The 57316-nt window shown below is 46.6% G+C and carries 51 protein-coding genes, 4 pseudogenes, 4 riboswitches and 1 other annotated feature (2 of these 60 only partly in view); of the genes and pseudogenes, 11 read left to right on the top strand and 44 right to left on the bottom strand.

Annotated features, from left to right (window positions below; all coding sequences use genetic code 11):
* From G6R29_RS06630 to G6R29_RS00800, 4 genes and pseudogenes are all read right to left on the bottom strand, one after another.
* A pseudogene (locus tag G6R29_RS06630) lies at window positions 1-223 on the bottom strand (transposase); its annotated part reaches 146 nt to the left of the window's first position; the annotation flags it as partial.
* A gap of 183 nt (window positions 224-406) precedes the next feature.
* Window positions 407-1072, bottom strand: coding sequence for a thioester domain-containing protein (locus G6R29_RS00810; RefSeq protein WP_213808459.1), 666 nt, complete (start codon window positions 1070-1072; stop codon window positions 407-409).
* Between the two features lie 5 nt (window positions 1073-1077).
* A complete protein-coding gene (locus G6R29_RS00805) occupies window positions 1078-1995 on the bottom strand; it encodes an alpha/beta hydrolase family protein (protein WP_213808458.1) in 918 nt (305 codons plus the stop codon).
* A gap of 81 nt (window positions 1996-2076) precedes the next feature.
* Window positions 2077-2448 carry a hypothetical protein gene (locus G6R29_RS00800; RefSeq protein WP_213808457.1) on the bottom strand — a complete coding sequence of 124 codons (372 nt, stop codon included), beginning with the start codon at window positions 2446-2448 and terminating at the stop codon, window positions 2077-2079.
* A gap of 409 nt (window positions 2449-2857) precedes the next feature.
* On the opposite strand from G6R29_RS00800, the pseudogene G6R29_RS00795 reads away from it, so the two are divergent.
* The 3 genes and pseudogenes from G6R29_RS00795 (at window position 2858) to G6R29_RS00785 (ending at window position 5898) form a co-directional block, all read left to right on the top strand.
* Window positions 2858-4095, top strand: a pseudogene (locus tag G6R29_RS00795) (nucleobase:cation symporter-2 family protein).
* A pseudogene (locus G6R29_RS00790) lies at window positions 4092-4659 on the top strand (xanthine phosphoribosyltransferase). Before G6R29_RS00795 ends, G6R29_RS00790 begins: the two co-directional pseudogenes overlap by 4 nt.
* 282 nt (window positions 4660-4941) lie before the next feature.
* Complete coding sequence (locus tag G6R29_RS00785; protein WP_213808456.1) at window positions 4942-5898, top strand: GMP reductase; 957 nt, start codon at window positions 4942-4944, stop codon at window positions 5896-5898.
* Between the two features lie 90 nt (window positions 5899-5988).
* Here the strand turns inward: G6R29_RS00785 and purB are convergent, their stop codons facing one another.
* A complete protein-coding gene (purB, locus tag G6R29_RS00780) occupies window positions 5989-7284 on the bottom strand; it encodes an adenylosuccinate lyase (protein ID WP_213808455.1) in 1296 nt (431 codons plus the stop codon).
* A 208-nt stretch (window positions 7285-7492) separates the two neighbouring features.
* Between purB and G6R29_RS00775 the strand changes: the two genes are divergently transcribed.
* On the top strand, window positions 7493-8773 hold the full coding sequence (locus tag G6R29_RS00775; protein ID WP_213808454.1) for an adenylosuccinate synthase: 1281 nt from the start codon (window positions 7493-7495) through the stop codon (window positions 8771-8773).
* Between the two features lie 41 nt (window positions 8774-8814).
* On the opposite strand, the gene G6R29_RS00770 is transcribed toward G6R29_RS00775, so the two are convergent.
* On the bottom strand, window positions 8815-9807 hold the full coding sequence (locus G6R29_RS00770; RefSeq protein ID WP_213808453.1) for an alcohol dehydrogenase catalytic domain-containing protein: 993 nt from the start codon (window positions 9805-9807) through the stop codon (window positions 8815-8817).
* Between the two features lie 291 nt (window positions 9808-10098).
* Here G6R29_RS00770 and G6R29_RS00765 point away from each other — a divergent pair, with 291 nt between their 5' ends.
* Both G6R29_RS00765 and G6R29_RS00760 read left to right on the top strand, forming a co-directional pair.
* The gene (locus G6R29_RS00765; RefSeq protein ID WP_213808452.1) at window positions 10099-10725 is read left to right on the top strand and encodes a hypothetical protein; all 627 of its coding nucleotides are present in this window, start codon (window positions 10099-10101) and stop codon (window positions 10723-10725) included.
* Window positions 10726-10730: 5 nt separating this feature from the next.
* A complete protein-coding gene (locus G6R29_RS00760) occupies window positions 10731-11084 on the top strand; it encodes a hypothetical protein (RefSeq protein ID WP_213808451.1) in 354 nt (117 codons plus the stop codon).
* Between the two features lie 83 nt (window positions 11085-11167).
* On the opposite strand, the gene G6R29_RS00755 is transcribed toward G6R29_RS00760, so the two are convergent.
* The 11 genes and pseudogenes from G6R29_RS00755 to G6R29_RS00710 form a co-directional block, all read right to left on the bottom strand.
* Complete coding sequence (locus G6R29_RS00755) at window positions 11168-12487, bottom strand: McrC family protein (protein ID WP_213808450.1); 1320 nt, start codon at window positions 12485-12487, stop codon at window positions 11168-11170.
* Complete coding sequence (locus tag G6R29_RS06500) at window positions 12468-12935, bottom strand: 5-methylcytosine-specific restriction endonuclease subunit McrB (RefSeq protein WP_238476842.1); 468 nt, start codon at window positions 12933-12935, stop codon at window positions 12468-12470. The genes G6R29_RS00755 and G6R29_RS06500 overlap by 20 nt, the downstream gene beginning before the upstream one ends.
* Before the next feature lie 48 nt (window positions 12936-12983).
* Window positions 12984-13769, bottom strand: a complete 786-nt coding sequence (locus tag G6R29_RS06495) for a hypothetical protein (RefSeq protein WP_238476841.1) — start codon at window positions 13767-13769, stop codon at window positions 12984-12986.
* Between the two features lie 90 nt (window positions 13770-13859).
* On the bottom strand, window positions 13860-14300 hold the full coding sequence (locus tag G6R29_RS06490) for a hypothetical protein (RefSeq protein ID WP_238476840.1): 441 nt from the start codon (window positions 14298-14300) through the stop codon (window positions 13860-13862).
* 122 nt (window positions 14301-14422) lie between these two features.
* The gene (locus tag G6R29_RS00745) at window positions 14423-14986 is read right to left on the bottom strand and encodes an NAD(P)H-dependent oxidoreductase (RefSeq protein ID WP_213808449.1); all 564 of its coding nucleotides are present in this window, start codon (window positions 14984-14986) and stop codon (window positions 14423-14425) included.
* A 158-nt stretch (window positions 14987-15144) separates the two neighbouring features.
* Window positions 15145-15987 (bottom strand): annotated as a pseudogene (locus G6R29_RS00740) (SDR family NAD(P)-dependent oxidoreductase); the annotation flags it as partial.
* Window positions 15988-16003: 16 nt separating this feature from the next.
* Window positions 16004-16570: a TetR/AcrR family transcriptional regulator gene (locus G6R29_RS00730; RefSeq protein WP_213808446.1), complete on the bottom strand. Its 567-nt coding sequence runs from the start codon at window positions 16568-16570 to the stop codon at window positions 16004-16006.
* Window positions 16571-16680: 110 nt separating this feature from the next.
* The gene (locus G6R29_RS00725; RefSeq protein ID WP_213808445.1) at window positions 16681-18627 is read right to left on the bottom strand and encodes a S9 family peptidase; all 1947 of its coding nucleotides are present in this window, start codon (window positions 18625-18627) and stop codon (window positions 16681-16683) included.
* Between the two features lie 32 nt (window positions 18628-18659).
* Window positions 18660-19499: a MetQ/NlpA family ABC transporter substrate-binding protein gene (locus G6R29_RS00720; RefSeq protein WP_213808444.1), complete on the bottom strand. Its 840-nt coding sequence runs from the start codon at window positions 19497-19499 to the stop codon at window positions 18660-18662.
* 30 nt (window positions 19500-19529) lie between these two features.
* Window positions 19530-20243, bottom strand: coding sequence for an aspartate/glutamate racemase family protein (locus G6R29_RS00715; protein ID WP_213808443.1), 714 nt, complete (start codon window positions 20241-20243; stop codon window positions 19530-19532).
* A gap of 12 nt (window positions 20244-20255) precedes the next feature.
* Window positions 20256-21479: an NAD/NADP-dependent octopine/nopaline dehydrogenase family protein gene (locus G6R29_RS00710; RefSeq protein ID WP_213808442.1), complete on the bottom strand. Its 1224-nt coding sequence runs from the start codon at window positions 21477-21479 to the stop codon at window positions 20256-20258.
* A gap of 167 nt (window positions 21480-21646) precedes the next feature.
* Window positions 21647-21894 (bottom strand) — a binding site (T-box leader).
* A 232-nt stretch (window positions 21895-22126) separates the two neighbouring features.
* Here G6R29_RS00710 and G6R29_RS00705 point away from each other — a divergent pair.
* Window positions 22127-22687 carry a GNAT family N-acetyltransferase gene (locus G6R29_RS00705; protein WP_213808441.1) on the top strand — a complete coding sequence of 187 codons (561 nt, stop codon included), beginning with the start codon at window positions 22127-22129 and terminating at the stop codon, window positions 22685-22687.
* 47 nt (window positions 22688-22734) lie between these two features.
* Here G6R29_RS00705 and G6R29_RS00700 read toward each other — a convergent pair whose 3' ends face one another.
* From G6R29_RS00700 to G6R29_RS00660, 9 genes are all read right to left on the bottom strand, one after another.
* A complete protein-coding gene (locus tag G6R29_RS00700) occupies window positions 22735-23766 on the bottom strand; it encodes a zinc-dependent alcohol dehydrogenase family protein (protein ID WP_213808440.1) in 1032 nt (343 codons plus the stop codon).
* A gap of 262 nt (window positions 23767-24028) precedes the next feature.
* Complete coding sequence (gene alsS, locus G6R29_RS00695; protein WP_213808439.1) at window positions 24029-25711, bottom strand: acetolactate synthase AlsS; 1683 nt, start codon at window positions 25709-25711, stop codon at window positions 24029-24031.
* Window positions 25712-25778: 67 nt separating this feature from the next.
* Entirely contained in the window at window positions 25779-26486 is a 708-nt protein-coding gene (budA, locus tag G6R29_RS00690; RefSeq protein ID WP_213808438.1) for an acetolactate decarboxylase, read from the bottom strand.
* Window positions 26487-26683: 197 nt separating this feature from the next.
* Entirely contained in the window at window positions 26684-27100 is a 417-nt protein-coding gene (locus tag G6R29_RS00685) for a MarR family winged helix-turn-helix transcriptional regulator (RefSeq protein ID WP_213808437.1), read from the bottom strand.
* Window positions 27101-27265: 165 nt separating this feature from the next.
* Entirely contained in the window at window positions 27266-28033 is a 768-nt protein-coding gene (locus tag G6R29_RS00680) for an SDR family oxidoreductase (protein ID WP_213808436.1), read from the bottom strand.
* Window positions 28034-28042: 9 nt separating this feature from the next.
* Window positions 28043-29512, bottom strand: coding sequence for an acyl-CoA reductase (locus G6R29_RS00675; RefSeq protein WP_213808435.1), 1470 nt, complete (start codon window positions 29510-29512; stop codon window positions 28043-28045).
* A complete protein-coding gene (locus G6R29_RS00670) occupies window positions 29512-30630 on the bottom strand; it encodes a LuxE/PaaK family acyltransferase (RefSeq protein WP_213808434.1) in 1119 nt (372 codons plus the stop codon). The genes G6R29_RS00675 and G6R29_RS00670 overlap by 1 nt, the downstream gene beginning before the upstream one ends.
* Window positions 30620-31906 carry a solute carrier family 23 protein gene (locus tag G6R29_RS00665; RefSeq protein ID WP_213808433.1) on the bottom strand — a complete coding sequence of 429 codons (1287 nt, stop codon included), beginning with the start codon at window positions 31904-31906 and terminating at the stop codon, window positions 30620-30622. Before G6R29_RS00665 ends, G6R29_RS00670 begins: the two co-directional genes overlap by 11 nt.
* A gap of 92 nt (window positions 31907-31998) precedes the next feature.
* Window positions 31999-32087: riboswitch (TPP riboswitch) on the bottom strand.
* Window positions 32088-32162: 75 nt separating this feature from the next.
* A riboswitch (TPP riboswitch) is annotated at window positions 32163-32251 on the bottom strand.
* 96 nt (window positions 32252-32347) lie between these two features.
* Window positions 32348-33397: a YdcF family protein gene (locus tag G6R29_RS00660; protein WP_213808432.1), complete on the bottom strand. Its 1050-nt coding sequence runs from the start codon at window positions 33395-33397 to the stop codon at window positions 32348-32350.
* A 272-nt stretch (window positions 33398-33669) separates the two neighbouring features.
* Here G6R29_RS00660 and G6R29_RS00655 point away from each other — a divergent pair, with 272 nt between their 5' ends.
* Both G6R29_RS00655 and G6R29_RS00650 read left to right on the top strand, forming a co-directional pair.
* Window positions 33670-33939, top strand: a complete 270-nt coding sequence (locus G6R29_RS00655; protein WP_213808431.1) for a type II toxin-antitoxin system RelB/DinJ family antitoxin — start codon at window positions 33670-33672, stop codon at window positions 33937-33939.
* Window positions 33926-34279, top strand: coding sequence for a type II toxin-antitoxin system PemK/MazF family toxin (locus G6R29_RS00650; RefSeq protein ID WP_213808430.1), 354 nt, complete (start codon window positions 33926-33928; stop codon window positions 34277-34279). The genes G6R29_RS00655 and G6R29_RS00650 overlap by 14 nt, the downstream gene beginning before the upstream one ends.
* 15 nt (window positions 34280-34294) lie before the next feature.
* On the opposite strand, the gene ribH is transcribed toward G6R29_RS00650, so the two are convergent.
* From ribH to G6R29_RS00590, 12 genes are all read right to left on the bottom strand, one after another.
* Complete coding sequence (gene ribH / locus G6R29_RS00645; RefSeq protein ID WP_213808429.1) at window positions 34295-34759, bottom strand: 6,7-dimethyl-8-ribityllumazine synthase; 465 nt, start codon at window positions 34757-34759, stop codon at window positions 34295-34297.
* On the bottom strand, window positions 34756-35970 hold the full coding sequence (ribB, locus tag G6R29_RS00640) for a 3,4-dihydroxy-2-butanone-4-phosphate synthase (protein ID WP_213808428.1): 1215 nt from the start codon (window positions 35968-35970) through the stop codon (window positions 34756-34758). Before ribB ends, ribH begins: the two co-directional genes overlap by 4 nt.
* Window positions 35960-36568 (bottom strand): riboflavin synthase, encoded by a 609-nt coding sequence (locus G6R29_RS00635; RefSeq protein WP_213808427.1) that lies wholly within the window; start codon window positions 36566-36568, stop codon window positions 35960-35962. Before G6R29_RS00635 ends, ribB begins: the two co-directional genes overlap by 11 nt.
* Window positions 36568-37602, bottom strand: coding sequence for a bifunctional diaminohydroxyphosphoribosylaminopyrimidine deaminase/5-amino-6-(5-phosphoribosylamino)uracil reductase RibD (gene ribD / locus G6R29_RS00630; RefSeq protein WP_213808426.1), 1035 nt, complete (start codon window positions 37600-37602; stop codon window positions 36568-36570). Before ribD ends, G6R29_RS00635 begins: the two co-directional genes overlap by 1 nt.
* A 142-nt stretch (window positions 37603-37744) precedes the next feature.
* Window positions 37745-37878, bottom strand: a riboswitch (FMN riboswitch).
* Between the two features lie 192 nt (window positions 37879-38070).
* Entirely contained in the window at window positions 38071-38928 is an 858-nt protein-coding gene (locus G6R29_RS00625) for a DUF1129 domain-containing protein (RefSeq protein WP_213808425.1), read from the bottom strand.
* Window positions 38925-39260, bottom strand: a complete 336-nt coding sequence (locus G6R29_RS00620) for a PadR family transcriptional regulator (protein WP_213808424.1) — start codon at window positions 39258-39260, stop codon at window positions 38925-38927. The genes G6R29_RS00625 and G6R29_RS00620 overlap by 4 nt, the downstream gene beginning before the upstream one ends.
* A 194-nt stretch (window positions 39261-39454) precedes the next feature.
* Complete coding sequence (locus tag G6R29_RS00615) at window positions 39455-40276, bottom strand: MetQ/NlpA family ABC transporter substrate-binding protein (RefSeq protein ID WP_213808423.1); 822 nt, start codon at window positions 40274-40276, stop codon at window positions 39455-39457.
* A 13-nt stretch (window positions 40277-40289) separates the two neighbouring features.
* On the bottom strand, window positions 40290-41426 hold the full coding sequence (locus G6R29_RS00610) for a M20 metallopeptidase family protein (RefSeq protein ID WP_213808422.1): 1137 nt from the start codon (window positions 41424-41426) through the stop codon (window positions 40290-40292).
* 326 nt (window positions 41427-41752) lie between these two features.
* Complete coding sequence (gene brnQ, locus G6R29_RS00605) at window positions 41753-43093, bottom strand: branched-chain amino acid transport system II carrier protein (protein WP_213808592.1); 1341 nt, start codon at window positions 43091-43093, stop codon at window positions 41753-41755.
* A 416-nt stretch (window positions 43094-43509) separates the two neighbouring features.
* Window positions 43510-44850, bottom strand: coding sequence for a branched-chain amino acid transport system II carrier protein (gene brnQ, locus G6R29_RS00600; protein WP_213808421.1), 1341 nt, complete (start codon window positions 44848-44850; stop codon window positions 43510-43512).
* A 315-nt stretch (window positions 44851-45165) separates the two neighbouring features.
* A complete protein-coding gene (gene thiT / locus G6R29_RS00595) occupies window positions 45166-45738 on the bottom strand; it encodes an energy-coupled thiamine transporter ThiT (RefSeq protein WP_213808420.1) in 573 nt (190 codons plus the stop codon).
* An 81-nt stretch (window positions 45739-45819) separates the two neighbouring features.
* Window positions 45820-45918: riboswitch (TPP riboswitch) on the bottom strand.
* Between the two features lie 126 nt (window positions 45919-46044).
* Window positions 46045-46908, bottom strand: coding sequence for an alpha/beta hydrolase (locus tag G6R29_RS00590; RefSeq protein WP_213808419.1), 864 nt, complete (start codon window positions 46906-46908; stop codon window positions 46045-46047).
* Window positions 46909-47131: 223 nt separating this feature from the next.
* Between G6R29_RS00590 and G6R29_RS00585 the strand changes: the two genes are divergently transcribed.
* Together G6R29_RS00585 and G6R29_RS00580 are read left to right on the top strand one after the other, a co-directional pair.
* On the top strand, window positions 47132-48484 hold the full coding sequence (locus G6R29_RS00585) for an MFS transporter (RefSeq protein WP_213808418.1): 1353 nt from the start codon (window positions 47132-47134) through the stop codon (window positions 48482-48484).
* A gap of 196 nt (window positions 48485-48680) precedes the next feature.
* A complete protein-coding gene (locus G6R29_RS00580) occupies window positions 48681-50366 on the top strand; it encodes a glycoside hydrolase family 13 protein (protein ID WP_213808417.1) in 1686 nt (561 codons plus the stop codon).
* Window positions 50367-50464: 98 nt separating this feature from the next.
* Here G6R29_RS00580 and pyrE read toward each other — a convergent pair whose 3' ends face one another.
* The 6 genes from pyrE to G6R29_RS00550 form a co-directional block, all read right to left on the bottom strand.
* Window positions 50465-51094 carry an orotate phosphoribosyltransferase gene (pyrE, locus tag G6R29_RS00575; protein ID WP_213808416.1) on the bottom strand — a complete coding sequence of 210 codons (630 nt, stop codon included), beginning with the start codon at window positions 51092-51094 and terminating at the stop codon, window positions 50465-50467.
* Between the two features lie 87 nt (window positions 51095-51181).
* Window positions 51182-51898, bottom strand: a complete 717-nt coding sequence (gene pyrF / locus G6R29_RS00570) for an orotidine-5'-phosphate decarboxylase (protein ID WP_213808415.1) — start codon at window positions 51896-51898, stop codon at window positions 51182-51184.
* Between the two features lie 14 nt (window positions 51899-51912).
* A complete protein-coding gene (locus G6R29_RS00565) occupies window positions 51913-52839 on the bottom strand; it encodes a dihydroorotate oxidase (RefSeq protein WP_213808414.1) in 927 nt (308 codons plus the stop codon).
* Between the two features lies 1 nt (window position 52840).
* Window positions 52841-55999: a carbamoyl-phosphate synthase large subunit gene (gene carB, locus G6R29_RS00560; protein WP_213808413.1), complete on the bottom strand. Its 3159-nt coding sequence runs from the start codon at window positions 55997-55999 to the stop codon at window positions 52841-52843.
* The gene (locus tag G6R29_RS00555; protein WP_213808412.1) at window positions 55983-57089 is read right to left on the bottom strand and encodes a carbamoyl phosphate synthase small subunit; all 1107 of its coding nucleotides are present in this window, start codon (window positions 57087-57089) and stop codon (window positions 55983-55985) included. The genes carB and G6R29_RS00555 overlap by 17 nt, the downstream gene beginning before the upstream one ends.
* A gap of 10 nt (window positions 57090-57099) precedes the next feature.
* On the bottom strand, window positions 57100-57316 hold the 3' end of the coding sequence (locus G6R29_RS00550) for a dihydroorotase (RefSeq protein ID WP_213808411.1). The gene runs 1046 nt beyond the window's last position; 217 of the gene's 1263 nt are visible here — the last part of the coding sequence; its start codon lies off the right edge, out of view; it ends in the stop codon at window positions 57100-57102.

Genomic DNA, 57316 nt, shown 5'->3' with positions numbered 1-57316 from the left:
CGATTCTCGCATTGTCACAAGGGTGCCCTTTCTTGGAATAGGAGTGGTGAATCTGATTTGTCTCCAGTAAATTTTCGAAGATACTACTCGTGTACTCGCTCCCCATATCACTGTGCAGATAAGTCGGTTTTGGATACTGGCTTAATGGCTCTAACAAAATATCCGAGACAAAACGGCCATCTCGAACTGAACCTAGCTGATGCGCTAATACTTTTCGATTTTCTGGATCATAGACCGTTCATAAGTGACATCTGCCGACCAAACACCAGACTGGTCATCAAGTCGTTTAACCAGGTTCGGGCGTTGTGCGTAAAGAACTTCAGTGACTGGCTTACGATATTTTTTGGTCATCACTGATTGACAGTTTGCCTCTTTTAATAAACCCCATAATCGCCTTACACCGACATCAATTTTTTGTCGGTGTAGGGCGATTTTTATTCGTTGATAGCCATAGACAAGATTCACTGGATAACCAAATTTCTTTGGCCCTTGCTTGAATCCACTGATTCTCTTGTTCTCGTTTACTTGGAACGTGGTGCAGCCAATTATAAAAAGTACTCCGTGAAATACTTAAAGCACGGAGTACGATCGTAATACGATGGCCGGCATCGACATTAGCTTGAATGATTGGCAATGCAGAGGTCAATGTTTTCCAACCAAGAACATTGTGCATTTTTGAAATATCAATATTATTTGAACCAGGATAAAGTCCATCAACACCGTTTTGTCCTGCAAGAACAGACCACATCGCTAGTTGTGTAGCAGTATAGGTTGTTGAATCAGACCCTGCACCAGCGGCCGATTCTACATAGGCAACGTTATTAGCCAGGGCACGTTTATAGTCTGTCGTTTGCGACCAAATAGCCTGTGTTGCTTGGCTTTTCCCTGAAGCACTGGCCAAAGCGCCATCATGAACAATAACAAAGGGGTTGATACAATAAACGGATTCACCGTTTAAACTCAAATTAATTACTGCTTCGCTTCCACCAGATGAGAAATTGACCGTTCCATCTTTACCGTTCATTTTAACAGTACCTGATTGTCCCGTATCTGCTGATACTTGATTAGTCATTCCACTTAACACGTGGTGTAGCCCTCGTTGGCCAACGCCTGGAACTCGTGGAAGAACGTGTCCCCATAAGCATCGTGTGCTCCTCCGTGAATGTAGAGGATCAGCGGTGCTTTTTCCTTTGCCGTGAGCGCCTTCGGCAAGCGCCCTTCCAGTTCGTACTTCTTGTCTCTAGACGGCAGCGTAAAGCGTTCAACTTGGGCATAGTCATGGCTCTTCTCGTAATCCTCGTTTGGGTTGTAAAGAAGCTCATCTTCGCCATTTTGTATCGTAAAGCGACGTAATTCAGATGGCTTTTCAGTCGTTAAAACCATGATAATCAGTTCGTTTTCGTTTGCCTTTGCGAAGTCGTAGACGTCCCGGTGCTGATCATCAATCAACTGAGTACAGCTCTTGCTCCAAATATAGAGCTGGCTGTGCCCATTGTGATAGGAATGGAACAGATACCGGTCGTTAGTTAGCCAGAGACCCCCGACCTTGCTCCGTCCGCTGTTAAAATTCGAATCGACCGTGTGGCCGTAGCCGACTTCTAAGTCTTTGCTTGGCGTAATATTGGTTAGTTCTTGGCTTTCTGTCTCGTATAAGTACAAATTGTAAGCCGTAGCCGAGAAGTCCTCGTAGTCTGAGCCAATCAGCGCAATTTTGTCTTCTTTTGGTGAGAACTTTGCGTCCGTAAACTCACCGTTTGGAACGCTTTTGGTCAGAATTTCTTCTTTACCAGTCGTCAGATCATACAGGCAGACAGCATTTGTGTCGTCAATTCCCGTTTCTGATTTCGGCTCCTTGCCCTTTAGGTACAAAACCTTTTCTTCGTTCTTGTCCACGTCTTGCAGGTCGAAGTCAATGCCCTTTTCCAGCAGGTCTTCACCTCGCCAGTTGCGATGTCTAGCCTCTTCAGCGTGAACGTGGCCTGCTTTGGTAACCACTCCACCCCGTCGGCCGAGTTCTCGACCCTCGTGATGTGGCGGATGCCTAATTCATCTGTCCCCTGCACTGTTCGTGCAGTCTTAAAGTAGATGGCCCCCTGCCCTGCGCTTCGTTGGCGAGGAGGATTTGCTGGACGGAATCAGCCGATGTGACCTGCTCTTTCCTTCCCTGCCCTGTTTGGCCAGGTCTTGCTTCATGATCTGGAAACGTCCGTCAGCGAGCTTTTTCCGGTAAAATAGTTGGCCAGAAATCACTAATGGCGTCTTATTTTGACCTTCATTTGTAAGTCTGCTGATATCATTATCGCTATCAATGCAGTAAATATCTGACAAATAACTATCTGTCTTATCATCTAAGCGAGTGGACGTAAAATAGGTCTTTCCGTCTTTTACGAACGGTTCTCCGAGACTTTTTAAAGCATATAAATCGGTAATTTTTACACCATTTGCCATGAATTAAGCTCCTGTATCCAGTTTAACGCTAATTGATGAAAGGAAATATTTCATTCTTCTGTTACTAATCATGTTAGCACGTTTGAAGAAAGAAGAAGAATGATGCTGAATTTTCTAATCCAACACATCGTACGGTTTTTGTGCTAAAATAAAAACATACTTTGGAGTTATATACGGTTTTTAATGCTAACCGAGTCTCTACCGTCCGGCCAAAAGGACGACTAGCACCAAGGGTTTTAAAGCGCTTTTTGTTTCTGCGCTTTTCTTCTTAATAGAGACTCAGTGTTTGTATTTTTAGACCAATAATGACTAAAGAGTGCACTGAACTATTGAAGGAGATCCCGTGGAAAACCCAAACTCACTTTCGAAAGTCCAAGCGTTTCTACTTGGCTTGCAACATGTTTTGGCAATGTATGCCGGTGCTGTCCTTGTCCCACTCATGATTGGAACAGCGCTTCATTTTTCAGCGACTCAACTGGCCTACTTAATTTCAGTTGATTTTTTTTGTACCGGTATTGCCACGCTTTTACAATTAAAGAAAACACCAATTACAGGAATGGCTTTGCCTGTTGTGCTTGGCTCTTCAATTCAAGCTGTTTTACCGTTAATTAGTATCGGTTCGACACTTGGATTGGGAGCGATGTATGGCTCAACAATTATTACTGGTTTGTTCGTGATTTTAATTTCTGGAAGCTTTGCGCGTTTACGTAAATTTTTTCCGCCTGTCGTAACGGGATCGCTCATTAAGATTATTGGCTTAAGCTTGACACCAATCGCCCTTCAAAACTGGGGAGGTGGCAATTTAAAAGCCGCTAAATTTGGTTCAATGCAAAATATTTTGATTGGTTTTACCACAATTGCCATCATTCTTTTACTGATGAAGTTTATGCATGGTTTCATCAAGGCCATCGCGATTTTACTTGGAATTATTTTGGGGACAATCACTGCCTATTTCTTTGGTGCAGTCTCTATCCAGCCGGTGCTTGGCGCATCCTGGTTCCATCTTCCCCGCCCATTCTTCTTAGGTATGCCCACTTTTTCTTGGTCAGCATCCATCACGATGATAATCATCCTGTTAACGGCCATGGTCGAAGCAACCGGTGTTTACTTCGCACTCTCTGATTTAACGGGACAAAAGCTTGAACAAAAGGACTTGGCCCGCGGCTATCGTGCTGAAGGATTCGCGGTTGTTCTGTCTGGAATCTTTAACACCTTTCCCTATTCAACTTTCTCACAAAACGTTGCCGTTGTTCGCTTGTCAGGTGTAAAAAGCAAGCAACCAATTACGCCGCCTGCTTGTTAATTGTTTTGGGCTTGTTACCTAAATTTGGCGCGTTGGCAACCATTATTCCAAACGCTGTCCTCGGTGGAGCCATGATGGTTATGTTTTCAACGATTGCTATCCAAGGAATTCAAATCCTTGGTAAAATTGAATTGAACAAAGAAGCTAACCTATTAACCGCCGCCCTTTCCATTGGAGCTGGTTTAACGGTTGGTTCGGTTCCGACTTTTCTAAGCCAAGTCCCTGATGCATTAAAGATTGTGCTTTCAAACGGCGTTGTCGTCACCACAATCGTTGCTGTGACACTCAATGTCTTGCTCAACGGCTGGCCAACAAAACCGCAGAAAGCTGAGGAAACACGATGAAGGAACTTGAAAAACGGATTAAAAAAGAAGGGCGCGTGCTTGGTGAAGATATCTTAAAGGTCGATTCCTTTTTGACAATTAATTGCTGCAATGGGCGACGAGTTCGCACGCCTATTCTCAGATCAAACCGTCACGAAGGTGCTAACCGTTGAAGCCTCCGGAATTGCTCCGGCTGTCATGGCTGGCCTAGCGTTAAACGTACCGGTTGTCTTTGCTCGAAAGAGCGAGTCACGCATTCTCAATAGCGATGTGTACACGGCTGATGTTTATTCCTACACGAAGCAGTCGACTAAGGTCATTCGAATCGACAAGCGCTTTTTGACCAAGGAAGACAATGTGTTGCTAATTGACGATTTTCTGGCCAATGGACAGGCGTTGCTTGGGTTAAAAAAGCTAGCGGATGACGCCGGTGCATCCTTTGTTGGTGCAGGAATTGTAAGTGAAAAGGCCTTTCAGCCAGGACGTCAAAATGTTTTAGACGCGGGCTTAACCAATATCAAATCTTTGGCTAGAATCGCTAGCTTTGAAAACGGACAAGTTTTTTTTCAACAGACTAATGTTTAAATGAATAAAACACCAGGATATCCTGGTGTTTTTTCTTGTTCAAAAAGAGCAGTGAAAGAAAAAAACCGAATATAAATTACGTTCAGAAGAGACTTCAACCGATATTTTAGTAAAAAACGGCGTTTTTGATATCAAATGATTGCTTTTATTCGGTTAAACACGTATATTGATAAATGGATATTCGAATAAAAAAACAGGAAAACAAACTTTCTTTCCACCAGATAGCTTTTTAATCGGAAACCTTCTTGTTGTGTACGCTGTTTTCTTATGAATGGAGATAAAATGAAGACATTTGACTACGATGCAATTCGCCTCTTACCAAAGAAAAGTATCTTGAAGAGCCGCCGCGATGCTGACACGACGGTTAAACTCGGAAATCATACGTTTAACCTCCCGGTCATGCCAGCAAATATGGAAACTGTCATTGATCAAAGTTTAGCCGAATGGCTTTCTTCTCGTGACTATTTCTATGTGATGCATCGCTTTAACCCGCAATCGCGTTTTGACTTTGTTCGATCGATGCAGGAGAAAGGACTCATTGCTTCGATTAGTCTTGGAATTACAGATGACGAATACGACCTGATTGATCGCTTTGAATCAGCCGAAATTAGCCCCGAATACATTACAATCGATGTTGCTCACGCTCATTCCGACTATGTTTTTAAAATGGTTGCTTACATCAAGAAAAAACTTCCCAACACATTTTTAATTGTTGGTAACATGGGAACACCCGAAGCCATCGTAGAAGCAGAAGCCACCGGAGCTGATGCCACAAAGGTCGGTATTGGTCCGGGGAAGGCCTGCATCACCAAGGACAAGACTGGCTTTGGAACAAACGGCTGGCAACTCGCTGCCCTCGCCCAATGCGCTCAGGTTGCAACTAAGCCAATCATTGCTGATGGTGGGATTCGTCACCACGGTGACATAGCGAAGTCGATCCGTTTTGGGGCAACGATGGTCATGATTGGCTCTATGTTTGCCGGCCACGACGAGACACCTGGTGATCTCATTCAAGAAAACGGAAAAAAATACAAAGCTTATTACGGTTCCGCTTCCGCCCAGCAAAAAGGAAACGATCACAACGTGGAAGGTCGTAGCCTTTTGGTTGATTATAAGGGCCCTCTTGAAAATACCTTGCGAGCCATGAAGGAAGATTTAGCTTCGGCTATTTCATACGCAGGAGGTTCTACCGTTTCCAGTTTGAAAACAGTGGACTACGTTGTTTTAACAGATTACTAATCAAGAAAAGCATTCGCTTGTCGAGTGCTTTTTTATACGAAAAAAAGACTTTCAGAAATTAAGCTGAAAGTCTTTTTAATTTAGTTTAGTTTAGTTAAGCCCTAGTCGCTTGAACACCTCATCGACACGGCGGAGGTGGTACTGATAATCGAATGCGTCGGACAAAGCATCCTCGCCGAGTGTCGCCTGAATTTCAGGCGACTTTTTTACAAGGGCCTCAAAGGGAATCTCCTCGTCCCAGGCCTTTGCGGTTAAGGGCTGGACCAAATCGTAGGCGGCTTCGCGGCTTAGGCCAGCGTCAATCAGCTTCAGTAGCACCCGCTGGCTGTAAATGAGGCCCCCGGTCTTGTCGAGGTTCTCCTTCATGCGGTCCGGATAGACCTCGAGCTGGCGCAGAATCTTCGTGAAGCGCGTCAGCATGTAGTCCAGCAGGCTCGTTGCGTCCGGTAGTACGATGCGCTCGACGGATGAGTGTGAGATGTCGCGCTCGTGCCAGAGCGTGATGTCCTCGTAGGCGGGCACCAGGTAGCCTCGCAGCACGCGGGCCAGTCCGGAGATGTTTTCGCAGCCGATTGGGTTGCGCTTGTGCGGCATGGCGGATGAACCCTTCTGTTTTTTATCGAAGAACTCCTGCACCTCGCGGATTTCCGTGCGTTGTAGCGAGCGGATTTCGGTCGCGAAGCTTTCGAGCGACGATCCAATTAAGGCAATCGTGGCCAGGTAATCGGCGTGTAAATCGCGTGGAAGCACCTGGCTCGTGATGGGCTGGTTATGCAGTCCGAGTGACTCGCAGACCGACTCTTCGATTTCTGGGGAGATGTTTGCAAAAGTCCCAACCGCACCAGAGATTTGGCCAACCTCGACTGCAGTGGCTACCTCGTCAAAACGCTTGATTTGACGTTCGATTTCATCGTACCAACGGGCCAGCTTGAAGCCCCAGGACGTCGGTTCAGCGTGCACACCGTGCGTACGACCAATCATGACGGTTTCCTTATATTGAACGGCTTGCTTCTTTAAGAGCTCGTGCAGAGCCTCCAAGTCCTCGCGGATAATGGCGTTGGCCTGTTTGAGGCGCACACCGTTGGCCGTGTCGACCACGTCCGTGCTCGTGACACCGTAGTGAATCCACTTCTTCTCGTCGCCCAGTGTCTCCGATACCGCGCGGGTAAAGGCGACCACGTCGTGGTGTGTCTGTGCTTCGATTTCTCCGATGCGATTGAGATCGAAGCCGGCGTTTTCTTGGATGGCCTTCAGGTCGACCGCTGGAATCAGACCCTGCTTAGCCCAGGCTTCATCAATGGCGATTTCAACCGAGAGCCAGGTCTTGTACTGGTTTTCCATTGACCAGATTTGCTGCATGGCGGGATGAGCGTAACGAATTAACATGTGGTACCCCTTATATTCTGTTCTGGAATAATTAAAGTTTAACACAGAAACCGAACGATTGTCCGTTTATTTATCGTAAATTAGTCGCATTATGACCATTCGCCCGTATAAATACGAGTAATAGACGAATAATGTCCTTGTGTTTTGCAAAGTTGTCCGTTATGATTGTGTCGTTGAGTTAAAGACACAGAAAACAGGAGCTATAAAAATGCCAGCAACAGTTATTGTCGGAAGTCAATGGGGAGACGAAGGAAAGGGGAAGATTACGGACTTTCTCAGTCAGAAAGCGGATTACGTGGTGCGTTACTCGGGTGGTGACAACGCGGGACACACGTTGGTTTTCGGCAATCAGAAGCTGCACCTGCAGCTGATTCCATCGGGCATTCTGCTTAAAAACGTTCAAAATATCATCGGGAACGGTGTGGTATTGAACCCGGAGACCCTCTTTAACGAAATTGCCTACCTGAAGGAACACGGCGTGGTCGTCGATAACCTGACGGTTTCGGACCGCGCGCAGGTCATCATGCCCTACCACCGCCTGCTGGATCGCCTCCAGGAAGAAAAGAAGGAACAGCAGCTCGGCACGACGCAAAAGGGTATCGGTCCGGCCTACATGGACAAGGTTCAGCGTATCGGGATCCGCGTCTGCGACTTGATTGAACCGGAGACGTTGAAGAAGCGTTTAAAGACCACTTTGGCTGAAAAAAACGAGCTTCTCACGAAGCTCTACGGGGTGGATCCGATTGACTTTGGACCTCTCTATGAAGCGTACAGGGATTACGGCCAGAAATTGAAGCCAATGGTCGCCGATACTTCATACCTCATCAACCAGGCCTTGGACGCCGGCAAGAAAGTGCTCTTCGAGGGTGCTCAGGGAAGCATGCTGGACATCGACCAGGGAACCTACCCCTTCGTGACGTCCTCGAACCCAATCGCCGGTGGCGCAACGGTTGGTACCGGTGTTGGCCCAAAGCGCATCAACGAAGTCGTCGGTGTAGCGAAGGCTTACACCTCCCGTGTTGGTGAAGGCTCCTTCCCAACCGAATTGAAGAACGAAATCGGCGATACCGTCCGCGAAGTTGCCCACGAATACGGTGTGGTGACGAAGCGCCCCCGCCGAATCGGTTGGTTGGACACGGTGGTTCTCCGTCACGCGATTCGGATTTCGGGGATGACGCAGTTGTCCGTCAATTGCCTCGACGTTTTGACTGGCTTCGAGACGATTAAGATTGCGACGGCCTACCGCTTGGACGGAAACATCATCGATTACTACCCCGCCAGCAACCAAGAAGTCGCCCGCTGCGAACCAATCTACGAAGAGCTTCCCGGCTGGACGGAAGACATCAGCGGTGTGACAAGCATCGACGAATTACCAGACAACGCCCGCCAGTATTTGACTCGTGTTTCCGAGATTGTCGGCATTCCGCTTCACACGTTTGCGGTTGGCCCTGACCGCGAAGCGACGCACGTTTTAACGAAAATTTGGTAAACAAAAAAGCAGCCCTCAATCGGCTGCTTTTTTCATATCACTTAAAGGACAAGCAAGGACTTAATTGCTTCACGCTTATCCATCGCCTCGCAGGCCTTCTGGATATCCTTCAGCTCAAACTGTTTCGTAAAGACCTTGCCTAGATTGATTTCGCCATCCAGAACGGCCTTCAAGAGTGAACCGCGGTCGTAGGTCGTCACGGCAGCGATTCCACCGCGGAGTCCGATGTTGCGCATGAAGAGGTCCTTCGTGTTCATCATTGGGTCCTGTGGAATTCCAACGCGGCCAAAAACGGCACCGGGGCGACCGAGCTTCACGGCCGTGTCCACGGCTTGTTCCGTTCCGACACATTCGAGGACGGCGTCGGCACCGGCGCCCGTCAATTCCATGACGTGGTCGATTCCGGCCTGATCACGTTCTTCGACGATGTCCGTAGCGCCAAAGTCCTTCCCAATAGCTTGTCGGTCAGCGTGTCGTGACATCAAGATGATGCGGGATGCGCCTAGCAACTTGGCTGAGATGACGGCACAGAGTCCAACGGCTCCGTCTACCATCGCAACGACGGTGTCGCCCTCCTTCACTTCGGCGGTGAAGGCGGCGTGGTAACCGGTTGCCATAACGTCTGACAAAGTCATGAAGGACTTGAGCTGGTCGTTCGTGTAGTTTGCTGGTTGGCCAGGGAGCTCAACCAATGACCAGTCGGCGTTCTTGTAGCCGATGTATTCGGCCTGGGAGCCCGTTGACCCTGACTTATCAGGATTCAGGCAGTCGCCGTCGAATCCGGTACGGCAGGCCTGGCATTCCCCACAGCCGTGGGTGAACGGTGCGATGACGAAGTCGCCGGGCTTAACGTTGGTTACTTCAGAACCCACTTCTTCGACGATTCCGATGGCCTCGTGTCCCACTTGAGCGCTCGACTTGCGGTCCGAGAGTCCGCGGAAGAACCTGAGGTCGGAACCACAAACAGAGGCGCGGACGGTCTTGATGACGGCGTCCTTTGGTTCCTGGATGGTTGGCTTGTGATGTTTTTTCATCTAATTTTTTCTAAAAAAGTGCAAAAAAATAAGCCAACAGAGTTGGCTTACTTTTACATGTCAAAAGGATATGAGACCGACTAGCATGACTAGGCTTTAAGCACCTCTGTTAACTTTTATTTTACAAGTTGCAGAACAGGAGAGAATAATGAATCAGGAAGGTTTAGAGAGATATATGAACAGATTAGAAAAAAAAGCCCCACAAGAATTATGGTAAATTTGTATGGAACATCTTATTAATAATACTGCACCTTTTATTTACCAATTAATCTCAAAACTACTAAAAATATAATGTATTCAGAAAAGTTAACTCCAAATCGGGCCTTTTCTCTTATTATGGGAATTGACGCTTTGTTGTCATTTTTTATTTTTTGTGGATTTGGTTTTATTCAAACTCAAGATAATTTACTTTACTTATACTTGCCTATTTTTATGTCCTTAGGCGCTATGAGCTTCATAACTATTTTTTTTAATGAAGCTGAAGCCATCAATATCAAGAAAATCACTCGACGTTTATTTACGTTTGTTGCTCTGGGAGTTTATTCAGGATTGTGGTATTTCTTTATGAGAGTGATTAATTATCTTCCTATGAAAAATTCGAATACTTTAAAGTTACTTTATAGTATTTTGTTTTTCACTGTAGGATCATATATTGTTATTATTCTTGTAAAGCTGTTTCATATTGAAAAAAATTACTCTTCAATATTTGGTATCTTTTTGTTGAGTTTAGAAATTTTTTGCTTAATTAATACGGCAAATAATTTGGACAAAATCATTATTATAGACCGTGATGTTCTATCAAGGAATATGATGGTAAATGGTTCTCCCTATGGTTCTGTCAGTCATAGTATCGAAAAAGACAATATCAGTTATTCAGTTCATTATGGCTTGTTAATGAGAAAAAAGAAGCTGATCTGAACACTTTGGTCAAAAGAGCTATCCCGACAAACAATACAGTTGGCAGTCTTTTAATTTATAATGAAGCTGAATTTCAGAAGGTTGATTTTACTAAGAAATCATTTCTTTCATATAAATATGAAAAGATAAGTAAATATGATGCTTGGAAAGAAATCAAAGATGTGAACCTAACGGATGCTGCAAGTTATCCATCTTGGATTGCTGATTCACGTTCTAAAATCATTCAAAACCTGTCACTTCGACAATTCACTTATAACTTTATGCTTATTCTAAATAACACGTTATTCTTGGGATTCATTATCACAAAGAGCTCTGATTTATTTAAAAATGAATCTAAAAGTAAAAGTGAAAAATCGTAAAAATTAATTTAGTTTCGAATTTAAAAAGGGACAATATTCGTTTTATTTACGAGTGTTGTCCCTTTTTACTTTAATATTTCATTTCAAAATTTTAGACACAAACATCTTTTACTCTCCTCCATCTTCACCACAAAGTCCTCATACGATTCCGCATCCTGCGGAATTTTTAAACCACACTTCGTTACCTCAACGTCGCCACGTTCAGCGACGTTCTTTTCGTAAGTTGAGCTTTGATTTAGTTTCATCTGTAGATCAACTGTTCCGTTTTTATCGGGGTAAATATAATAACCTTTTTTGGCGTCAAACCGGAACATGTAGGCTAACACTTGTAGATAGTCTTTGTTCCCAATATTGCCAATTGGCTTATATTTGGTATCCGCGATGATGCAATTCTCATCATCCTTACTGATAAAGTCTGGATAGATCAAACCAATCTGACTGCTGTCAGTTGAGAAGAGGCGTTGTGCCCCCTTGCCTCCCTTATTCATGGGATGATAGAACTTGTCTTCAATTAGCGTGTTAATATATTCTTCCCAGAGCCAAGCACCATCAAAGAAAATGCCGTGGACCCGTCGGTTGCCAGAACCGAATTGGTGTTTCTCGTGCTCTAAGATCATAATGCAGAGCTTTTGTAAGTCTCTGTATTCATGGTAGTACGCATGAGTAATCAGCTTCTTTTTGTTTAGCTGGAGTATTTTGGCTTTCTCCCTTGGAGAATAGCCGTTGGTCACATCGTGAACTGAGTGCACCTCGTTTCTGACTTTACCAAGCAAAACATGCCCATTCGGACGGTGCTTAATAAACTCGATAGTATGACGTATTAATTCCATCAAATTATTGTCGTAGGAAAGCTCTCGCTTAGTGTGCGCAATGTTCCCGATGAACGGCGTATTTTCTTTGATATGACGCGCGATATCAACCGTTCCCGTGGGGTTCGCATCATTATATTTCCTGTTGATATAAGTCTTCAAAATTCCCTTACGCATGGCCTTTTTCAAGTAGTAAGGAAGCATGAAGAGCAGCAGATTGAACAAACGATTATCCTGATTAGCCGTTGTGTTCAGATCCAGGACGTTTGGCACGTGCATGACCTTTTCCAACATATACTGTAAGAAATAGTCCTGCTGATTCTTGGTAAATCGCGACTCAATGGTTAGACGCTCATTTTTGTAGCCTAGAAAACCCATGACATTGCCCAATTCGTAGCAATTATTACTGCTTTTCAAAATCATCTGATCCTTGGTGAGGTCTTCTGCATTCTTTACCGAATCAGGGAAAACAAAGATGCCATACTTCTCGAGCTGGTCTAAAGTCTTATCAGCGATACGCTCCACAATGCCTTTGACTGGATGAAAGGCATTTTTTATATGCGTTGAATTATCTTTAAGCCTCAACGTTTCCATCAACATCACCTACTTCTGATGGGTATCCGTAAGCTTCCGCAAACGTTTCCAAAAGCGCATCTTCGTCGTACAAACCGCGGACATAATCTTGGAGCAAAGGAAGTAAATGATCTTCCCATAGCTCGTCAAAAGTCAAAGACGTTAGCTTCAAAAAGTAAGCAGCTCCGACATGGTAGTTTTCGTTCAGGTCATCGACCTTTGAAATAGCATCGTTTAACGCTGTCATGCGTTGGATAGCTTCCTGTTTCGTTTCATTATCGAGCGTGTTCAACATTTCCAAGTGATCTTCAGCCTTCACTTCAATAAAGCGGAAACGGCGGCGCATAGCAAAGTCAAAACTTTCAGCTGAACGGTCGATATCATTCATCGTTCCGATAATGTAGACGTTCTCAGGGACATAAAACTTATCTTCTGGATTGTCATGTAAGTTTGCATACTGGGTGGCCACTGCGCCAGCTTGTCCACGTTAGCCTGGGTCAATAGCGAAGAAGAGTTCTCAGAGAACCTTTGAAATTTCAGCTCGATTAATTTCATTGATGATGAAAACGAATGGCTTCACTTTTTCTGGCTCAACGTCAGGTTTTCCTGTGTCGATTCCCTTAGACTTCAAGTCCTTGAAGATAGCTAAGTCGTAGGAATAAGCCTGGCTACCGTTTGGCTTTCCGAAAAACTCAGTCAGATCTTTAAACCGGTTAAAATCTTTAACTGATTCAAGCATTGAGAGAATCTCATTCTTGTTGATTTTTAGCGTTTTAGTAGCGACATTCTCAGGAATTAAAATGTTGATATGACTTTCATCAACGTTTGTGATGTAGAACTTAGTTCCACTAAAGATGGAGTATTCATCCACGCCTAATTCAATGTTGGAAAGATACTCGTTTAGCGTATTTGAAGCAGCAGTTTGCTCTTCAATGCTTTCTTGGCTCTTATTGGCGTTGTCCAAGTTCTTTTGTGCCCTTTTAACAAATTTTGTGAAGATACCATCTTCGAGCTGGAAACTTAATGATTCGTCATCGTTTACTCGTGGCCGGAGCCCCTCAACAAAATCAGAGTAATCATAGCTCGGGTGGAATTGGACAAACTCTACCTGCTTCTTTTGCTCATCTGTCAGTGAAGCATAGTTGTTAACGTGTCCTCCACTAATAATGTCGGCAGCGATTTCCTTTGCCAAGTATGATTTCCCAGTTCCGGGTGCCCCACGAAAAATCACGTTTTTTGATTCCTGGAGTGTTTTTGAAAAGGCGTTTAAATAATAGATTCGATCTTTGTCTGAATTTGTCATTTCGTTTTCAATATATTCTTCGTCGGATTCTACGCGCTTGTAAGTCAGGATAAATTTGTCGCCTTCTTGACCAAAACGCTTGAGACATTCTTACACAAAAATTAGTGTTGAGAAGATGTTCCAACAGTACAGAACCATCAGGCTCCCGTCAGAACAGGTATAGGTTACAGATCTAAAATCATTTTCATATTCTTTGAGCGTTTCTTTGCTTGGATAAATGCCACGAATGACCTCTGATGATAATGAGTCTCGACAAATTGGAAACGCCTTCTTTTCCCTTGGCGACAAAGCCTTTAACTGCTTTTGAAAGATTTGGCAAGTAAGCCGAGGAATCTTCTGGTTCGAAACCTGGTGTTCGCCCTTTTCTCGTTGGCGTTCAATCGTTTCACCAGTATTCTTTTGGAAAACAATGTCAATTGGCTTATAAGCATCGCCAAGGCGGAGATTATTCAGTGTAAATTCTGAATCGGTAGATGTAATGTCATCAGCCGTAATCACCATTTCAAACTTGTCTTGTTTTTGATCTGTCATGTCCTTCTCACTCCGGATTTAATCAACTTAATTCTAATTTGATTAGCTAGTATCAGTATACCAAAAAGGACGCCCCCTGTTTTCACACGGAGGTCGTCCTTTTCTTTTTGAATATAAAACTGTTATACCTGTTCTTCACATTTTTTCATAAATGCTTCGCGCCTAGCTAGCGTATCTTTTTGGTTGTTCATGTCACCCATCACTAGTACTTTTTTAACTTTAATTCCTACAAAACCTAGAACTAAGTGCTTCATTCGATAAATGCTTGTTCCAAAGCATGATTTAGTAAACCATGCTGGTCCATGACTTGTAATGAACAACTTAGCAGTTTTACCTTTGAGCAATTTTTTAATTTTCGTTGGTGACTCGTATTTAAAAGCGAACCCTGGCATGAAGGTCCGATCAAAGAATCCCTTTAAGATTGCGGGCTCACCAGCCCACCATACCGGATAGAAAACAGCCAATTCGTCGGCTTCCTGAATCATTTTCTGGTAACGGTTAGGCAATGTTTCATCTGCCATGTGTTGGCGGTAACCGTACGCCAAAACGGGATCGAAATCTTCGCTAGCTAGGTCAATAAGACTTACTTCGTGACCTGCTGATTTCGCAGCTTCGACATAGTTCATCGCATTCGCGTGCGTGAAGGATTTGGAATCTGGGTGACCTTGAATTACTAGTATTTTCATCATTATCCTCTGAAAGTATTTACTTTTTCTTTGCTATCAATTTTAACACATAATATTAAAGTGAATGATTAATTGATAAAAGGACATCTCACCGTTTCTATACAGCAAGGCGTCCTTTTCTTTTACATTCAATTCTTTAGCGACCTACTCTTCTCTTATTCAAAGCGTTGCAGAATGCTTTCGCAGTATTCGTACAAAAGCTTTGCTAATGCTTGACGCTTGGCGCTAAACTTTGGCTTGATTTGATTCTTCTTGTTATCAAAGAAGACACCGCTGACATTGGCTACACCTGCATCTGAGGCTAAGTAAGTGTTCGTGATCGCACCGTTTGCTGGTGCGGGCATGACTTTGACAGCAAACTTATAAATCAAGTTGTTGAAGAAACCAAGGTTACTATCTTGGCCAAACTTTGTGGCAACGGCACCAGGGTGAGAAACGTTGATTGTCACGTTCTTGATTCCCTTTTCCTTCAACATATCTGCCATAGTCTGCGTGTTTAAGATTACGTAGAGCTTGCTTGTTCCGTAACGGCTCTGACCAGATTTGTTATTAAAGGAATTGAAATCATTCGCATCCGGCTTAGCGATTCGGTATGTGGCTGAAGACATGTTGATTACACGTGCTTCGTCGCTCTTTTGAAGCGCAGGAAGTAACTTTTTCGTCAAGAAGAAGGGTGCCATCACGTTGAGCGCAAACGTTGCTTCAAGGCCATCCTTCGTTTTCACGATTGAATCGCTGAGAACGGCTCCTGCGTTGTTAATGAGCGTGTCCAAGTGATCGTATTTCTGGTTGAATTTGACACAAGACCATCGAGCGCGCTGAGGTCCATTAAATCAGCGATTAAGTAATCAACGTTCTGATTTCCAGTTGCTTCCTTAATTTCTGAAACAACAGCCTTTGCTTTTTCGGCGTTGCGTCCGTGAACAATCACTTCTTGCCCCATCTTGGCGAGGTTTTGGGCTGTAATCTTACCAATACCGTCGGTTGCACCGGTGATCAATACTCGTTTTGCCATGTTTATTCTCCTTTGTAGATGGCTGAAATAACCATCGTTGCTAATTCATCGGAAATTTCTTCACTCTGGTTGGGGTTTTGTTCAAAAACTTGTGCTGGAAATCCTAACAAAGTTTCAACACTAGTTCGATTGGGATAAGAAAAATCATCAGAAGCATCTAAGCGTTCCAGTAAAAGCGACACAACATCATCTCGTTTACTTACAAAATGCTGGGCATGCTCGTCCAACAGCGCTGGATTACTCATGACCTGCCGGATAAAATTTGTCTCTTTTGGAAACTGCTTTGTCCGCTTGATACTATATTTGATCATCTGTCGAATCTGTTCAGTTAATGGCATCTCTTCATCGATAACGTCGTTAAGGCCATCGTGTAAATCAGCTTTAACTTCTTCGTAAATACGACTAATCAAATCTTCTTTGTTCTCGTAACGCAAGTAGAGTGTCGCTGGACTGACGTTGGCTTCTTTCGCAATCTTCGCAGTAGTCAGACTCACAACGCCAATTTCGTTCGTTGCTTCAATGACAGATTGCTTAATGCGTTCATCTTTTTCTTTGTCGTATTTTCGCATAAATTAATTATAACTGAATGTTTAGTTATTTATCAAGCGCTCTATTTTAAGTATTAAAAAAAGACCTGTAAAAATAATTACAGGTCCTTTATATTAAGTATGATTAACGGCTAATATTTCTCAAACCACTCCACGATGTCTTTCAATCGCTGGATACGGAGTGATGGCTTACCGTTACGTGATAAGCCGTGGTATGAATCAGGATATAAGATGTAATCACATGGCGTCCCCGTCTGCTTAATTGCACGGAACAGCGCATGACTACCACTCGTTGGACAGCGACGGTCCAAGGCACCGTGCTGAATTCGCGTTGGCGTCTTGATCTTGTCGGCATGGGCCAACGGTGACTTTTCCCAGTAGTAAGCCGGAGCACCCTCGTCCTTGTACAAATCACAACCGAGCTCAGAAGTCACAAAACGAGTGCCAATGTCTGAGTTCAAGTACAAGTCCGACCAGTTAATCGCTGGGCGTTGCACAATGGCCGCCTTAAAGCGGTCGGTATGTGAAATGGCCCAAGTAGACAAGAAGCCACCGTATGATCCACCAGCGATGTACAGCTGTTTCTGATCGATGATATCGCCGTATTGGTCCAGAACGTAATCCACACCCGCCATCACGTCATCGTAATCAACTTCACCGTAATGACCCATGACCGCTGTGGCAAAGTCGTTGCCGTACGTCAACGAGCCGCGTGGATTCGTGTATAGCACGTTGAAACCGGCGTTAGCCAATGCCTGGAATTCATGAAAGAACGTATCACCATAGGTGGCGTGCGGACCTCCATGAATGTACAAAATCAGTGGTGCTTGTTTCTTATCCGTCTTCGCCTTAGTCAACCAACCATCAATGGCAACGAGCTGGTCCTTTGAGGCGTACGAGAACTTCTCGACTTCAGCGTAGCGATGGTTTTCCTCATATTCCTCATTGGCGTTATAAAGCAGCTCTTCCTGGTCCGAAGCCAAGTTCAAGTGCTTCAATTCCGACGCCTTTTCTGGCGTTGATGTCGCAATCAAAATGCTTTTATCGTCAATGATGCTAAAGTCATAGACGTCCCGTTTCTTGTTATCAATAAGATGGCAACTCTTACCATCCCAGATATACAGTTGGCTGTGACCACGCTTGTATGCTTGGAACAAATAACGTCCATCAGCTAACCAACGTCCGCCCAAGAATGAACGATTTCGGTTCAAATCACTATCCACGTTGTGTCCGTAACCGATATCTAAGTCTTCACTTGGGCTCACATTCGTCAGCTTCTTGCTTTCTACATCGTAGACAAACAACTGGTTAGCGGTTGCTGAATAGTCCTTATAAGTTGAACCAATAATGGCGATTTGTTTGTTATCTGGTGAGAACAAAGCATCGGTGAAGAGGCCTTCAGGAATGGCTTCCGTAATCAATTCTTCTTGCTTTGTCTCAAAGTCATAGCGGTAAACACCACGCGCATCGACCAATTCCGTATCGGATTGAGGCTCAGGTGCCTTAATGTACAAGACAGAAGCGCCCTTTTCGTCAACAGCCTTTAAGCTGAAATCAACGTTCTTGTTTAAGAGCGTTTCCGTTTGTCCAGACGTGAGATTCAATCGGTTCAAGGAGTAAGTGTTGCTTTCAGGCAACCACCCCACCCCATCGGCACTGTTTTGGACACGAGTCACATGACGAATACCCAGATCATCTAAGTCATTTCCCTCTCGAACTGTCTTATAAAAGATGGTGTTTTGTCCTTTATTTAAAACAATCTGTTGAACGGAATCACCATGCGTAATGATTTCATGCGTATTGTCAGTCAAATGATGCTGGACGATTTGAAAGACACCGTCCTTGCCTTGATGACGGTAAAACAGGCTGTCATGTGATGCGATTAAGTCCGTATTTAGTCCGTTTTTAGTAAGTGCACTGACATTCCCTTTGCTATCAAGACAGTAAATATCAGATTGATAGTCGTCTTTTTCCTTATCTAAACGATTGGCCAAGAAATAGACATTGTTACCGACCGATACGGGCTGGGTCAGACTCTTTAATGAATATAAATCGTTGATTTGTACGCCATTAACCATGCGACACCTCCTGTCTACTAGTTTAACGCAAATTATTTCTTGAATGCAGGGTCATCCCAAACGGCTACTTCACCAGTACCAGACTTGTTATCGATGTAGTCTGCCACGTTCTTTTGTTGGTAAGCCTTGATGAACTTCTTGATGGCATCGCTCTTAGCCTTCTTCTTCGTCGTGGCAATAATGTTCACACCGTCGTGTTGGCTCTTGTCCAACGGACGAACCCAGATGGCATCCTTGATGCTGCGACCGGCTCCAACGATGAAGCTGGAATCTGGGGATGCCAAATCAACTTCGGGCAAGACACGAACGAGTTGATCCGTTCCCAATTCCTTGAATTGCAGGTTCTTAGGGTTTTCCGTGATGTCCTTCAAGGTTGGGTCCTTCACGTTTGAGTCGACCTTAATCAAGCCTGCAGCTTGCAATGTAAGCAAAGTACGTCCCTGCGTGATTTTTGTGTTTGAGATGGCCACAACTCCGCCGTTCGGGATTTCATCCAAGCTCTTGTGCTTATTCGAGTACAAACGTCCGGCAACGGCAATCGTATCCGCAACGGGCACGATATCAGACTTGTGCGTCTTGTTCCAGTCGTTCAAGAAGATGTAGTGCTGGAAAGCGTTGGCATCGATATCACCCGACGTCAAAGCCGCGTTTGGTTGCGTGTAGTCCGTGAAAGTCTTGATCTTCAAATCCAAGCCTTCCTTCTTAGCGTTCTTCTTGATGATGTCCCACTGTTCGTCGGTCCGCTTGTCACCTGACATGATGCCGACGGTCAATGTTTCATTTCCTGACGCCTTTTCGTGGTGACCGAAACTGAAATAACCGACCCCGATTAGTACGATTGCTGCTGTGATAATTTTAGCAATTTTGCTCATTTTATTATTCTCTTTTCCTATACTTTTTGTTTAATAATGTCGTTGGTCCACTGCCTGGTGGACGAAGTTGATGAGGGTGTTGAAGTCAAAGACGGACAAGCCCGTTTTCTCCTGCACCGCTTTGGCATACGGTGGCAGATCACTGCATTCCAATAACACAGCACCGATGCTTGGATCAGCTTCCACGGTCTTCTTTGCCAAATCGGCTAAAGCGACCTCCAAAGCATGATTATCCAACGTCTTTACACCGTAACGAATGGGTGAAAACTCATCTAACTGTGTAACGTCGACTAAAACGTAGCGGTCGACGTTGTGATTTCCAGTGGCGCTCAAGGCCTTCTTGATGTTCTCACCGTTTGCTGCAAACACTGCAATCTTTTGGTCAGATGCCAGTGAGCTTTCAATCAACGGCACCTGCAACAAGCTTGACGTGAAGACTGGTATGTTAACGTTATTCTTCAAAACGTCCTGGAAGTGTGCGAAGAAACCGCAAGCACCGATGATGGCCCGAACACCTGCTTCTTCCAATTTCTTTGCTGCAGAAACGATAGTTTCGTTTAATGACGCATCACCCTTAAAGAGTAGTTCCAAGTCAATGTCGACGATTTCGTATAACACTGGGAAATCAAAGGTATTGGCGTTGGCCACGTTTCCGACCGTCTTTTCGTAGTCCAAGTTTGGGGCCAAAATACCGATGGTGTAGCCAGCAAACGAATGGCAGTTATTCTGATAGTTATTCGTCATTTAAGACTCCTTTCAGTTGGCTTTGTAGGTACCCACTTTCAAATAATACAACAATTCTTGCTGGTTCAAGTGACCGATGCCGAGGTCGTCAAGCGTCACCCCTTCGTCGTAGAAGTTCCGTTGGAGCATCGCAGAACCGAGCGTAATGATACTGTCGATGACCGGCGTTTGAATACCAAACTTCTTACCAAGTTCATGGTAGATGTGGCAACCAACCGGAATGTCTTCGGTCACGTAGCGGTTTTGGATGTCGAACGGACCAGTTCCAAAGGCCATTTCAAATTGCTCGTCGAATGAAGAGAAGGAACCGTCACCCATGTATTCGGGACCCAGGATGTTCGAACGAGAGAAGAACGTTTCCTTAGGATAGTGTTGCATGTCGACCCCAATTTTCTTGGCCAATTGCTCCTCTTCTTGGTAGAAGGAATACTGAACTTCTGAGACAGATTCGGTGTAAACGTGTGAATAGATGGAGAAGTCTGACTTGTCGTTTCCACCAAAGACGCGTCCGTAGTTTTTTATTACGGCTGCACCGAGAATTGAACCCGGACAGTGCAAGGTTGGGTTCACGTTTGAGAAGCCAATGTCCAAGACCGTGTCACCGCTGTCAGCCCCATCACCGAATGTTACGGAATCAAAGCACCCCAATCGCTTTGAGCTTTCCAAGAATTCCTCTTGATCAGCTGATGGCAACGCTGCACCACGCAAGGAGATGGCACGGTAGCGGAAGAACACCCGCTTGGAATCAATTCCGGCTTGCTTCACGATTCGTGTTCCGTATGGTGTACTTGACCAGCCCCCGATAATCACCTTCACTTCGCTTTTAATCTGACGAAGCTCCTTACGAAGCTTCAATGACCCGAAGTTGTCTGGCAGAATGTGGACGATTTGTCCGTCCTTTAAGGCCGGTGCAAGTTTCTTGAAGAAAGCATCGTGTCCGATTGATGGGACGGCAACGATAACAAGTTGTGCGCCATCCAAAGCCTTTTCTAAATCGTCTGTGACGAGGTCAAAGTGTGCGACTCCTGATCGACGGAAGTTGTACTTGTTCCATTCGAACCCTTCAACCTCAATTCCTGACTTGTCCAAGTCCTTCAATGATTCTTTGGCAAATTCTGGTAAATCGTAAAGACGAACCGTGTTTCCTGCTAGCTTACAGTCGGCTGCTAATGAACGTCCCACTGCTCCAGCTCCTAAGACAGCCACTACTTCCTGTGATAAATCTCTTGTTGTCATGTTGTACTCCTCTACACATTTTGTATGTCTTTTATCGTTACTCTCTTAACCTAGATGTTTATTATTTGACGGCTGGTTCAAAGCAGTACCCTAGGCCGTCTCTTTTATTCCTTCTCCCCTTACCTTTCTTAAATTTGGGCAATAAAAAAAGTCCCGTAGTCAAAAGACTACGGGACGACTAAAATCGTGTTACCACCCTGAATTCTAGAAAGCATCACTACTTCCTACTCGATAGGTACGGCTAAAAAAGCGATACCCTGACGCGATAACGGGCGCACCCGGTGTTGGCTAACAAGTTGCTCACCTTCACTAAGAACTCAAGGACCATTTTCAAAAGCTTAAGTACGTCAACTTTCACTAACCGTTGACTCCCTGTGGAACCGCTGCTTTTTACTCTTCCTGTCGCTGTTCGATACACAAAGAATAGCAGTATAAAATCACCTTGTCAACACAAAATGATAAAAATATTAAAAATAAACATTAACAGTGAAGATAAAAACATTGATAAATAGCCTTTTAAAACAGAATGTGAATTTATCTCTCATTTTTCAAAACAAAAAATGAAAACTATGCTATCCTTTTGTTTAATCAATAGAGCGAAATAAAACCGGTTCGCTTCAACAACACTTTTCTATTAGGAGGCCAACATGCAAATTCGAACAGCCAGTCCAGAAGACGCCGACAAACTATTAGAAATCTACCGTCCACATATTGAAAACAGCACGACGAGTTTCGAATACGAAGTGCCATCTGTACAAGATTTTCAGCAGCGCATTCAGGCAATCTTACCCAACTATCCCTATCTCGTTTCCATCGAAAACGATCACATTCTCGGTTACGCCTATGCACATCCATACGGCGAACGAAAGGCTTACCAATGGTCATCTGAAGTATCAGTGTACATAGGAAAAGACGCTCAAGGGAAAGGCGTTGGCCGGCGATTGTACGAAACAATCGAGGATATTTTAAAGCAGCAAAACGTGGTGAACGTTACAGCTTGTGTGACCTCAGAAAACGAAAATAGTATCGCTTTCCACCAGCACATGGGCTATGAAATCACTGCGAAGTTCGATGATATTGGCTTTAAAAACGGAAAATGGATTGGCACTTACTGGCTGAAGAAGGTGATTGGTCGACAAGCTGCCACCCAAGCAGAGAAACCGCAGCAAGAGCCTGCCCCGTTCATTCCCTTCTCAAAACTAATCTAAAAAAGCAACCTCCTAAAGGGGCTGCTTTTTCTTATTTAATCAACGCTTTAAAACACTAACAATGACTTAATTGCTTCACGCTTGTCCATTGCCTCGTAGGCCTTTTGAATGTCCTTCAATTCAAACTGCTTGGTAAAGACCTTACCAGGATTGATTTCACCATCCAAAACGGCCTTGAGCAAAGATCCGCGGTCGTACGTTGTAACGGCTGCGATTCCACCACGCAAACCGATGTTCTTGAAGAACAACTCATTCGTGTTCATCATTGGATCCTGAGGGATTCCAACGCGCCCAACAATGGCACCTGGACGACCGAGCTTAACGGCAGTGGCAACGGCTTGTTCTGTTCCAACACATTCAAGCACGGCGTCCGCACAAGCACCCGTCAGTTCCATAACGTGGTCGATTCCTGCTTGGTCACGTTCTTCAACGATGTCGGTTGCACCGAATTCCTTTCCGATGGCTTGACGGTCAGCGTGTCGTGACATCAAGATGATTCGCTTGGCGCCAAGCAACTTGGCTGACAAAACGGCACAGAGGCCGACAGCACCGTCACCCATGACAACGACCGTGTCACCCTTCTTCACCTCAGCGGTAAAGGCGGCGTGGTAACCAGTCGCCATTACATCTGACAAAGTCATGAATGATTTGAGCTGGTCGTCCGTATAATCATCGGGTTGGCCAGGCAATTTCACGAGTGACCAGTCGGCGTTCTTGTAGCCGATGTATTCGGCCTGGTAACCCGTTGAGCCTGACTTCTCTGGGTCCAAGCAGTCGCCGTCGAAGCCAGCGAGGCAGGCCTGGCATTCCCCACAACCGTGCGTGAACGGTGCGATGACGAAGTCCCCGGGTTTCACGTTCGTTACGCCAGAGCCGACTTCTTCGACGATTCCGATGGCTTCGTGCCCGACCTGAGCGCCTGACTTGCGGTCAGACAAGCCACGGAAGAACCAGAGGTCTGAACCACAGACCGAGGCACGAACCGTCTTGATGACGGCATCCTTTGGTCCCTGAATCGTTGGTTTGTCGATTTCTTGCATCTCGACTTGGCCAGGCTTAACAAATACTGCTGCTTTCATGAAAATCCTCCTTATGTGGTTTCATTCGAACGTTTACGTTGCGTCCATTATCCCACCTCTTCTTGGCTTTGGCAAAGTCAAAAGCGAACCAGGCCCACGTCTACTGCCCTTTATTAGACATTGGCAGCGCTAACCGTCTCTTAAAAACAGGAAAAGTTTTAAAACAATTCCCACGTTTTCGCCCCGGTACGGGTGCGACTTTACCGGCTATAAAATCCATAATAAAAAAGCCCGTCTCATACGAGGCGAGCTTATTCGTTTATTATCCTTCAGATTCAATCAATTGTGAACCCAATTCGTAGTTGTGCGTGTAGTCAACTGGCACGTCCACAACAACTGGACCGTGCGTTGCGAAGGCTTCGTCCAAGACGGCGTTCAATTGATCAGGTGATTCAACACGCAATCCCTTGGCACCGAAACTTTCAGCGTACTTTACAAGGTCTATGTTACCGAACTTAACACCGGCACATTCACCGTACTTCATTTCTTCTTGGAACTTAACCATGTCGTAGTGAGCGTTGTCGTTCCATACGATGTGAACCGTATCCAAGTTCAAACGAACAGCCGTTTCCAATTCCATGGCTGAGAAGAAGAATCCTCCGTCACCAGAAACTGAAACTGACTTGGCGTTTGGACGTACCATTGCGGCCGTCATGGCCCATGGCAAACCAACACCAAGCGTTTGCATACCGTTTGAGATCAAGAAGTGACGAGCCACGTATGACTTAAAGTGGCGGGCCATCCAGATGTAGTGTGAACCGATATCAGTTGAAACCGTCATGTCGTCCGTTACGTGGGCTTGGATGGCTTCCACAACGTCCAATGGGTGGTTCAAGTGAGCTTCAGCTGGCGTGTAAGTTGGCTTTGAAGCAGCTTCCAAGTCAGCCTTCATTTCCTTCAAAACAGCTTTACCAGCGGCTGGGATTTCGTATCCCTTGATGTCATCAGCCAAGATTGACAAGCTTTGTGCCAAGTCTCCAACCAATTGACGCTTTGGAACGTAGTTGTTGTCGATTTCGACAGCAACCGTGTCCAAGGCCACGATGTTCAAGGTGTTTTCCTTGTTCCAGTTACGTGGTTCGTATTCGATGGCGTCGTATCCAACCGTCACAACGAGGTCAGACTTTGACAACAACTTGTCACCCGTTTGGTTACGGAACAAACCGATACGACCGAAGTATGAATCTTCTTCCAAGTCACGTGAGATAACCCCTGCTCCCTGGAACGTTTCAACAACTGGCAACTTAGTATCACCCAAGAGGGCGTGCAACGCTTCGACCGTTGCGTCGTCAGAACCACGGGCACCAACGAGCAAGACTGGCAATTCAGCGTTCTTGATTTGTTCTGCCAACCACTTCAAGTCTGCAAGTGAAGCAGGACCTTGTTTAGCGGCTGGAACTTCTGGCAAAGCATCGATTGAAACCGGTGCATCGTCCACGTCCTGTGGCAATGAAACGAATGCTGCACCCTTCTTTGGACCATTAGCGGCCGCAAAGGCGTTTGCGATGATTTCTGAGATGTTGTTTGCGTCTTGGATTTCGGCTGAGTAGTTTGTAATGGACTTAAACAATGATACGGAGTCCGTTGACTGGTGCGTCAAACGGTTCAAATCCTTACGTGGCACTTGTCCACCGATGGCCAAAACGGCATCGTTTTCGGCAGTAGCGGTCATCAAACCAGTAACCAAGTTTCCAACCCCAGGTCCTGACGTTGCCACAACAACACCGGTCTTACCCGTGATACGTGAAAAGGCTTGGGCCATGAATGCGGCGTTTTGTTCGTGACGGGCAACCAAAAGCTTTGGCGTCTTTTGACCAGCTTGTGGGTGATCAAAACGTTCGAACAAACGGTCAATCTTTGCTCCAGGAATTCCAAAAGCAATGTCGACGTCATGGTTAATGAGTGACTGGGTGACGATATCGGCCCCAAATTTTTGTTCTGACATAAGTATGCATATTGAGCAAGGCTTTATCCCTTGCTCATCCTTTCGTTTAGTGGGTAGTTAATGAATATTATGATTCGGCTGCCTTAATGGCACCGTTCAAGTGATCCAATTGGTTCAGATCAGCAGCACGGTAGTCGGCGTTGTCTGCTGGCAAGCGAAGGTCCAATCCAGAAAGCATTTGGACGGAAACCTTAACGTGCTTCAACTTAGCACTGAGGACGTGGCCACCGAAGTTGTGTTCGTTTGACAAGAAGTGTTGGTGGTAGAAAGGAACAGCGGCTCCTTGGAACAACTTTGGTGAGAAGTAACCCACCATCGTTCCACCAACGTTTTTTGCGTCGAACACGTTTTGTCCTTCGGCAATCTTACTCAAGCTAGGCCATGGACGTGATGACTTGTTAGCTGAACGTGTTTGAACAGCGTCGAAGTCCCCTTCAATCTTAAAAGCAAAGAAGAGGCTCGTCGTCTTCACGGCCTTCAAAATTTCTTCCTGGAGTTCCTTCAACGTGATGTTTTCAAACTCGTTCAAGAATTGGAAGTCGCCCTTGTGGACGTTTCCAAACGCGATTGGGAAGTCTGGACCAACCTCGTGGACTTGTCCTTCTCCATCAATCTGGTAAGCAACGCCGTCAATGATGACGAGTTCACCATCAACACCTTCGCCAGTACCGATTCCATAGTCACCGGCTGACAAGACGTCCTTCGTGCTAACAAAGCCGTCCAATAGGCTTTCAACCAGCATCTGCATCGTTCCGAACTGAACTACTTGATTCATTTTCTCCCCCTGATAATTAATTTTCGTTACTTAGTAAACCGCATGTCGTGTGTCGCACAGCTTTATGGCCCTTTTGATTGCCGCTTTTTAGGCAAAGGAAAAAGGCGCAATTTCGGTCAACCAAGTTTACCTATAAGAAATTACGCCTTTTCTGTTCGATTGTCAATATTGTTAAAAAATGTTTTTGATTTTAATTTTTAAAAATATTCCAAATAATTGTCCACCATGTCGTCCAGGGTCTTTTTCCAGTCCCCATCGTGCTTTTGCAGCAGTGCGTCAATCTTTTGACTCTGATCCTGATTCAGGGCTTCAATCATTTCCTTCCCCTCTTTTGTGAGGATGAGGTCTTTAACCCGTGGATCATCTTTTGAAGGCTTGGTCAGGATAAGATTTCGCTCTTCAAGCTCTTTTAAGGCCTTCGTAAACCCCTGTTTGGAGAGCTTCATAATCGACAGCAACTTCTTAATGGTTGGACGGCTCAACTGGCTCACCAAAAAGAGGATTCGGTGCTGGGTCTTTGAAATTTGATAGTGGGCGAAGTCAATGTTTTGCGAGAACTCCTGGTAAGCGAAGTAAATCAGCGCGATATTAGACTCTTTAATCTCTTGTGTCATGGTGCAACCTATATAAAAACAGAAATTTTGTACCTGTTTAGTCTAACACTTCTATCTAAAAAGTGTCGCAAATAACAATAACCGATTATTATGAACCGTGATATTATAAAGCAAAATCCGAGATAGGTCGGGCCTGACTCTAGTAGTCCTAATCGCAACTCTCCCCTAACCCATGTGCAAACCGCCGTCCACAAACAGACACTGCCCAGTCACGTTGGCGGAAAGGTCAGAGACTAAGTAGAGCGCGGTTCCAGCCACGTCTTCCGGCGTTGTTAGGCGTTGGCTTGGCGTTTTTTCAATAATCGCATCACGAACGTCGCGCTTCGTAAACTGACTGGACTCCGTTGGATAAGTTAAGCCCGGTGCAATCGCATTCACAGCGATACCAAAGGCGCCAAGCTCAACGGCCATGCTTCGGTTCAAACCCATGACTGCGGACTTCCCCACCACGTAATCGTGGTATGGCGTCGCGGGTATGTTGACCAAATCAGAGGTCAGGTTCACGACCTTGCTTGAAGCATTGCGCTTCAAGACTGGGAGCCCGGCCTGCATCACGTTCATCAACGCACGCGCGCTCCCGTCAATTTGGCTCTGGTAATCAAACCACGTGAGGTCGGCTAACATCTTGCGGTTCTTCGGATTGAACTCGTAGGGTGTGAAGGCGTTGTTCACAACGATGTGGAGCACACCAAGTTGCTGCTCAATTTGCTTAATCATCGTTTGGACCGCCACTTCGTCCCGAACGTCAGCGACAATCGCCAAAGCCCGGCCACCGTCTGCTTCAATTTCTTCGACGAGTTCGTTGGCTCTTGCTTCGTTTTTAAGATAATTCACGACCACAAAAGCGCCGGCTAAGGCGAGTTTCTTTGATATGGACGCTCCGATTCCACGGCTCCCACCGGTCACAAGCGCTACTTTGTTTTCTAATAGCATGTCTCTCTCCTATTCCACGTCCGAATCAAAGCTTTCGCTTGCGTATTCGGCACTGGCTTCGATGTCGGTTACTCGTACCAAATCCAACAGGTTAAAGCCTCCGTCATGGTGCCAGCCACTTGGGACATGATTCATCTCCCCGATGGCAGCGATACGATTGACGCCAACAGCTCCTAATTCGTCTGCTAAGCGGAATAAACGCTTGGGCGCGACGGCTAGTCCAGCTGATTGTAAATACTGGGCATAAGGCGTCAAAACGTTCAATATCTCATCGAGCGAAGAAACGGCAAAGACGTTAATGAAACGATTTAGCGGTGATGGTTCAAAACCAACCCGGCCATGGTAAACGACCGTGTAGTCCAGATTTTTTTCGATTTTGAAGACGGTTGTTTCTGCACCGGTAAAGGCTTCAATTTCCGCTTTTTGACGAGCGGATTCGATGCTCATCAGTTCGTTTTCTGAAAGTCTAGCCCGCGGATGCTTGCTTTGGAAGTTCGCCAAGGCGTTCTTCAACATGCTCGTGAACTCAAGCGGTGAGACTGCACCACCCTCTTCGATGAAAACGGACTGTGGTGCCAAGCAAGACTGTTGATCGTAGAGCGCGATGTCAGCGGCTAGCCCGTCAAGCAACTTTGGATAGCGGTCAGTGGTGAGCGCTTCCTTGCCAATGGCAGCAAAGCCAATCTTGTAGCCGTATGTTAGGACCCTTTTGTTCGGACCAACCTTTTCGTGAATGCTGTTCACGGTCTTCTCACCACCGTAAACAATAATCGCGTCGGCTTTTTCAATCGCTACTTCCTCTAGTGCTTTTCCTTCTTCACTGCGCCAGGGGACTAAAGCGATAGAGTCGGCCAGCTCTTGGTCAACCTCAGCTAAGCTCGAAACGAAAAGCGATGGCATGATGGCCTCTGCAAAGGTTAACTTACCAATAGTTGGCGACTTAACCAAGAGCGCGGTCACCAAGGTCCAAAGCTGAATCCCGGGTACGTTTCCAGAAAAAACTTGGAAGATCAGGTCTGGCCCGTAGAACTTTGAAAAGCCACCGCTCGCGTTCGGTTGAAAGTCGTCTAAGACGTTGCCAAACAGCCCAATTTCCGACTGAACAAAGCGTCTTAAATTCTTTTTCCGGAACAAACGGATGAAGCGCTTTAGCTCAAGTTCAATCATGGAAGCGTCATAACCCGTCACGATGGGCAGCGTCTTTAAAGCTAACTGGCGCAAATGATAATTCGGGTCGGTCCACTTCTCTGCTGCCTCACCGATTACGTCGATAATCTGCGCCGTTGTTTGCTTTTTGAGGTAGGCCCGCTGCTTTTCCTTAACTGAGACCACCAGCTTTGAGATGAGGTCAGTTGATAGCACAGGTGACACCATCTTCACGCTGCCATGGGCGTTTTCAATTGTTAGTTCTTCGAATTCCAGTCCTGTAATTACACTTGGTAAGTGATAAACAGGAATCGTCGTTACCGTTTTATTCATTACTTTACTTTCAATAGTTCGTCCAAGGCGATGGAACAACCTTTAGCTTCAGCGCCTTTCGCCCGTCCGAGGAGTTGGAAACCAGCTTCGGTCTTAATCGCCATGTCTTCGGTTAAAATACCGACGCATGATTCCCAGTTCGAAAGATCATAGTAGGCTAAGATACCCTTCTCCCCGTCTAGCAGCGGCTTCATTGTCTCTGGGTCGAGAACCAAAACGTGGACCCAGTCAGGCGTTTGCTTAAGATAACTTGGTGCTTCACCGGCATTGGCCTTGATGATGGCATCGTCGTAGCACTGCGAACTAATCTCGGTCATGCCATACATGTTTAGGATTTGATTGCGCTTGACACCAAGACTTTCCTCCATTGCGGCGTAGAGGTCTTCCATCCCCACTTCCTTTGACTTACCCTTAAAGCCACCGGTATCAAACAGAAAGCTTCCCTTCGGGAGCTGCCAGTTTTTCTTTTGTTCTTTTAACCAATCAAGCAAGTGCACGTATGAGAAAGAGGCACCAATGATAAGGATTTCCTCTTCTTTTTGAATGGCACTTTCGAGTGCTTGCACAAAACCGTCGTAATCAATTTTTCCGTTTTGGACAAAGCTTTGACTGCCGGGGGTTCCAAAAAAGTCAATGGCGGTATCGATGTAGCGTGAAAGAGATGAATTTGGGTTCTCCTCCTCCCCTGGAAAGAGTGAGAAAATCGTCATCTTGTCACGATTCCCCATAACAAACTTCTGGAAACCGACCTTCATCGAAGCGTTCCAAACCGTTAAGTCGGATAAATAGTGCTTACTCTTGTTTTCTGGGTTCGTGGTACCAGAGGAATAGAACACATCTTCTGGTTCTGGGCTACCAACTGTCGTTAGGTCCACCGCCTTAAAGGCCTGGATGGGCATCAACGGGATATCTTTCCAGGAACGAACCGTGAGTGGCGTTTTCCCCTTCAGCATCGCGAGCTTTCGGTAGGGTTCGTTCTTTTGAAATTGGTAAGAGAAAACGTCCAAAGCCAAGTTGGAAAAGCGATGGCCCCCGCCAGCGACTTTGGAGGTATCCTCCGCTGATTCATGAATAAAAGTCAGAATTTTGTCCTGGATTTCTGTCGTCTTATTCCGCATTATTGGCACGCTTTTTGCTAAAGAATGCGGGGATGTTGATGAGCACCGTCTGCAAAACAATTGATGATACAGCCCCAATCAAGATTGCGTTTGAAAGTAATTCCTTCATCAAACCAGAAAATCCAGTGGCGTACGTTGGCAATGAAATGGCCAAGACGATGGAAAGCCCGATAATCATTTGGTTGGCGTTCGTTGATTCAGCGCGTTTGATGATCTTGAAGCCGACCATGACAAGGGATGTTACAGCTGGTAAGAAGATTCCACCAATAACTGGGTCAGGCGTCAAAGCCAAGAAGGCTCCAATCTTTGGCACAAATCCCATGAGGATGAGTAACGTTCCGGCGATGACGATTGGCACACGGCTCAAGTTTCCAGTGAGCTTCAAGATTCCAACGATTTGCGCAAAGGCGGTTGTTGGGAATCCTCCGAAGAGTGAGGAAATGATTGAACCAGATGATTCACCAATCAAACCGTTTCGCATGCGCTTCGTTGAAATGTTTTCTTCGATGGCATCCCCTGCTGCTTGGTACACACCCAATGATTCACAAACGGCCACAATGTAAGCAATGAAAAATGTCAAGAACAACGCCCAGTCGAACTTGAAACCACCGTATGGCATGAAGTGTGGCAAACCAAACCATGGCTTGTCGGCAACAGCACCGTAGTTCACAGCTCCCGTTGAAAAGGCCAAGATGTCACCGACAACCAAGGCAATTAGGAATGAGAAGCGCTTCCAGAAACCCTTTCCAAAGACAGAAAGGAAGATAACGACCAAGGCAGTTACGATGGACAAGAAAAGTGTTTGCCCAGTCGCAAACGTATCACCACCTGGGAAGCCACCCAAAAATTCAGACAAAGTAAAGCCTGACAATGAAATACCAACTAAGAAAATCAACGTTCCAGTAATGGCTGGCGTCAAAACCTTCACGAGCTTGTTAATGAGTCCCGTGACAGACAAGAAAAAGACGATGAGGGCTGAAATTAGAATTGAGCCAGAAGCCCCTGCCAGTTGGCCAGACTTCCCGGCGTTAATCATCAAACCGTCAAAGGCGGCAGATGGTCCTTGCACGATTGGCAAGCGCACAATCTTTGTGACTTGTGTCAACGTTACCAATCCAGAGAAAATGAAGATCGTGTTGATCAAGTTCGTTGAGAGGTTGAGTGACAAGCCGGCGGCTGCTGCGACGTAGATTGGGTCGAGCCAGGCGTTTGACACGAATAAGTGCTGGAGTCCGCCCAGTCCGTTTTCAACCCATTGTTTTTTGTTTACTTCCATTTGTGTTTCCTTTCAATCCAAAAGAATCAATATAAAAAGCGGCCTTTTGCATAGAAAAAGCCGCCGTCAAATAAAAGGAAAAAAGCATCCACTTATTTATGGAGGCACTTCCCTACGCTAGTATGACCTAGGTCAGGTTCAAAGGGTACTTCTCAGTCAAATGACGCCCCTAGTGCTAACTATTCAGTTATTTCTCTCCGTAAATAAAAACACCTCCACTGCTTTTAATGGCAGGGAGGTGTACGAAAAAATCAGAATTAATCTTTTAGCACTTCCCTACGCTAGCATGATCTAGTTCAGGTTCGAAGGGTACTTCTCAGTCAAATGACGCCCCTAGCAGAGAAAGTATATCATCATTTTTATACAAAGCAAACAGCTTTATTTAAAATACAAAAGCACTACCTGTGTCAGATAGTGCTAACTTTTGCTTTAAATTGTTTATTAACTAAAGAACACACCCACGTTCAGTAACAAAATCAAAGCCACAACGACGGCGTGAAAACGCTTGTGGCGCAGCAAGATGGCGATGTATTCGCGAATCAAGGCGTTTGGCAAGAAGTACTTGCTCGTCTTTGAACCAACCCCGTCAATGTTCAAACCGACCGCACGGGCGAAACCGGCGGCACGGAACACGTGGTAATCGTTGGTCGTAAAGATACCAGCCTGCGGATTCAAACCAGCCTCTTCAATCACCTGCTTTGAATACAACATGTTCTGATACGTATTCTTTGACTGGTCATCAACGAGGATGTCGTCTTCCGAGACACCCTTGTCCAAAGCGTATTGTTTCATGGCAACACCTTCGGGCAGTTTCTCGTCACCACCCTGTCCACCAGACATGATGATCTTGAGGGCTTTGCCGGACTTTTCCATCTGTTTCTTTTGAAAGTCAATGGCGGCCTGGATTCGAGAACCGAGCAACGGTGAAACAATCTTGCCGTCAATCAAGCCCGATCCAAGCACGATGGCATAATCCTTGTCATACTTTGGGTGAACAACTTTCGTCAACACGTATGACGTGAGGAAGGTCAAAACCCAGAATACGACGTACAGCATCAATAAGGAATAAGTATTTTGCATGTACGTCAGAATTTTACTGTTGGGCCACCAGTCCTTTGTGATGGTGAAGAATGCTGGAATAACGATGAGCAAGATTCCAATGGCAAGCGTCAAAACGTTACCAAGGGAATGGCTTTCGCGGCGCCAAACGATGATTCCGTTCCAGATGAACAGGTAGGCCGCGCTAATCATGAAGAAGATGATTGGCAGTAAGAGCAAGAACAAAATGCCACCGTAAATTAGGCCAACCGTGCTGTTATTGATGTCGATGATGAATGCCGTCAGCGCAACGAAGTACGCGATGATTGTTGTGTTCACCACCATCCCCGACAGCAAGCGGTAACGGTTCTTCTTAATCAAGAAGTAGGCCCCTACCGTGAGCCAAATTGCTGGAATGAGCGTGAACATAAAGATGGAATGCAGAAATTGCATGAACGTTCTCCTTTAATCAGAATAGACTGCTTTCTTGGGTACTATTGTAACATTGAACGGGCTGTTCATGGGGACGGCTTATTGGCTTAAATTATGACCACTAAGGCGGAGGCATTTTGGTAAAAAGTAGGATAAATTTTTGCATATACTCCCGCATAATATTACGTATTTGAATAATATTCTGCTTAAAAATAAATTGCTACAAATCGCTTGATATCGGCGTATACTGCCATTAGAAAAACAACTGAATAACATTGAAAAGGAGAAATACTATGGACACACCAACAGTAACGAATATCCCAATCAACACGTACGTTAATGACAAAGCTGACTCTATCCTTGAGAAGTTTGGTATGACGACAACAACCGCAATTTACCACTTTCTGACTTCTATCATTGAGACTGGTAAGTTGCCCGTTCAAGTCGGTATGAAACAGAAAATACGCGAAGCTCAGATTGATGAGATTGTCCGCTTGGTTCCAATCGGTAAGCCAATTGATACAAAAGAAGAACTACTGGAGTGGCTGAATGAAGACTGGTGAAATCGTTAGTGCCTTTATTGTTTTTGAAAAATCCCAAGATGGAAAAAGACGCCCTGCGCTTATTTTACTAGTTGATCGAATTTACGTTTTTGTTTTCAGAATAACCAGCAAGTATAAAAATAAATCGAAGCGAATTAAAAAGGTTTATTTCGAATTGCTTGAGTGGAAACAAGCGAGCTTAACGAAGCACTCTTATGTTGATACAGGACGCTTAATACCGTTAAAACAAAACCTGGTGAAACGCCCTATTCGCTCGATTGGTGTTATTAGCCAAATGGATTTAGACCGTCTCCTCGCTTTCCTAAATATTACTCCTAACAAAAAAGCCCCCTCTTCCTGAGCAGGCTTTTTTTATTTATCCTAATTGTTCAAACAAGTCGATCATCTCAAGCAATGAAACGGCAACATCGTAACCTTCATTACCGGCCTTTGCTCCTGATCGTTGTTCGGCTTCTTCCAACGTGTTTGTCGTTAACACGCCGAAGGTCGTTGGTACGCCAGTTTCAAGACCAGCTTGACCAATCCCTGAAGCAGCTTGTTGAATGACGAGATCATAGTGGTCTGTCTGTCCCTTGATAACGGCACCAACCGCTACAATTCCATCGTAGTGCTTGTTAGAACCTAGCTTCTTTGCCACAAGCGGGATTTCAAAGGCACCAGGTACCCAAACAACATCTACCTGATTTTTTTCAATTCCGTGCAAGCGCAAGGCTTCCTTGGCTCCTGAAACGAGGCGTTCCACGACCAGTGCATTAAAGCGTGATGCGATAATGGCGATGCGGCGCTTTTCGTGTCCAGTTAATTTTCCTTGATAGTTCATGAGATTTCCTCTTTCTTAAATAAATGGTGAAATTTGTCTTTTTTTGTTTGCAGGTAGAAGCGGTTTTCGGGCTCAATTCCGGTGACCAGTGGCACCTGTTCTTTGACAACGATGCCCTCTTTTTCCAGCGCAGCGACCTTATCCGGGTTGTTCGTTAGAAGCGCAACTTCGGTGAGGCCGGCTTGCTTCAACATTTGAGCCGCCTTCTTGTACTGGCGTTCGTCTGGTTTGTGGCCCAGCATTCGATTTGCTTCGTAGGTATCATAGCCGTTTTGCTGTAAGACATAGGTCTTTAGCTTGTTCCAGAGACCAATACCGCGACCTTCCTGGCGCATGTAGAGCAAAGCGCCACCGTATTCTTCGATCTTTTTCAGTGCTAGGTGTAATTGTGGGCCGCACTCGCAGCGCTTGGAGCCAAACACATCACCCGTGAGGCATTCGGAATGGATGCGGACGAGGGGGAAGCGCGTGGGGCGGGTTTGACTTTGAACGAATAAATCGGGTTCGTTTTTTGACCCCTCGTAAGCGGTCACTTCAAAGTTCCCAAAGGTGGATGGCAAAGTGGCCCTTGCCCCCTCAACTAAATTTAAATCGGCCAGCCACTTTCGGTAGTACACGATGTCAGCAATCGACAATTGCACCAAGTTATGGCGAGAAGCGAATTCAGCCAACTGCTTTTCCCGTGCCATGCGGCCATCGTCTGCAAGAATCTCGATGATGTAGGCCACTGGCGGGACGGCCGCCAACTTAGCCAAGTCCACGGCTCCCTCCGTGTGACCTGTCCGTGCCAAAACACCGTTTTCATCTGCCACAAGCGGGAAGATGTGTCCTGGGCTTTCAAAGCTTTCCGGGCCAACACTCTCGTTTGAAAGCGCCTGAATCGTATGGGCGCGGTCAAAGGCCGAAACGCCGGTCGTGCCTTTAACATGATCGACGGAAACCGTAAACTTAGTGGCGAACTTTTCCGTGTTGTCGTCCACCATCTGCGGCAGTGCCAAGGTTTTAGCACGATCAGCAGACATCGGCACGCAGAGTACCCCGCGTGCTTCCTTCAGGGCGAAGTTGACCGTCTCTGGTTTCACGAAGGCGGCCAGTCCAACCAAGTCCCCCTCGTGTTCCCGGTCCGCATCATCTGTCAAAATCACGAGCTGTCCCTTCTTGAGCTCCTCTAATGCGAGGCGAACTCGTGCAATTCGTTCATCAACTGACATAAGCGTTCCCCACTTTCTTTTGTAAGTACTTGGCCAGAATGTCCGTCTCCAAATTGACGAAATTCCCGACTTCTAATCCACTCAAATTTGTTTTCTCAAGCGTCGTCGGAATAAGCCCAACGGTAAAGTCAGACCCGTCCGTGCCGATCACCGTCAGCGACACCCCCGACACAGCAACAGACCCCTTCGCGACAACCTCGGGCACCAGGTTTTCATCGGCCACGTGGAATTGTAAGAAGACAGTCTCACCATCCTGCTTTTTCGCCACCAACTGCGCCGTACCATCGACGTGTCCCAACACAAAGTGCCCGTCCAACCGACCGTTTACCGGCAAGGAGCGTTCGAGGTTAATCGACGTGCCAACTTCATAGTCTGAAACAATCGTTGTTTCGTAGGTGGGTACCATGACGTCAAAGCTGGCACAGTCGTCGGTGCTTTCAACAATCGACAAGCAGACCCCGTCGTTCATGACGCTCGCACCCAGTGGTAAACCAGCGAAGAATGGTGACGGTGTCTTCACGGTCAGATGCCATTCCTTCTCGTTTTTCTTGATGATTTCTTGTACGCGACCGACCTCTTCAGTAATTCCAGTAAACATTATGATGGCTCCTTTTGATTGATATAGCGGTACTTCACAGCGTTCCCAACGGTGCCGAGTTCAATGCCGGAACCGTTCGGAGAAATGGCTTTCAGGCCGGCTCCAAGTGAAACGTCTGTCTCATAAACCAGCATCTCCTGCCAAAGGTCTGCTTGTAGAAAGGCAGCGATGAGCGTTGGACCGCCCTCGACCATGACAGACTGAATTTTTTTCTGACTCAAGTCTTCTAAGATACCGCACAACTCACCGTCACTAACACAGAAGACGTTCTCGCAACTTTTGGCCCACTCCTTATCGTGTGTATATACCAGCCAGCCTTCCAGTCGCTGAGCTCCCACGTTTTTCAAACGGCCTCGTCGATCGAGCACCACGCGCTTTGGTTGTTCGTGTTCCGTTTCAAAGTGGCGCACGGTCAACGATGGTTCGTCGGCTAGAAAAGTCTGACTGCCAACCAAGATGGCGGAACGACAGGCCCGCTCGTGGTGAACGTCCTGGTCGCAAGCTACATTGGATAGTTTCACTGGCGCAGACGCTTTTCGAGAAACAAACCCATCTTCAGAAGTTGTCAATTTTAGTTGAACGTATGGCAAGCCCCTTTCAAAGAAATGAAAGAAAGCCGGGTTCAAATTCCGATTCATCGACTCAAGGTGCAGGTTGGTGATGATGATACCTGCTTCTTTAAGCTTGGCCATTCCCATACCCTTCGTGCTTGGATTCGGGTCGGTCGAACCAATCACCACTCGGTGAATGGGCCAGCTTGCAATTGAATCCGCGCAGGAGCCGGCTTTTCCAGTACTTGCACAGGGCTCGAGCGTCACGTAAAGCGTCGCTCCAGCCAATAAATCCTTATCAGCTAAGCTACTATAGGCTGCCATCTCAGCATGCTCGCATCCAAATAAGGCGTGCCGTCCTTTTGCCAGTATGACGTCGTCTTTCACGATGACTGCACCCACCCGCGGGTTTTCGTATGTTTCGGCTGGATCAGCTTTCTCGGCCTCTAAAAAGGCCTTTTCCATCCATTTCAAATCATCCATTCATTCCTCCTTTTCGGGAGCAAAAAACCCGACATGCAATAAAGCACATCGGGTATGAATAACGAAAATATTTAAAAAGACGGTTTTCGCCCAGCAAAATAAGCCGCAAAGGCGACTAAAAAAGCCACGCAAAAAGCGTTTTTTAAATCTTCTCCCATCCAGACTTTACTGTCGGTCACAGAATCTCACTGTGTCAACCACATTGCTGCAGTTCACGGACTTTGGCTATTTGCCATCACCGTCGGTCGGGAATTACACCCTGCCCCGAAGATTATTTATTGATTGCTCTTAATTTATACAAAGGAACGGATAAAGTCAAACCCGCTCTTTAAAAAGAACGACTGTTCTAACGTAAAAACGTTCTTTTAGCATACGCACACTTATAAGAAAACTGCCAGCAATTCAAGAATTAATATGTAAAATAAAAAGACAAGAACTTTTTTCAAACCCCCGTCTTTTTCAGACAAATTAGTCTTCTTTATTCATCTTTTTAGCCGTGTAAACCGTGTAGACGTTAAAGATAACAAGTCCGGCAAGCATGATTCCGGCCAAGATCAAACGACCACCCTTGCTGAGCAAAAGCCCGTCAAGAATTGGTAAGCGTGTCAAAACTCCAACAACGGCTGACAAGATGACGAAGAACAAGATTGGACGCCAGATGTGGTCCTTATCATCATCCTTATCCTTTTTCTCCTGCTTCTTTATAAAGACAGTGACACCAATCAAAACCAACACAATGACGAAAATACCAAGTGTCCCATCCAAGTTGATTTGAGCTGGCGTGTGTAGCCAAAACGTGATGGCAAAGGCGGGAAAGAGCACCGCACAAGCGATGACGAAGCTCATCAAAGACTTCATCCAGGACGCCATCTTACTCTTCTTAAAGAAGTAAATCGTCTTGCCAATGAGGAAGAAACCGACAATGGCTAAGAGTGTCAGGTAAACACCGGATAGCAAGAATGAACCGAGGTCCATTGGCTTTCCAGGAATGGGTAAGCTAGGTAATAGTGAGAAACCGATATAAGCACCAAAGCCATAAAGAAATAGTTTAGCTGCTTCAGACAATTTGTTTGGCGTTTGCTGTAAAATTCGGTCAGCCACAAATTTTGGGTCCGTTCCGAAATAATCAGCAGCTGACTGCCCGTTCTTTTGGGCCTCCAAAATGTCTTGTAAGATGGCAAAGAGTTGCTCTTCCACCGTTTGTTCGTCCTTCAAAACGCCCTGTGAACGGACGTAGAGTAAGAAGTCCAGGTAGAAGTCTTCGTTTTCCTTATTCAACGCAGCACGAAGCTCGTTATTTTGTTCAATTAATTCTTCTGTTGTCATGCTTGTTCTTCTTTCGTTAGATTACCCATGGCAGCGACTAAGTAGCCCCATTGATCAAGAAATTCTTGCTTGGCAAGCAATCCCTCGTCTGTTGTTTCGTAGTATTTACGGGATGGACCATCAGTGGATGGTCGGCTCTCACTTTTAACGAGCCCCCGCTTTTCCATGGAGGTTAAGAGCGGATAAATGGTTCCCTTCGGCACGGACTCTAGCCCGACTTCAACGAGTCGCTGGCTGATGCCGTAGCCGTAGTTCGCTTCTTCGGCCAACAAGATTAAAAGGATTCCCTGCAAAAATCCCTTGAGCAGTTGGCTGGACACTTTGTGTTCCATCACTTAACCTCCCCTCCCTATTGGAATGATTTGAGTATATCGAAAGATAACTAGTTTGTAAAGCATACTAGTTATGCTTTTTAACTCACATTCAAAGTCAGACCCGCGGGCATATCTTTTTTATGACCTTTCAAGGCCGTTTTCAATCAAGCAAAAAGCCGGCCCGGAACGGGACCGACTTTGGCATCTTATTTTTAATTATCAACTGTTACCCACGCGTGGTCGCTGTTCTTCTTTTCAAAGTATTTCTTGAATTCTTCGGACTGGTAAGCCTTTTTAACGGCCTTCGCCCACTTCGTGTTTTGCTTGCTCTTATTTACAGTCAAAACCAAGTAGTAATCATCCATCACGTTTTCCTTCACCAGAATCTCCTTGGCTGGAACCTTGGCGGCATAAGCGACTGATCCAGGAAGCACAACATAAGCGAATTCATCTCTTACACGAGGAATCGTGGAAGAATCAATTTCTTTGAACTGGAGGTTGTTTGGATTGCTTTCAATGTCCTTTTGCGTAACGGTCACTTCGTTTACGCCTTTTTTAAGAGTAATCAAACCGCTTTGAGCGAGGATGCGATAGGCACGCGCCTTATTTGATGCATCATCCGGAATGGCAATCGTGTCCCCATCACTTAAGTCAGCTAATGATTTCTTGTTTCCTTGGTAAAGGCTCATTGGAACGGTTGGAATCTTAGTTAAGGCAGTCAAGTTACCCTTCTTTTCCTTGTTAAAATTCTTTAAATAGGCGCTGTGCTGGTCAACATTCACATCTGCTTCGTTATTATCCAACGCAATATCGGCGTTTAGTAAGTTGTTAAAACTCTTGTTTTTAACTGTGTAACCTTCTTTTTCAAGAATTGGCTTAATACCGTCCATGAACAGCTCACTGTATGGTCCAGGAGCTGTGGCAACGGTAATCACCTTGCTCTCATTTGCTTTATGTTTTGGCCCAAAGGATAAGTAGCCCAACGCGAGCACGGCAATGGCCGCAAGTAACCAAATCATTTTCTTTTTTGTCATTTTCTTTCTCTCCTTAATTCAATTTATTCGATAAAATTTTTGAAGCTTCAACGTACCAGTCAGCCGCTGTTTTCATGGCTTCGTCTTCGACTTGTAAATCTGAATGGTGCAGTGCGTTGTTTGCCCCAGAGCCAATCTCTGCAAAAACAGCTGGGATAGACTGGGTGTAGAAAGCAAAGTCCTCGCCTCCGGCAGAAGCTGGGTTCGAAACAATGTTTAGCTTTTCAGACAAGGCGTTGTGCACCTCTTTTGATAATTCTTCGTCATTCCATAAGACCGGTGGACCAGCTATCCATTCAATGTCAGCCGTTATGCCAAAGGATGCAGATTGGAGCTCAACAATTTGTTCAAAGCGCTTTTTTGCGAGCACTTGATCTTCTTTACTAAAGGTCCGGATTGTTCCTTCAAAGAAAGCGTCATCGGGGATGACGTTCCAGGTCGAACCGGCGTCAACGTGTGTCACGGATAGAACAGACGGGTGTTGCGGGTCGATGTTTCGAGAGACAATGCTTTGGACAGCTGTCACAACGTGAGCCATTCCAAGGATTGAATCGACGTTTTTGTCCGGGTGAGCAGCGTGTCCGCCCTTGCCGTGCAGCTTTACTTTAAACTGGTCCACAGCCGCGTTTCGTGCGCCAGCTTCGATTGAGAGTGAGCCGCTTTCCATCGTCGGATCATTGTGAAAGCCAATAATGAATTTGGCATCGTCTAGAACACCGCTTTCGAGTACTAACTGCGCCCCTTCGTGCGTTTCTTCAGCTGGTTGAAAAACAAAGAGGAGGCGGACCTTTAGTGACTCTTCTTGTTCCTTTAATGTAACGGCTACAGCGAGTAAGGAAACGGTGTGCAAGTCATGCCCGCAAGCGTGCATGATTCCGTCGTTTTTTGACTGGTAGTCCAACTTTGTTTTTTCTTGAATTGGCAAGGCGTCGATATCGGCTCGAAGGGCAATGATTGGCGCGTCTTTTGGTCCAAGCGCAGCAACCACCCCTGTTTTCAATGAAGTTGGCGTTATGATATCAAGACCCTCTTGCTCCAAGTATTCTTGAATACGTGCACTTGTTCGATTCTCTTGCATCGCTAATTCTGGATGCTGATGTAAGTCGTGGCGGAAGCGATAAAGTTCCATCCATTTTTTCTCTGTTAACATGATTTCTCCAATAAAAAAGCCAGTGTCTCAGTATCGTCATACTGAAAAACTGGCACTTAGCGGGATTATTCCGAAAAGATAGTCAAGTTGATGCAATATGAACGCTAAAAAGTCACCTTGGTTAAAGGAGCTAATCAATCGTTCATATTGAATTTCGATTGCTAGCTCTTACTTTGCGTAACAGCAGCAGTTCTTTTGCATCATTGACATCGGATATCTCCCTTTCGTTTTAATCTTGTTTTTAGTTTAGCATGAAATTTTTTTCTGTCAAATCAAGCAAAAAGCCGGCCCGGAACGGGACCGACTTTTATACAAAGAGAAATGATTTATGCAGCGGATGGACGCTTAAGTAGTTTGAAGGCAAAAGCGAGCACAGCACCGAGCAAAGCTGGCACAATCCAACCAAATCCCATTGAAGCCAGTGGCACGACCTCATGGTAGGTGTTGACAGCGGCTGAAACGAAGCCGAGATTCTTGAACGGAGAACCAGCCAGGGCATCCAAGAGCGCAGGAACCGTTACCGCAGCGACAACGAAGCGGTACCAAACGGCATCCTGCTTCACCCACTTGTTCAAGACCCCCAAGAAGGTCAAGACCAAGGCGTATGGGTACAAGAGGAGCAAGACTGGGATTGACCACTTGATGATGTTCGTCAAACCGAAGTTGGCGGATACGAATGAACCAACGGCGATGACGCGGAGCCAGTAAACGTAAGGCACCTTAGGAAAGACCTTGTGTAAGTCCTGTGAGAAGGACACGAAGAGTCCCATGGCCGTTGTGAAGACGGCAAGCGTCACGACAACACCCGTAGCGAGGATTCCAACGTTACCGGCGTAGTGCGTGATGATGTTGGAGAAGGCTGCCCCACCGTTTTCTGAAGCCGTCATGGAACCAAGTGATGACACACCAAGCAAGACAACGGCGACGTAGATAAGTGATTCGACAGCGATGGCTACCAAACCAGACTTGGCCAACACCGCCGGCACGTTGTGATCCTTGAAACCGAGGCCACGAACGGCGTAGACAACGGAAACGGCCAAGGCCAAAAGCGCCAAACCGTCCATCGTGTCGTAACCGTCCAAAACACCTTGGAAGCCGGCGTGTGCTTGGTAAGCCGCAGAAGCGTGCTGGTGGAGGTCACCCATTGGCAAGACGAGGCCGGCCAACAAGATGAGGGCGAGCAAGCCCAAGAAGAGCGGGTTCAAGTACTTCCCTACCCACTTCATCAGGTTTGATTCCTTCACCGTTAAGAAGTAAGCCAGGCCGAAGAAGGCTGCTGAAAAGAGGAACATGGCCAGTTGTTGGTATTGAGCCGGTACCAATGGGGCCACACCCATTTCGTAGGCCGTGGCGGCCGTCCGGGGCGTTCCAATCGTTGGCCCGATGGTGAAGTGGATGGCGACGAGGACGACCGTTCCAAACCAAGGGGCAACTGGTTTTGCGATATCATACACTGAGTTCGAATTTGTCAGTGCAACGGCCAACATGGCCAGGAATGGCAAAACGGCTCCCGTGAGCAGGAACCCGGCTACGGCTGGGAGCCAGTTACTTCCAGAAAGCTGTCCGAGTTGGACGGGAAAGATTAAGTTTCCGGCTCCAAAGAACATCCCGAAGATCAATGATGCGACCAAGAACAATTGCTTGGTTGATAGTTTCTGTTTTTCCATCATGAAAAACTCCTTTTACGATTTCAATCTAAAGCTGGAGCAAACAAAAGAAGACCAGCCACGTAACTGTACGCAGCTGGTCTTCTTTTGAAAACTCCTCATCAGCCGCCTACCCTTTTATGGGGATAGGCAGCTCAAAATATCAGCACCCTATCCCTATGGAATAATAATGCTGATAATAATGGCTTGGTTGTTTTGCAATGAATGAGTCATTTTGTTCTCTCGCTTTATTTGATATTTATATTAAAACATGATGAGAAAATAAATGCAAGTTTTCATTTTTCTTTGGTCGGGAGGAATTCTTTTTTGGGTGGTGCACTGGCTTGATTCAAGCGTTACGAGGCCGTTTTCAAGCAAGTAAAAAGCCGGCCCGGAACGGGGCCGACTTTTCGCGCATTAGTATCTAAAATAGTTGATTACTTTCCCGAAACACGCTCCGCCGTTTTGTAGCCCAGTACAACGATGGCACCCATCAAAGCTGGCACAACCCAACCGAACCCTTCTGCGGCAAGCGGAATAATCTGATAGTACGTGTGACCAATTGCTTCGATGAACGGAATGGTCTTCAGTGATGAGGCCAAGAGTCCGTCAAGGATGGCGGGGATGGTGATAAAGGCCATCACGAAGCGGTACATCATCTTGTCCTGCTTCACCCACTTGTTCAAAACGGCCAAGACCGTCAAAACCAAAGTGAATGGGTAAACCATCATCAAAACGGGCGTTGAGAAGGCAATAATCTTCGTTAAGCCAGCATTTGCCGTGATGAAGGAACCGATACAGGTGATGCGCAGCCAGGTCACGTATGAAACCTTTGGGAAGACGCGGTGAAGGTCCTGCGCAAAAGACGCGGACAGTCCCATGGCTGACGTGAACACGGCGAGCGTTACCACAACCGCCGTTGCCAAAATACCAACGCTTCCCGTGTAGTGGTTAATCACGTTTGAAAGCGCCGTTCCACCGTTATCAGAAACGCCCATGATGCCGAGGGATGAAACACCCAACAAAGCGGTGGCGATATAGATGAGCGACTCCAACAAGATGGCGTAGAAACCAGACTTCGCCAAGAGTTTTGGCACCTGCTTGTCAGAAAAGCCCATGTTCTTTACGGCGTACACAACGGAAACGGAGAAAGCAAGCAAGGCCAAGCAATCCATCGTGTTGTACCCTTCCAAGATGCCCTGGAAAGCGGCCTGTGAATTGTAGGCACCAGAAACGTGCTGGTCCAAGCCACCCATCGGCAGGATAAGCGCCAAAATCAAGATGATGGCCAACATGATCAAAAAGGCCGGGTTCAAGTACTTCCCAACCCACTTCATCAGGTTGGATTCCTTTACCGTAAGCAAGTAAACCAAGTAGAAGAAAATCCCGGTGAAGATAGCCATAGCAATTTGTTGGTAAACGGCTGGAATCAATGGGGCGATTCCCATGGAAAAAGCCGTCGCAGCCGTACGAGGCGTGGCAAAAAGGGGCCCCAATGAGAAGTGAATGGCCACAACCATAGCCGTGGCAAACCATGGCGCCACTGGCTTAGCGATATCTAAAACCGACGTTGACTTCGTGAGCGACATCCCCAGCATGGCCAGATAAGGCAGCACCGCACCGGTTAATAAGAAACCCGCGATAGCTGGCATCCAGTGTGATCCTGAAAGCTGTCCCATCTGGACTGGGAAAATCAAGTTACCGGCCCCAAAGAAGAGACCGAATATCAGTGACGTGATTAGTAGAATGTGGCTCCTACTCGCTTGTTTTTCTTGCATAAGTGTTCTCCTAATTTCTATTGAAAAGTTTCATTTCCACAAAAAAGGCCAGTCGCATAAGCAACTGGCCTGTCATTTGACTTCATCAGCTAGCTGCCCATCCTTAAGTTTGGATAGGCAAGCCAAAAATTCAGCACCCTATCCTATCGGATAAGGACGCTGACGACGACGGCTAAGTTTGAAGTCAAATTCTTGTTCATGGTAAATCTCTTTTCTGAAGTTAAGTTTATTAAAGCATGATGAGAAAAAATTGTCAATTAAAAAAGTCTGGACCGAACCAGACTTTTAAGTGCTGCCTTAATTGTTAGACAAAAACTAATTCTTTGCCTTCAACATTGCTGGGTAAATCTTGACCATGATGGCCACAACAATGAAAGAAGCGATGAATGATGGCAACATGTAAGAACCATTGTAAACGATGGAGTAACCCCAAATCGTTTGGTTCTTTGGCACCCATTGACCAAAGAAGATAACGGCTGACAACAAGTGACTCAAGAAACGGAGGAATGAACCGATGAAGAGTCCAACAAAAAGTCCGCCGTAGAGCTTGCCTTGCTTATTTTCTGCCAAAGCCGTGACAACCATCTTTTGCGTCAAGGCCGCAAATCCCACAACCGTAAAGGCCAAAGGATAGTCCATGAATGCTTGAACCGGCGTTAGGATGTAGGCACCAAGGATTAACTTAATCATTCCAAAGAGGAATCCGGTGGTCAAGCCACCCTTTAATCCGTAACGGTAGGCCATAATCATCGTTGGCACCATTTGGAAGGAAATGGATCCTCCCTGACCCCAGAGCTTCAAAGACCAGAAGCTCAAGACGACGGACAAGGCGACAAAAAGCGCCATTTCAGTGATGAAGTGCAAATTGCTTTGCTTTGTGTTTTGCATGTTTCTCTCCTATGTATACAAAAAGTGACGTGCTCGCACAAAAAAACAACGTTCGGAACAGCAAAAAGCATCCAAACGTTGTTTGTCTTTTTCTGTTTTCCCTACGCGTGTCTTAACACTACAGGTTCGGAGGGTCGGCTTTCGCACTCTCAGCTCAAATGAGCACCCCTAAACGGAACGTTATTAATTTGTAGTTCTAGTATAGACAATGAGCTGCGTGATTGCAACGTTTTTGTTTAGAAAAGTCCCAACCGAACCAAGCCAACAATAAAAGCGTCCATAAAAGGACGCTTTTTCTTCTACTATTTATTTTTTCAAGAAGGCCAAGATGGCTTCGTCAACTTCCTTGCTTTCGTGGAGCTTGGAATGTTGCCCATCTTCACCAGAGATTAACTTTTCTTGGTAAGTTGATGGATTTTGTACAAAAAAGCGAAGCGACTTAGAAGAGTTGTTATACACTGTCGTATCGTTTGCTGCACCACCTTGAGAATTACCATAGATGTTCAAAACCTGTACGGCATGGTTTTCATAGTAAGTCTTTAATCCGAGCAAACGGCGGAAGTAATCCGTTGGGACAAACGGCTCACCGGATGGCTTCAAAGCAGAATTCGAATCCTTTTCCGTGACCATCAAGCCGTTGTAGGTTCCGGCAATATCAATCTGTTTCTTAACTTCAGGCAAAGCGGAAGTCTCCGCGTTCTTACTTGCCATCAAGTAGGAAGCAATGGCCATGTTTCCCATGGAATGGCCGATCAGGTTCACCTGGTTAACCCCCTGCTTCTTCAAGTTCGCCATGATGGTTTGAACCCAAACGGCGGTCTTGTTGAAGTCCTGGTTCTTATTGTCATCAAACTGAACCAGAATCAAAGGATTCTTATCGTTTTTTGAAAGCGTGCGTCCCATCGTGACTTCCCCGCTTTTTGAAACGGTCACGTCCATGCGACGGTTTGAATAACCATGGTCAACAAGGTACTTTGACATGGACTTCTCGGCGTTTCTGGAAGAACCATAACCGTGGAAGAAGACGGTCGCCGTCTTTGGACTCTGTTTCTCAGGTGCGGGATTGGAACGATTGTGTGCAGAAAAAGTTTCGACTCCCGCGTAGCCAATTAAGCAGACGAGTGCAATGATCAAAACGGTTCTGACTCTACTGTGTTTGTGTTTCTTCATCAATGAAGACCTCCAAATTCTAAGTTCTATTGTACAGCTTTTTAGAAAAGATGTCCTATCTAACAGTTAGGGTCGCATATATGCAATGTAGGACACACCCGTTGACCAGAGCAAATGTTAGCGCTTACTCTAAGCGTGCAAGTACGTATGCGCTAGCGGTTGGCTTGCAGAAAAAGCAACCATCCGCGAAAACGACTTTTTCATTGAACTACGAGGTAAAACCATGACAAACAAACAGAAAAGCACGAAGAAGAATGCCCTACCAAAACTCAGTCAGCTCCAAATCTTCTTCATGACTTTTGGCTTCTTCGGAACACAGCTCGCCTTTTCCATGCAGACTGGAACGATGGGGCGTATTTTCCAGACCATTGGCGCCGATCCAAATAAGCTGGGATTCTTCTTCATTTTACCGCCATTAGCCGGCCTTATTGCACAGCCCGTTATCGGGTATCTTTCTGACCGGACCTGGTGTCCGCGCTTAGGTCGGCGGATGCCCTACCTGATTGGTGGTGCCATCGTCGCCATCATCGTGATGATGCTCTTACCAAACGCTGGTTCCTTTGGATTCGGGTTTGCTTCAGCCACCGCCCTCGCCTTCGCAGCAACAACGGTGCTTTTCATGGACGTTGCCTGTAACGTGACACAGCAGCCCTTTAAGATGCTAATCCCGGATATGGCCAACGAAGAACAGTCGCAAACACTCTGGTCGATGCAAAACATCTGGGGGTCGCTTGGCGCGTTGACCGCCTCTGTCTTTCCTTTTTTTCTCACAAAAATGGGCATCGCAAACACTGAACCAGTCGGTACGATTCCACCATCCGTTCGGATTTCTTTCTACCTGGCTGCCATCATCCTGGCGCTGTCCGTTCTTTTCACGGTCCTTTCAGTCGATGAGTATACACCGGAACAGATGCAGGCCTTCCACGGACTCTCAAAAAGCAGCAAAGATGTGGCAAGTAACCGAATCAACTTCGTGGAAGTTGTGAAGTCCGCACCGAAGGTTTTTTGGCTCCTCGGATTGGCTGATTTCTTCGTCTGGATTGCGATTCCTTATATGTGGACTTATTCAACTGGCGCTTTAGCAGAAAAGATTTGGAAGACGACTGACCCAACGACCGCTGCTTACCAAGCAGCCGGGAACTGGTTTGGAATGGTGCAGGCGGTCTACTGTGTGACCGCTGTTTTGGTCGGCTTCCTCTTCGTTAAGTTGAATAAGAAGACACGTCGACCGGCTTACAGCCTTGCTTTGATACTCGGTGCCTTTGGTTTCCTGCTCATCGCGCTCGGCACAAGCAAGGGACTGTCCGTTCTCGCCTTTGCGCTCTTTGGAATCGCATGGATTGCCATTATCACCGTGCCCTTTACCATTCTGACGAACGCCTTAACCGGTGAGCGTAACGGGGTCTTGCTAGGGCTCTATAACTGCTTCATCTGCATTCCCCAAATTGTTGCCTCCACGATTTCCTTCTTCCTCTTTCCACTCTTAGGGCACTCGATGGCCAACATGTTTTACATCAACGCCGCCTGCTTCATCTTAGGAGCAGTGATGATTTGGCTGGTGCCTGATGAGCATTAAAATGGCGAACACGAAAAGGACACCCACATAGTCAAAGAAATGACCAAAACAGACCTAAATTCGATTCATTCAAAGGCTTAAAAATCAGGTTTAATCAGGGTTCCACCTGTTTACGAATACACAAGAGTTCGATATAATGGCAGACAACTGCCGATAATAACTCGAGAAACAATGCATAAACCATTGGAGGTTTTTTATGACAGAACAATCAATTAAGTGGTGGCAAAAAGCCGTCGTTTACCAGATCTACCCCCGCTCATTCCAAGATTCCAACAACGATGGAATTGGTGATTTGAAGGGAATCGAATCACGCCTCGACTACGTGAAGAAGTTGGGTGCGGACGTTATCTGGTTGAACCCGGTTTACGATTCACCAAACGAAGATAACGGTTACGATATTTCTGACTACGAAGTCATTAACCCGGAATTCGGTTCAATGGAAGATTTCGAGTCACTCCTTTCTGAAGCCCACGCACGTGGTATCAAAATTGTGATGGACTTGGTCGTCAACCACTCTTCATCAAAGCACAAGTGGTTTATCGAATCGAAGTCTTCAAAGGATAACCCAAAGCGTGACTTCTATATCTGGCGTGACCCAGTAGACGGTCACGAACCAAACAACTGGGGATCATTTTTCTCAGGTCCAGCTTGGAAGTTCGATGAAGAAACTGGTCAGTACTACATGCACCTCTTTGCCGAGGGTCAACCTGATTTGAACTGGGCAAACCCAGAAGTCCGTCAGACGGTCTTTGACATGATGAACCGTTGGGTTGACAAGGGAATCGATGGTTTCCGTATGGACGTTATCTCCCTCTTGTCAAAGCCAGATGGTTTGCCTGATGGGCCCGTCCCAGAAGACGCCCACTACGCGTCATCAAACGACATGGTCGCAAACGGTCCAAAGATTCACGATTACTTGCAAGAAATGCGTGAAAAGGTTTTGAACAACGCGGATATTATGACGGTTGGAGAAGCATCGAACGTGGATATCAAGAACGCCAAGCGTTATGCGGCAAAGGACGGTTCTGAATTGAACATGGTCTTCCAGTTCGAACACATGGAATTGGATGAGAACGCTGATCCAGCATTGGGTAAATGGGATAACACCCCTCTTCCATTGCCTAAGTTGAAGGAGAACTTGACGAAGTGGCAAAACGAATTGGCGGATATCGCCTGGAACTCCCTCTACTGGGAAAACCACGACCAACCACGTTCTGTCTCCCGCTTTGGTTCTGATAAGCCAGAATTCCACGCGGTGTCAGCGAAGATGTTGGCAACACTTTTGCACTTCATGCAGGGAACGCCTTACATCTACCAGGGACAAGAAATTGGAATGACGAACGCCTATAACTTGGACTGGGAAGACTTCAACGATATCGAAATCAAAAACGCGCGTCGCTACCTCGTGGAACGCGATGGCTTGATTGATGCGGATACGTTGCTTGATTACGTGCACTACAAGGGTCGTGATAACGCCCGGACGCCAATGCAGTGGACGGATGGTGAAAACGCCGGCTTTACGACGGGAACGCCATGGTTGAAGTTGAATAACAACTTCAACAAGATTAACGTGGACAAGGCCTTGGAAGATGAGGATTCAATCTTCTACCACTACCAGAAGTTGATTGCATTCCGCCATGATTTGGATATCGTGACGACGGGTCGCTACGAATTGTTGGATCCAGAAGACGAACAGGTTTACGCTTACAAGCGTGTGGGTGAAAACGAGGAATTGCTCGTGATTAACTCATTTGCAGAAGAATCGATCGTGCGCGAATTCGATGTGCCGGAAGGTGCAGAAATCTTGATTTCAAACTACAAGGACGACGCGGGTAAGACGCTGCGCCCTTACGAATCAAAGGTTTACCGTTACGCTAAGTAAGATGAAAAAACAAAAAGAACCCCTTCGGGGGTTCTTTTTTTCATGTACATATTCAAGGAACTGTTCTCTAACAGCAGCCTCCATGCGCATCCAACCGCTTAGCGGTCAAATCCCCATGGATCGGACTGGAAGGCCTTGTAGGACTCCAAATGTTCATCTGAGAGCCAGTTGCCTTCGTGTGCGGCACTAAGCAAATCCTGGTAGTTCAAGATGGTCCCGTAAGCAAAACCGGCTTCGTCCATGTTCTTCTTCAAATCCGTGAAGCCGTAAGAAAAGATGGCAGAGATACCGGCAACCTGATATCCTTCCTTCGTTACGGCTTGGGCGGCCTTCAAGACGGAGCCACCGGTTGAAAGCAAGTCATCAATCAACACCACTTGGTCGTCATCGTTCAAAACACCTTCAATCTGCTTGCCCTTCCCGTGATCTTTTGGCTTTGAGCGAACGTAAACCATTGGGAGGTTCATTTCCTCTGCGACCAAAGCGGCCTGTGGGATACCAGCTGTCGCCACTCCAGCGATAACCGTCACTTCTGGGTACATATCTTGAATCTGCTTTGCCAAAGCCTTCGTGATTTGCTTACGCAAGGCTGGGTAAGAAATTGTCTGGCGCAAGTCCGTGTAGATTGGTGAATGGATACCAGAAGCAAATTCGTAGTGACCACTTTCCTTGAAGGAAACGATTTTCTTTTCGAGGAGTTGCTTTGAAATTTCAGCGGTGTTTGTCATGGTGTGTTCTTCCTTTCAGTTTAAAAATGCTGGTTGTTGGACCCACTTGACCGTGGATGGGCCCGTTTCTTGAATCGAAACGTTAACTTAGGCGTCCAACCAGTCCTCTTCATAGCGATTGTAGGCTTCCTTTACGTAGGCGTTCTTCGTGATGGGACGGCCGACAACGATGGCCGACGCCCCGTTTTTACGTGCAAAGGCTGGGCTTGCCACCCGCTTTTGATCTTGGACACCGTCTTCTGGCAAGCGGATGCCAGGCACGAGGTAGAAGAAACCATCAGCCATTGATTCATTCAGTGTTTGGAGTTCTTGACTCGAGCAGACAACACCGTCTGCCCCGGCCTTTCGAGCCGTTTGTGCAAGCGACAAAACCATATCCTTCATTGGCAATTGAACGTTTTGTTCTTCTTTCAACACCTGGTCTGAGATGGATGTTAATTCCGTGACAGCCAGCAAGACGGGCTCTTTCAAACCGGCCTCTTCGGCCCCTTCCTTCAAGCCAGCCTTTGCGGCCGCGATCATTTCAGAGCCTCCGAGCCCATGGACCGTGACGTAATTGACACCAAGCAAGGCCAAACGATGCATGGCTTGCTTCACGGTGTTTGGGATGTCGAAAAGCTTCAAATCGAGGAAGATGTCGCAGCCAAGGGCTTTGACACGTTCAATAATACTTGGCCCTTCCGCGTAAAAAAGTTCCATCCCGATTTTGACCGTCAATTTTTCGGGTTGATCAAAGGCCGAAAGGAAGTCCAGCGCCCGTTTCCCGGTTGGAAAGTCCAGTGCAATCATCAATGGTTTTGCCATGTCTTGTCTCCTTCTTACAGTTCTTTTACCTTGCCGCGGAAGTCGTCGAGTGATTCATAACCCTTGTCAGCCATGATTTCTTCGAGTTCCTTTTGGAGGCGGGCGTAGACACCCAGGCCTTCCTTAATGACTTGGGTTCCAACAGAAACCATGTCAGCCCCACAGAGAATGTGGGCGAAAACATCCACTCCAGTCGTTACCCCACCAGTTCCGATGATGGCGATGTCGTCGTTTAAACGAAGGCGCAGGGCGCGAACGTTCGCCAAGGCAGTTGGCAAAACCATTGCCCCACCAAGTCCTCCAAAGCCACCCTTTGCCTTCGTCACAACCTGTTCCTTATCAACGTCAACGACCAGACCGTTACCAACCGAATTAATCGTGTTCACGTGTGTGAGTGGGAACTTGTTCAAGACCTTGGCAATCCCGTCAAAGTGGGCTAAGTCAAAGTAAGGTGGCAACTTCACACCGAATGGCTTCTTGAAGAAGGAGCAAACCGTCGTCAAAATCTTTTCGGTTGCTTCAAAGTCGTAGGCCGTTTGCGGATGGCCAATCACATTTGGACAAGACAAGTTCAATTCCGTCAAACCTTCGTAGTCGGAATCCTGCACCTTACGCATGAGTTCGATGGCGTCATCGGCGTTCATTCCAGCAACGGACAGAATCGTTGGCTTACTGTGATCATGTTGCACGTAGTCCAAGTAGAATGGGTAACCCAAGTTTGGGAGCCCCATGGAATTGATTGATCCGTTTGCCAAATCGTAGTAGCGGGGTTGTTCGTTACCCTCGCGTGGCTGCAAGGTAGCTGACTTCGTCACGATTCCACCGAGTTCCTTGGTTGCTTCCAAAGAATCGAGTTCTTCTTGCGTCTGGCAGATAATGCCGGATGCGTTCAAGAATGGCATTTCAAAGTGGTTGTTTGCAATGCTTGTTTTCAAGTTCATGTTATCCTTCTCCTAATTCGTAAACTTTCTTCTCTGCATCGAGGTTCTCGAATGCTTTTGCGTAAGCCAAGAATGTGTCGATGGCGGAGACAAAGGCTGTTCCCTGTTCGACGGCCATGCCGCGCCATACCGCTTCTTCGTTTGTGCCGAAATCGACGAGCAAATCGATCGTTCCAGCAACCATTTCGGCTTCTACTTCGTCCTTAGTAATAAGCGCACTTACAGCAAAACCTACCTTTTCAAGTGACTTTACCGATTCTTCTGACGCTTCCAAAGTCCAACCCGCACCAGTCATCTTTTTTAGCGTTTCTGCCATTTCGACAGCGTCGTCGCCCACGTTATTTAGCACGAGTCGCTTTGCCACCGGTGCCTTCACACCAGCAGCTACGAATGCCTTTTGGAGTGCGGTAGCAAAGTCTGGTGCAGAGCCCATGACTTCACCCGTTGACTTCATTTCTGGTGCCAACTTTGTGTTGGCGTCGTTTAACTTCTCAAAGGAGAAGACCGGCGCCTTGACGTGAATCATGTTTCCTGCTGGCTTGAGGCCTGGCTTAATGCCCAGGTCCGAAAGCGACTTTCCCATCGAGAGCCAAGTCGCAATCTGTGTCATGGCCATCTTCGTGACCTTGGACAAGAATGGCACCGTCCGTGAGGCTCGTGGGTTCACTTCAATCACGTAGGCCTTGCCTTCGTGGATGATGAACTGCATGTTCATCAACCCGATGACACCAAGTTCATTGGCAAGCTTCGTTGAAGCATCGACCATTTGGTCGACAACATCGTCTGAAAGCGTGATGGCTGGGTAAACCGCCATGGAGTCACCTGAGTGAACCCCAGAGCGTTCGATGTGGGCCATGATGCCGGGGATGCTGACTTCCTTACCGTCTGAAAGCAAGTCCAGCTCGGCTTCTTGACCGGCCAAGTAGGAATCAATCAAGACTGGGTGGTCGTTTGAAACCCAAGCGGCTACGTTTAAGTAGCCCTGCAATTCCGCTTCGTTTTGGATGACGGCCATCCCCTGTCCACCAATCACGTACGATGGACGAATCAAGACTGGGTAACCGACTTCCTTGGCCTTTTCTTTTGCTTCCTCTTGTGAGATGGCGAATGCGGCCTTTGGTTGGTGCAAACCGAGCTTTTGAATGATGTGGTTGAAACTGTCTCGATCTTCGGCCAGGTCGATGGCCTTCAGGTCCGTTCCTAAGATTATGGTGCCGTTTTCGTTGATGGCAGCAGCCAAGTTGATGGCTGTTTGGCCACCGAACTGGAGAAGCACACCTTCCGGCTGTTCCAAATCGATCACGTTCAACACGTGTTCACGCGTCAACGGTTCGAAGTAGAGCTTGTCAGAGATAGCAAAGTCGGTTGAAACCGTTTCGGGGTTTGAGTTAATGATGATGGCTTCGTAACCCGCCTTTTGGATGGCCTTTACGGCGTGCACCGTGGCGTAGTCGAATTCGACTCCCTGCCCAATCCGGATTGGTCCGGAACCAACAACCAAGATGGAAGGCTTGTCCGACTTAACGGATTCGTTTTCCTCTTCGTAGGTTGAGTAGTAGTAAGGCGTCTTGGATTCGAATTCACCGGCGGCCGTGTCGACCATCTTGTAGACGGGTAAGACGCCTTCGTCCTTGCGCAGCTTTCGGATAGCGCTTTCAGGTTGTCCGCTTAGCTTTGCAATGTATTCGTCTGGGAAGCCAAGCTCCTTAGCGCGACGAAGTTCGTCCTTATCAAAGACCTGCTTCAACTTACGTTCAAAGGCCACCACGTTTTCAACCTTATCCAGAAAGAAGAAGTCCATCTGGGTGATGTCATGAATTTCTTCGACACTCACACCGCGACGGAGCAGTTCCGCAATCATGAAGAGTCGGTCGTTTGTGGCGGGCATGAGCTTGGCCTTCATGTCTGCGACAGATATTTCGGCGTAGGCATCCCCCGAGAAGTCGTTTTGCGTACTTTTCAGAGATGATACCGCCTTTTGCATGGCTTCTTCGAAGTTACGACCGATGGCCATGACTTCTCCGGTTGCCTTCATTTGCGTGCCAAGCGTTGGTTCAACATCCTTGAACTTGTCGAATGGGAAGCGTGGAATCTTAACGACAACATAGTCCAAGGCAGGCTCGAAGGCCGCCCAGGTCGTCATCGTGATGGGATTTTTGATTTCATCCAAATTCAGGCCGACCGCAATTTTGGCAGCCATCTTGGCGATTGGATAACCCGTTGCCTTAGAAGCTAAGGCAGATGAACGGGATACTCGTGGGTTCACCTCGATGATGCGGTAGTTAAAGGACTGTGGGTCCAGCGCCATTTGGATGTTCACCCCACCCTCAATTTTCAAAGCGCGGATGATCTTCAAGGCGGAATCACGCATCATTTGAAACTCGCGGTCGGCCAGTGTTTGTGTTGGTGAGACAACGACTGAGTCACCGGTGTGCACACCAACTGGGTCGATGTTTTCCATTGAGGCAACGATCAAGGCGTTGTTTTCGCGGTCACGCATGACCTCGAATTCGATTTCCTTAAAGCCCGCGATGGATTCTTCAATCAAGACCTGGGTTACTGGTGAGAGGTCCAAACCGTGGGCAGCGATATGTTCGAGTTCTTCGTCGTTGTGAACGAAACCGCCACCGGAACCACCCAGTGTGTAAGCTGGACGAACAACCAATGGGTAACCAATGCGTTCGGCGATTTCCTTTGCTTCTGCCATGTTTGTTGCGATGGCTGAGGCGGGTACCGGTTCGTTTAAGTCAGCCATCAATTCCTTAAAGGATTCACGGTCTTCGGCCTGTTCAATGGCCTTCAACTTTGTTCCAAGGAGTTCGATGTCTAGTTCTTCCAGCAAACCGGAGTCGGCCAATTCCTTGGCGAGGTTCAATCCGGTCTGCCCACCAAGCGTTGGCAGGATGGCGTCTGGCTTTTCCTTGCGAATGATTTGTTCAATGTAGCCAGTCGTTTCTGGTTCAACGTAAACCCGGTCGGCAATCTCTTTATCCGTCATAATCGTGGCGGGGTTCGAATTCACCAAGATCACTTCGTAGCCTTCTTCTTTCAAGGCCAGGCAGGCTTGGGATCCGGAGTAGTCGAATTCCGCTGCTTGTCCGATGATGATTGGTCCTGAACCAATAACCAGGATTTTGTTTAAATCAGTTCGCTTTGGCATAGAAAGGCTCCTTTTTCGCATCTTTAACAGCTGCTAAAAACTTATCGAAGATGTACTCTGAATCGTGTGGACCAGGGCAAGCATCCGGGTGGAACTGAACAGAGAAGGCGGTGCGGTCATTCAAGCGAACCCCCTCCACCGTGTTTTGGTTAATTTCTTCGTGGGTTACTTCTAACTTAGTGTCTTTAACGGAGTCACGGTCAACGGCGTAACCGTGGTTTTGAGACGTGAAGTGCTTTTCTTGCTTATCGACGTCCCAGACCGCGTGGTTGAAGCCGCGGTAACCAAACTTCATCTTGTAGGTCTTAGCCCCGTTAGCCAAGGCGAAGAGTTGGTGTCCGAGGCAGATACCGAGGAGTGGGTATTCGTCTTGTAGTGCTAGAATCATTGGATAAGATGCTTCGTAGAGTTCAGGGTTACCAGGACCGTTTGAAAGCAAGACACCGTCTGGGTCAGCTTCGCGAATCTTTTCGATGTCGGTTGTCCAGTCAAAGTGCAAGACGTTCACACCACGCTTCTCGAGTGCCTGGGCGATGGAGTTCTTCAAGCCGAAGTCAATGAGTGCAATCCGAACAGCGCCCTCGTCTTTGACTTTTCCATTACCAGCCACGTACTCTTCCTTCTTGCTTCGTTCAACGAGGAGTTGGTCGTAGTCCTGGGCGAAGAGCTCCTGAATCTTTGTTTCGTCTAGGCTGTTAACCAGCACGCCCTTCATGGAGCCCTGCGTCCGCAGTTCCTTAGCAAGCTTACGCGTATCAACGCCTTCGATGCCGACCACGCCGTTTTCCTTGGCGTATTCAGGAATTGACATCACAGAGCGGAAGTTTGATGGGCGCTTGGTGATTTCCTTGGCAACAATCGCGTCCACCGCCGGGCGGCTTCCTTCGTTATCGTCCAAGTTGATGCCATAGTTACCAATCAATGGATAAGTGAAAACCATGCTTTGCCCGAAGTAAGACGGGTCGGTCATGGTTTCTTGGTAACCGGTCATGCCGGTTGAGAACACCACTTCCGTGAGCAATTCTTCGTTTGATCCGAACGCTTCACCGCTGTAGATGGAGCCGTTTTCTAACACTAAGTACCGTTTCATCTGCTTCCCCTTATTGTTCAAAGACGATGTTGCCATCGACCATTGTTTTCTTTACGCGTCCAAAGACTGACTCTCCGATGAATGGGCTGTTCTTCCCCTTGGAGTAGAAGTCCTTTGCATCAATTTCAAATTCTTCGGTTAGGTCTATCAAAGTCAGGTCCGCACTATCACCGACCTTGAGCTCTCCTGCGTCTTTTAGTCCAAAGACAGCAATCGGATTCTTAACC

The sequence above is a fragment of the Fructobacillus broussonetiae genome, from assembly GCF_018437275.1.
GTDB lineage: Bacteria > Bacillota > Bacilli > Lactobacillales > Lactobacillaceae > Fructobacillus > Fructobacillus broussonetiae.
The sequence above is the reverse complement of the archived record's forward strand: the minus strand, read 5'-3'. Positions and strand labels throughout refer to the sequence as shown.

What these genes read in the sequence shown, in the direction of transcription:
- G6R29_RS00810 (WP_213808459.1), bottom strand. Translation starts at nt 1,072, where the DNA reads ATGACTAATCAAGTATCAGCAGATACGGGACAATCAGGTACTGTTAAA.
- G6R29_RS00800 (WP_213808457.1), bottom strand. Translation starts at nt 2,448, where the DNA reads ATGGCAAATGGTGTAAAAATTACCGATTTATATGCTTTAAAAAGTCTC.
- G6R29_RS00785 (WP_213808456.1), top strand. Translation starts at nt 4,942, where the DNA reads ATGAAGACATTTGACTACGATGCAATTCGCCTCTTACCAAAGAAAAGT.
- purB (WP_213808455.1), bottom strand. Translation starts at nt 7,284, where the DNA reads ATGTTAATTCGTTACGCTCATCCCGCCATGCAGCAAATCTGGTCAATG.
- G6R29_RS00775 (WP_213808454.1), top strand. Translation starts at nt 7,493, where the DNA reads ATGCCAGCAACAGTTATTGTCGGAAGTCAATGGGGAGACGAAGGAAAG.
- G6R29_RS00770 (WP_213808453.1), bottom strand. Translation starts at nt 9,807, where the DNA reads ATGAAAAAACATCACAAGCCAACCATCCAGGAACCAAAGGACGCCGTC.
- G6R29_RS00765 (WP_213808452.1), top strand. Translation starts at nt 10,099, where the DNA reads ATGTATTCAGAAAAGTTAACTCCAAATCGGGCCTTTTCTCTTATTATG.
- G6R29_RS00755 (WP_213808450.1), bottom strand. Translation starts at nt 12,487, where the DNA reads ATGGAAACGTTGAGGCTTAAAGATAATTCAACGCATATAAAAAATGCC.
- G6R29_RS06495 (WP_238476841.1), bottom strand. Translation starts at nt 13,769, where the DNA reads ATGACAAATTCAGACAAAGATCGAATCTATTATTTAAACGCCTTTTCA.
- G6R29_RS06490 (WP_238476840.1), bottom strand. Translation starts at nt 14,300, where the DNA reads ATGACAGATCAAAAACAAGACAAGTTTGAAATGGTGATTACGGCTGAT.
- G6R29_RS00745 (WP_213808449.1), bottom strand. Translation starts at nt 14,986, where the DNA reads ATGAAAATACTAGTAATTCAAGGTCACCCAGATTCCAAATCCTTCACG.
- G6R29_RS00730 (WP_213808446.1), bottom strand. Translation starts at nt 16,570, where the DNA reads ATGCGAAAATACGACAAAGAAAAAGATGAACGCATTAAGCAATCTGTC.
- G6R29_RS00725 (WP_213808445.1), bottom strand. Translation starts at nt 18,627, where the DNA reads ATGGTTAATGGCGTACAAATCAACGATTTATATTCATTAAAGAGTCTG.
- G6R29_RS00720 (WP_213808444.1), bottom strand. Translation starts at nt 19,499, where the DNA reads ATGAGCAAAATTGCTAAAATTATCACAGCAGCAATCGTACTAATCGGG.
- G6R29_RS00715 (WP_213808443.1), bottom strand. Translation starts at nt 20,243, where the DNA reads ATGACGAATAACTATCAGAATAACTGCCATTCGTTTGCTGGCTACACC.
- G6R29_RS00710 (WP_213808442.1), bottom strand. Translation starts at nt 21,479, where the DNA reads ATGACAACAAGAGATTTATCACAGGAAGTAGTGGCTGTCTTAGGAGCT.
- G6R29_RS00705 (WP_213808441.1), top strand. Translation starts at nt 22,127, where the DNA reads ATGCAAATTCGAACAGCCAGTCCAGAAGACGCCGACAAACTATTAGAA.
- G6R29_RS00700 (WP_213808440.1), bottom strand. Translation starts at nt 23,766, where the DNA reads ATGAAAGCAGCAGTATTTGTTAAGCCTGGCCAAGTCGAGATGCAAGAA.
- alsS (WP_213808439.1), bottom strand. Translation starts at nt 25,711, where the DNA reads ATGTCAGAACAAAAATTTGGGGCCGATATCGTCACCCAGTCACTCATT.
- budA (WP_213808438.1), bottom strand. Translation starts at nt 26,486, where the DNA reads ATGAATCAAGTAGTTCAGTTCGGAACGATGCAGATGCTGGTTGAAAGC.
- G6R29_RS00685 (WP_213808437.1), bottom strand. Translation starts at nt 27,100, where the DNA reads ATGACACAAGAGATTAAAGAGTCTAATATCGCGCTGATTTACTTCGCT.
- G6R29_RS00680 (WP_213808436.1), bottom strand. Translation starts at nt 28,033, where the DNA reads ATGCTATTAGAAAACAAAGTAGCGCTTGTGACCGGTGGGAGCCGTGGA.
- G6R29_RS00675 (WP_213808435.1), bottom strand. Translation starts at nt 29,512, where the DNA reads ATGAATAAAACGGTAACGACGATTCCTGTTTATCACTTACCAAGTGTA.
- G6R29_RS00670 (WP_213808434.1), bottom strand. Translation starts at nt 30,630, where the DNA reads ATGCGGAATAAGACGACAGAAATCCAGGACAAAATTCTGACTTTTATT.
- G6R29_RS00665 (WP_213808433.1), bottom strand. Translation starts at nt 31,906, where the DNA reads ATGGAAGTAAACAAAAAACAATGGGTTGAAAACGGACTGGGCGGACTC.
- G6R29_RS00660 (WP_213808432.1), bottom strand. Translation starts at nt 33,397, where the DNA reads ATGCAATTTCTGCATTCCATCTTTATGTTCACGCTCATTCCAGCAATT.
- G6R29_RS00655 (WP_213808431.1), top strand. Translation starts at nt 33,670, where the DNA reads ATGGACACACCAACAGTAACGAATATCCCAATCAACACGTACGTTAAT.
- G6R29_RS00650 (WP_213808430.1), top strand. Translation starts at nt 33,926, where the DNA reads ATGAAGACTGGTGAAATCGTTAGTGCCTTTATTGTTTTTGAAAAATCC.
- ribH (WP_213808429.1), bottom strand. Translation starts at nt 34,759, where the DNA reads ATGAACTATCAAGGAAAATTAACTGGACACGAAAAGCGCCGCATCGCC.
- ribB (WP_213808428.1), bottom strand. Translation starts at nt 35,970, where the DNA reads ATGTCAGTTGATGAACGAATTGCACGAGTTCGCCTCGCATTAGAGGAG.
- G6R29_RS00635 (WP_213808427.1), bottom strand. Translation starts at nt 36,568, where the DNA reads ATGTTTACTGGAATTACTGAAGAGGTCGGTCGCGTACAAGAAATCATC.
- ribD (WP_213808426.1), bottom strand. Translation starts at nt 37,602, where the DNA reads ATGGATGATTTGAAATGGATGGAAAAGGCCTTTTTAGAGGCCGAGAAA.
- G6R29_RS00625 (WP_213808425.1), bottom strand. Translation starts at nt 38,928, where the DNA reads ATGACAACAGAAGAATTAATTGAACAAAATAACGAGCTTCGTGCTGCG.
- G6R29_RS00620 (WP_213808424.1), bottom strand. Translation starts at nt 39,260, where the DNA reads ATGGAACACAAAGTGTCCAGCCAACTGCTCAAGGGATTTTTGCAGGGA.
- G6R29_RS00615 (WP_213808423.1), bottom strand. Translation starts at nt 40,276, where the DNA reads ATGACAAAAAAGAAAATGATTTGGTTACTTGCGGCCATTGCCGTGCTC.
- G6R29_RS00610 (WP_213808422.1), bottom strand. Translation starts at nt 41,426, where the DNA reads ATGTTAACAGAGAAAAAATGGATGGAACTTTATCGCTTCCGCCACGAC.
- brnQ (WP_213808592.1), bottom strand. Translation starts at nt 43,093, where the DNA reads ATGGAAAAACAGAAACTATCAACCAAGCAATTGTTCTTGGTCGCATCA.
- brnQ (WP_213808421.1), bottom strand. Translation starts at nt 44,850, where the DNA reads ATGCAAGAAAAACAAGCGAGTAGGAGCCACATTCTACTAATCACGTCA.
- thiT (WP_213808420.1), bottom strand. Translation starts at nt 45,738, where the DNA reads ATGCAAAACACAAAGCAAAGCAATTTGCACTTCATCACTGAAATGGCG.
- G6R29_RS00590 (WP_213808419.1), bottom strand. Translation starts at nt 46,908, where the DNA reads ATGAAGAAACACAAACACAGTAGAGTCAGAACCGTTTTGATCATTGCA.
- G6R29_RS00585 (WP_213808418.1), top strand. Translation starts at nt 47,132, where the DNA reads ATGACAAACAAACAGAAAAGCACGAAGAAGAATGCCCTACCAAAACTC.
- G6R29_RS00580 (WP_213808417.1), top strand. Translation starts at nt 48,681, where the DNA reads ATGACAGAACAATCAATTAAGTGGTGGCAAAAAGCCGTCGTTTACCAG.
- pyrE (WP_213808416.1), bottom strand. Translation starts at nt 51,094, where the DNA reads ATGACAAACACCGCTGAAATTTCAAAGCAACTCCTCGAAAAGAAAATC.
- pyrF (WP_213808415.1), bottom strand. Translation starts at nt 51,898, where the DNA reads ATGGCAAAACCATTGATGATTGCACTGGACTTTCCAACCGGGAAACGG.
- G6R29_RS00565 (WP_213808414.1), bottom strand. Translation starts at nt 52,839, where the DNA reads ATGAACTTGAAAACAAGCATTGCAAACAACCACTTTGAAATGCCATTC.
- carB (WP_213808413.1), bottom strand. Translation starts at nt 55,999, where the DNA reads ATGCCAAAGCGAACTGATTTAAACAAAATCCTGGTTATTGGTTCAGGA.
- G6R29_RS00555 (WP_213808412.1), bottom strand. Translation starts at nt 57,089, where the DNA reads ATGAAACGGTACTTAGTGTTAGAAAACGGCTCCATCTACAGCGGTGAA.